56 protein-coding genes (2 of these 56 running past the window's edge) are annotated in these 56268 nt (G+C 69.3%); 38 read left to right on the forward strand and 18 right to left on the reverse strand.

The genetic code is table 11. The features are described from left to right. Positions 1–551: the end of a GNAT family N-acetyltransferase gene (locus ACLJRM_RS14395; RefSeq protein WP_410663215.1), read on the forward strand. It extends 2146 nt beyond the left edge of the window; 551 of the gene's 2697 nt are visible here — the last part of the coding sequence; its start codon lies beyond the left edge, outside the window; the stop codon is at positions 549–551. Between the two features lie 33 nt (positions 552–584). Here ACLJRM_RS14395 and ACLJRM_RS14400 read toward each other — a convergent pair whose 3' ends face one another. From ACLJRM_RS14400 to ACLJRM_RS14420, 5 genes are all read right to left on the reverse strand, one after another. Next, positions 585–1010: an SgcJ/EcaC family oxidoreductase gene (locus ACLJRM_RS14400; protein WP_101606431.1), complete on the reverse strand. Its 426-nt coding sequence runs from the start codon at positions 1008–1010 to the stop codon at positions 585–587. Further along, the gene (locus ACLJRM_RS14405; RefSeq protein WP_410663216.1) at positions 958–2130 is read right to left on the reverse strand and encodes an alpha/beta hydrolase family protein; all 1173 of its coding nucleotides are present in this window, start codon (positions 2128–2130) and stop codon (positions 958–960) included. Before ACLJRM_RS14405 ends, ACLJRM_RS14400 begins: the two co-directional genes overlap by 53 nt. Before the next feature lie 86 nt (positions 2131–2216). Beyond that, positions 2217–3728: a long-chain-fatty-acid--CoA ligase gene (locus tag ACLJRM_RS14410; protein ID WP_410663217.1), complete on the reverse strand. Its 1512-nt coding sequence runs from the start codon at positions 3726–3728 to the stop codon at positions 2217–2219. After that, a complete protein-coding gene (locus ACLJRM_RS14415) occupies positions 3725–4798 on the reverse strand; it encodes an acyl-CoA dehydrogenase family protein (RefSeq protein ID WP_410663218.1) in 1074 nt (357 codons plus the stop codon). The genes ACLJRM_RS14410 and ACLJRM_RS14415 overlap by 4 nt, the downstream gene beginning before the upstream one ends. A gap of 9 nt (positions 4799–4807) precedes the next feature. Next, entirely contained in the window at positions 4808–5989 is a 1182-nt protein-coding gene (locus ACLJRM_RS14420; RefSeq protein WP_101606434.1) for an acyl-CoA dehydrogenase family protein, read from the reverse strand. Between the two features lie 102 nt (positions 5990–6091). Between ACLJRM_RS14420 and ACLJRM_RS14425 the strand changes: the two genes are divergently transcribed. From ACLJRM_RS14425 to ACLJRM_RS14485, 13 genes are all read left to right on the forward strand, one after another. After that, a complete protein-coding gene (locus tag ACLJRM_RS14425; protein WP_410663219.1) occupies positions 6092–6283 on the forward strand; it encodes a ferredoxin in 192 nt (63 codons plus the stop codon). 71 nt (positions 6284–6354) lie between these two features. Then, positions 6355–7239, forward strand: a complete 885-nt coding sequence (locus ACLJRM_RS14430; RefSeq protein WP_410663220.1) for a 3-oxoacyl-ACP reductase — start codon at positions 6355–6357, stop codon at positions 7237–7239. Between the two features lie 16 nt (positions 7240–7255). After that, complete coding sequence (locus ACLJRM_RS14435; RefSeq protein WP_410602205.1) at positions 7256–8017, forward strand: glucose 1-dehydrogenase; 762 nt, start codon at positions 7256–7258, stop codon at positions 8015–8017. Positions 8018–8135: 118 nt separating this feature from the next. Further along, entirely contained in the window at positions 8136–8894 is a 759-nt protein-coding gene (locus ACLJRM_RS14440) for an MlaE family ABC transporter permease (protein WP_101606438.1), read from the forward strand. 1 nt (position 8895) lies between these two features. Next, entirely contained in the window at positions 8896–9744 is an 849-nt protein-coding gene (locus ACLJRM_RS14445; protein ID WP_101606439.1) for an MlaE family ABC transporter permease, read from the forward strand. Beyond that, a complete protein-coding gene (locus ACLJRM_RS14450; RefSeq protein ID WP_101606440.1) occupies positions 9741–11057 on the forward strand; it encodes an MCE family protein in 1317 nt (438 codons plus the stop codon). The genes ACLJRM_RS14445 and ACLJRM_RS14450 overlap by 4 nt, the downstream gene beginning before the upstream one ends. A gap of 133 nt (positions 11058–11190) precedes the next feature. Next, positions 11191–12228 (forward strand): MCE family protein, encoded by a 1038-nt coding sequence (locus tag ACLJRM_RS14455; RefSeq protein ID WP_101606441.1) that lies wholly within the window; start codon positions 11191–11193, stop codon positions 12226–12228. Next, on the forward strand, positions 12225–13256 hold the full coding sequence (locus ACLJRM_RS14460; RefSeq protein ID WP_410663221.1) for an MCE family protein: 1032 nt from the start codon (positions 12225–12227) through the stop codon (positions 13254–13256). Before ACLJRM_RS14455 ends, ACLJRM_RS14460 begins: the two co-directional genes overlap by 4 nt. Further along, on the forward strand, positions 13253–14443 hold the full coding sequence (locus tag ACLJRM_RS14465) for an MCE family protein (RefSeq protein WP_410663222.1): 1191 nt from the start codon (positions 13253–13255) through the stop codon (positions 14441–14443). Before ACLJRM_RS14460 ends, ACLJRM_RS14465 begins: the two co-directional genes overlap by 4 nt. Continuing rightward, positions 14440–15645: an MCE family protein gene (locus ACLJRM_RS14470; RefSeq protein WP_410663223.1), complete on the forward strand. Its 1206-nt coding sequence runs from the start codon at positions 14440–14442 to the stop codon at positions 15643–15645. Before ACLJRM_RS14465 ends, ACLJRM_RS14470 begins: the two co-directional genes overlap by 4 nt. Next, a complete protein-coding gene (locus ACLJRM_RS14475; protein ID WP_410663224.1) occupies positions 15642–16877 on the forward strand; it encodes an MCE family protein in 1236 nt (411 codons plus the stop codon). The genes ACLJRM_RS14470 and ACLJRM_RS14475 overlap by 4 nt, the downstream gene beginning before the upstream one ends. Next, entirely contained in the window at positions 16877–17365 is a 489-nt protein-coding gene (locus tag ACLJRM_RS14480) for a hypothetical protein (protein WP_101606445.1), read from the forward strand. Before ACLJRM_RS14475 ends, ACLJRM_RS14480 begins: the two co-directional genes overlap by 1 nt. Then, positions 17362–17856: a hypothetical protein gene (locus ACLJRM_RS14485; RefSeq protein ID WP_101606446.1), complete on the forward strand. Its 495-nt coding sequence runs from the start codon at positions 17362–17364 to the stop codon at positions 17854–17856. The genes ACLJRM_RS14480 and ACLJRM_RS14485 overlap by 4 nt, the downstream gene beginning before the upstream one ends. Here the strand turns inward: ACLJRM_RS14485 and ACLJRM_RS14490 are convergent, their stop codons facing one another. Beyond that, positions 17857–18372 carry a hypothetical protein gene (locus ACLJRM_RS14490; RefSeq protein WP_410663225.1) on the reverse strand — a complete coding sequence of 172 codons (516 nt, stop codon included), beginning with the start codon at positions 18370–18372 and terminating at the stop codon, positions 17857–17859. 190 nt (positions 18373–18562) lie between these two features. Here ACLJRM_RS14490 and ACLJRM_RS14495 point away from each other — a divergent pair, with 190 nt between their 5' ends. The 3 genes from ACLJRM_RS14495 (at position 18563) to ACLJRM_RS14505 (ending at position 22008) form a co-directional block, all read left to right on the forward strand. Next, positions 18563–19807: an aminotransferase class I/II-fold pyridoxal phosphate-dependent enzyme gene (locus tag ACLJRM_RS14495; protein WP_101606448.1), complete on the forward strand. Its 1245-nt coding sequence runs from the start codon at positions 18563–18565 to the stop codon at positions 19805–19807. 87 nt (positions 19808–19894) lie between these two features. Beyond that, positions 19895–20842: a ferritin-like domain-containing protein gene (locus tag ACLJRM_RS14500; RefSeq protein WP_101606449.1), complete on the forward strand. Its 948-nt coding sequence runs from the start codon at positions 19895–19897 to the stop codon at positions 20840–20842. 65 nt (positions 20843–20907) lie between these two features. Then, positions 20908–22008, forward strand: coding sequence for an FAD-dependent oxidoreductase (locus ACLJRM_RS14505; RefSeq protein ID WP_101606450.1), 1101 nt, complete (start codon positions 20908–20910; stop codon positions 22006–22008). Between the two features lie 64 nt (positions 22009–22072). Here the strand turns inward: ACLJRM_RS14505 and ACLJRM_RS14510 are convergent, their stop codons facing one another. Beyond that, positions 22073–23869 carry an AMP-dependent synthetase/ligase gene (locus ACLJRM_RS14510; protein ID WP_101606451.1) on the reverse strand — a complete coding sequence of 599 codons (1797 nt, stop codon included), beginning with the start codon at positions 23867–23869 and terminating at the stop codon, positions 22073–22075. Between the two features lie 126 nt (positions 23870–23995). Between ACLJRM_RS14510 and ACLJRM_RS14515 the strand changes: the two genes are divergently transcribed. The 7 genes from ACLJRM_RS14515 to ACLJRM_RS14545 are packed head-to-tail and all read left to right on the forward strand — an operon-like array spanning position 23996 to position 29108. After that, positions 23996–24406, forward strand: a complete 411-nt coding sequence (locus ACLJRM_RS14515; RefSeq protein ID WP_233224250.1) for a polyketide cyclase / dehydrase and lipid transport — start codon at positions 23996–23998, stop codon at positions 24404–24406. A 24-nt stretch (positions 24407–24430) separates the two neighbouring features. Continuing rightward, positions 24431–25219, forward strand: a complete 789-nt coding sequence (locus tag ACLJRM_RS14520) for a metallophosphoesterase (protein ID WP_101606453.1) — start codon at positions 24431–24433, stop codon at positions 25217–25219. Between the two features lie 27 nt (positions 25220–25246). Continuing rightward, on the forward strand, positions 25247–25687 hold the full coding sequence (locus tag ACLJRM_RS14525) for an SRPBCC family protein (protein WP_101606454.1): 441 nt from the start codon (positions 25247–25249) through the stop codon (positions 25685–25687). 15 nt (positions 25688–25702) lie between these two features. Then, on the forward strand, positions 25703–26845 hold the full coding sequence (locus ACLJRM_RS14530) for an ArsA family ATPase (RefSeq protein WP_101606455.1): 1143 nt from the start codon (positions 25703–25705) through the stop codon (positions 26843–26845). Next, entirely contained in the window at positions 26842–27264 is a 423-nt protein-coding gene (locus tag ACLJRM_RS14535) for a hypothetical protein (RefSeq protein ID WP_410663226.1), read from the forward strand. The genes ACLJRM_RS14530 and ACLJRM_RS14535 overlap by 4 nt, the downstream gene beginning before the upstream one ends. A 16-nt stretch (positions 27265–27280) precedes the next feature. Then, positions 27281–28240, forward strand: a complete 960-nt coding sequence (locus tag ACLJRM_RS14540) for an ROK family protein (RefSeq protein WP_101606457.1) — start codon at positions 27281–27283, stop codon at positions 28238–28240. A gap of 4 nt (positions 28241–28244) precedes the next feature. After that, the gene (locus tag ACLJRM_RS14545) at positions 28245–29108 is read left to right on the forward strand and encodes an NUDIX domain-containing protein (RefSeq protein ID WP_410663227.1); all 864 of its coding nucleotides are present in this window, start codon (positions 28245–28247) and stop codon (positions 29106–29108) included. On the opposite strand, the gene ACLJRM_RS14550 is transcribed toward ACLJRM_RS14545, so the two are convergent. The 3 genes from ACLJRM_RS14550 to ACLJRM_RS14560 are packed head-to-tail and all read right to left on the reverse strand — an operon-like array spanning position 29105 to position 31583. Continuing rightward, the gene (locus tag ACLJRM_RS14550; protein ID WP_101606459.1) at positions 29105–30247 is read right to left on the reverse strand and encodes a glutamate--cysteine ligase; all 1143 of its coding nucleotides are present in this window, start codon (positions 30245–30247) and stop codon (positions 29105–29107) included. The two genes, ACLJRM_RS14545 and ACLJRM_RS14550, sit on opposite strands and share 4 nt — an antisense overlap. Positions 30248–30267: 20 nt before the next feature. Next, the gene (locus ACLJRM_RS14555) at positions 30268–30816 is read right to left on the reverse strand and encodes a hypothetical protein (RefSeq protein ID WP_101606460.1); all 549 of its coding nucleotides are present in this window, start codon (positions 30814–30816) and stop codon (positions 30268–30270) included. Then, the gene (locus ACLJRM_RS14560) at positions 30813–31583 is read right to left on the reverse strand and encodes an alpha/beta hydrolase (protein ID WP_101606461.1); all 771 of its coding nucleotides are present in this window, start codon (positions 31581–31583) and stop codon (positions 30813–30815) included. Before ACLJRM_RS14560 ends, ACLJRM_RS14555 begins: the two co-directional genes overlap by 4 nt. A 214-nt stretch (positions 31584–31797) precedes the next feature. On the opposite strand from ACLJRM_RS14560, the gene ACLJRM_RS14565 reads away from it, so the two are divergent. Together ACLJRM_RS14565 and ACLJRM_RS14570 are read left to right on the forward strand one after the other, a co-directional pair. Next, the gene (locus tag ACLJRM_RS14565; protein WP_101606462.1) at positions 31798–32559 is read left to right on the forward strand and encodes a lysophospholipid acyltransferase family protein; all 762 of its coding nucleotides are present in this window, start codon (positions 31798–31800) and stop codon (positions 32557–32559) included. 20 nt (positions 32560–32579) lie between these two features. Then, positions 32580–33065, forward strand: coding sequence for a polyadenylate-specific 3'-exoribonuclease AS (locus ACLJRM_RS14570; RefSeq protein WP_101606463.1), 486 nt, complete (start codon positions 32580–32582; stop codon positions 33063–33065). 81 nt (positions 33066–33146) lie between these two features. Here the strand turns inward: ACLJRM_RS14570 and ACLJRM_RS14575 are convergent, their stop codons facing one another. Further along, positions 33147–34223, reverse strand: a complete 1077-nt coding sequence (locus ACLJRM_RS14575; protein WP_410663228.1) for a 3-deoxy-7-phosphoheptulonate synthase — start codon at positions 34221–34223, stop codon at positions 33147–33149. A gap of 283 nt (positions 34224–34506) precedes the next feature. Between ACLJRM_RS14575 and ACLJRM_RS14580 the strand changes: the two genes are divergently transcribed. Both ACLJRM_RS14580 and ACLJRM_RS14585 read left to right on the forward strand, forming a co-directional pair. Next, entirely contained in the window at positions 34507–35532 is a 1026-nt protein-coding gene (locus ACLJRM_RS14580) for a 6-phosphofructokinase (RefSeq protein ID WP_101606465.1), read from the forward strand. A gap of 133 nt (positions 35533–35665) precedes the next feature. Next, positions 35666–37177 carry an amidohydrolase family protein gene (locus ACLJRM_RS14585; RefSeq protein WP_410663229.1) on the forward strand — a complete coding sequence of 504 codons (1512 nt, stop codon included), beginning with the start codon at positions 35666–35668 and terminating at the stop codon, positions 37175–37177. Here the strand turns inward: ACLJRM_RS14585 and ACLJRM_RS14590 are convergent, their stop codons facing one another. The 3 genes from ACLJRM_RS14590 to ACLJRM_RS14600 all read right to left on the reverse strand — a co-directional run bounded on the left by ACLJRM_RS14590 (position 37178) and on the right by ACLJRM_RS14600 (position 39648). Next, positions 37178–37615 carry a VOC family protein gene (locus ACLJRM_RS14590; RefSeq protein ID WP_101606467.1) on the reverse strand — a complete coding sequence of 146 codons (438 nt, stop codon included), beginning with the start codon at positions 37613–37615 and terminating at the stop codon, positions 37178–37180. Positions 37616–37698: 83 nt separating this feature from the next. After that, a complete protein-coding gene (locus tag ACLJRM_RS14595) occupies positions 37699–39141 on the reverse strand; it encodes an aromatic amino acid ammonia-lyase (RefSeq protein ID WP_410663230.1) in 1443 nt (480 codons plus the stop codon). Between the two features lie 36 nt (positions 39142–39177). Beyond that, positions 39178–39648, reverse strand: a complete 471-nt coding sequence (locus ACLJRM_RS14600) for a group II truncated hemoglobin (RefSeq protein WP_410663231.1) — start codon at positions 39646–39648, stop codon at positions 39178–39180. Between the two features lie 436 nt (positions 39649–40084). On the opposite strand from ACLJRM_RS14600, the gene ACLJRM_RS14605 reads away from it, so the two are divergent. The 8 genes from ACLJRM_RS14605 to ACLJRM_RS14640 all read left to right on the forward strand — a co-directional run bounded on the left by ACLJRM_RS14605 (position 40085) and on the right by ACLJRM_RS14640 (position 49711). Then, on the forward strand, positions 40085–41305 hold the full coding sequence (locus tag ACLJRM_RS14605) for a glycoside hydrolase family 18 protein (protein ID WP_101606470.1): 1221 nt from the start codon (positions 40085–40087) through the stop codon (positions 41303–41305). A 91-nt stretch (positions 41306–41396) separates the two neighbouring features. Then, positions 41397–42062, forward strand: coding sequence for a DUF2461 domain-containing protein (locus tag ACLJRM_RS14610; RefSeq protein WP_410663232.1), 666 nt, complete (start codon positions 41397–41399; stop codon positions 42060–42062). A gap of 110 nt (positions 42063–42172) precedes the next feature. Next, entirely contained in the window at positions 42173–43597 is a 1425-nt protein-coding gene (pyk, locus tag ACLJRM_RS14615) for a pyruvate kinase (RefSeq protein ID WP_101606472.1), read from the forward strand. A gap of 179 nt (positions 43598–43776) precedes the next feature. After that, entirely contained in the window at positions 43777–44676 is a 900-nt protein-coding gene (tesB, locus tag ACLJRM_RS14620; protein ID WP_101606473.1) for an acyl-CoA thioesterase II, read from the forward strand. A 461-nt stretch (positions 44677–45137) separates the two neighbouring features. Next, positions 45138–46019, forward strand: coding sequence for a helix-turn-helix domain-containing protein (locus ACLJRM_RS14625; protein WP_101606474.1), 882 nt, complete (start codon positions 45138–45140; stop codon positions 46017–46019). 15 nt (positions 46020–46034) lie between these two features. Beyond that, entirely contained in the window at positions 46035–46244 is a 210-nt protein-coding gene (locus ACLJRM_RS14630; RefSeq protein WP_101606475.1) for a DUF397 domain-containing protein, read from the forward strand. A 164-nt stretch (positions 46245–46408) separates the two neighbouring features. Continuing rightward, positions 46409–46621: a hypothetical protein gene (locus tag ACLJRM_RS14635; protein ID WP_101606476.1), complete on the forward strand. Its 213-nt coding sequence runs from the start codon at positions 46409–46411 to the stop codon at positions 46619–46621. A 63-nt stretch (positions 46622–46684) separates the two neighbouring features. Beyond that, on the forward strand, positions 46685–49711 hold the full coding sequence (locus ACLJRM_RS14640; RefSeq protein ID WP_101606477.1) for a helix-turn-helix transcriptional regulator: 3027 nt from the start codon (positions 46685–46687) through the stop codon (positions 49709–49711). A 73-nt stretch (positions 49712–49784) separates the two neighbouring features. On the opposite strand, the gene ACLJRM_RS14645 is transcribed toward ACLJRM_RS14640, so the two are convergent. The 4 genes from ACLJRM_RS14645 to ACLJRM_RS14660 all read right to left on the reverse strand — a co-directional run bounded on the left by ACLJRM_RS14645 (position 49785) and on the right by ACLJRM_RS14660 (position 53990). After that, entirely contained in the window at positions 49785–51398 is a 1614-nt protein-coding gene (locus ACLJRM_RS14645) for a succinic semialdehyde dehydrogenase (RefSeq protein ID WP_410663233.1), read from the reverse strand. A 113-nt stretch (positions 51399–51511) separates the two neighbouring features. Then, positions 51512–52336: a hypothetical protein gene (locus ACLJRM_RS14650; protein WP_410663234.1), complete on the reverse strand. Its 825-nt coding sequence runs from the start codon at positions 52334–52336 to the stop codon at positions 51512–51514. Between the two features lie 103 nt (positions 52337–52439). Continuing rightward, the gene (locus tag ACLJRM_RS14655) at positions 52440–53366 is read right to left on the reverse strand and encodes a hypothetical protein (RefSeq protein WP_101606480.1); all 927 of its coding nucleotides are present in this window, start codon (positions 53364–53366) and stop codon (positions 52440–52442) included. Positions 53367–53375: 9 nt separating this feature from the next. Next, complete coding sequence (locus ACLJRM_RS14660) at positions 53376–53990, reverse strand: TetR/AcrR family transcriptional regulator (protein WP_410663235.1); 615 nt, start codon at positions 53988–53990, stop codon at positions 53376–53378. Positions 53991–54096: 106 nt separating this feature from the next. Here ACLJRM_RS14660 and ACLJRM_RS14665 point away from each other — a divergent pair, with 106 nt between their 5' ends. Both ACLJRM_RS14665 and ACLJRM_RS14670 read left to right on the forward strand, forming a co-directional pair. Continuing rightward, positions 54097–55248 (forward strand): acyl-CoA dehydrogenase family protein, encoded by a 1152-nt coding sequence (locus ACLJRM_RS14665; protein ID WP_101606482.1) that lies wholly within the window; start codon positions 54097–54099, stop codon positions 55246–55248. 31 nt (positions 55249–55279) lie between these two features. Further along, positions 55280–56268, forward strand: the 5' portion of a protein-coding gene (locus ACLJRM_RS14670; protein WP_101613044.1) for a CaiB/BaiF CoA transferase family protein. It continues 154 nt past the right edge of the window; the window shows 989 of its 1143 coding nt (coding positions 1–989); the start codon lies at positions 55280–55282; its stop codon lies beyond the right edge, outside the window.

Raw genomic sequence — 56268 nt, forward strand, 5'->3', positions numbered from 1 at the left:
CCGTCGACGAGCGGCTGCGCGGCAGGCCGGACCTCGCCGGGGTGCGGCTCGATCTGTCCTCTGTGGACGGAGTGCGCCGGGCGTACCTCGATCTGCGGGAGATCTCCGGCGACGACGACGTCTACGTCCAGCGGATGGCGCCCAAGGGCATCTCGTGCGTGATCGGGCTGCAGGACGACCCGTCGTTCGGCACGCTCGTGTCGTTCGGTCTTTCCGGGCTGGTCAGCACACTGCTGGGCGACCGCGCCTACCGCGCAGTCCCGCTCACCGACGTCGACGCCGCCACGTTGCTGCGCGAGCCGCGGACGTCGCCGCTGCTCACCGGGTACCGCGGCGACGAGCCGGCGGATCTGGCCGCGCTCCAGGACATCGTGCTGCGCGTCGCGGCGCTCGCCGAGGACAACCCCGAGGTCCGCTCGATGACCCTCGACCCGATCCTGGCCTCACCGGACGGCGCCTTCGTCGCCAACGCCCGGATCGTGCTGGGCCCGCCGCCGTCCCGCCCCGACACCGGGCCGCGGCGGCTGCGGCCGATCAACGCCCTTACTTGAGCCCGGGGAGCACTGTCCCGCGAACGGCGCCGATCAGGAATCCCAATCCTGGGGCGAGCGCGCGGCGAAATCCGCGTCGTGGCCGGTGAACTCCGCGATGTCGCCCCGGATCGTGTTGTGGAACGCGGCGACCCGCCCGTCCTGGACGACCATCGTCTGCACCGCGCGTTGCTCCCCGGCGAGGGGGCCCGCCGGGATGGACATCACCGTTTCGGTGTGCACGAGGTCGAGCCCGCCGCCGAGCGGGCGGCTCGACACCTGGCGGAGCTCCAGCCTGCTGCCCCGGTAGATGGTGTCGAAGATCTTCTGGCTTTCGCGGGCGATCGTCGCGCGGCCGCGCTGGATGCGGCCGACGACGTCGACGAAGTCCACGTCCTCGGCGAAGTTCGCGGCCCACGCCTCACCGTCACCGGTGTTCCAGGCGCGTTCCAGCGAAGTGATGATCTCCTCGGTGGTCATCGCTGTCCTCCCTTTGCAACGTCTGTCCCCTGTTTAGCAGGAAGCGGACCGTGGTGTCGCTGCTCCGGTGACCCAGGTTCCTGCCGAAGAACGCGCTCAGTTCGGCTCGCTGGGCCGCGACGCTCCGCGCCGGGTCGATGGTGCCGATGAACGCGGCCGGGGCGTTGCCCAGCTGCGGCAACAAGGTCTGGTAGTCGGTGAAGCTGAAGTGCTCGCCGTCCGGCAGGCGCGTTTCGCGGGTCCAGCCGCGCTGGTTGCGCTGGAACTCCTGCCAGGACGCGTCCGAGGCGGCGCTGTGATTGCCTGCGCTCATCAGCAGGAACGGCCGGTCCAGACCCTCATCGGCGACACGGCCGAAGATCCGCTGCGACTGCGAGTGGGCCATGCTGCCGTCGAGGTCCGCCCCGGCGACGATGCGCCTGTCGGTCACCATCGTCTCGCCAGCGGTGAACCCGCCCGCGGAGTGGCCGAACATGCCGGCCCGGTTCAGGTGGAGCGAGTCGAGGACGAACCGCGTGTCCTGGACGCGGGTCTCGATAACCCTCTTCGACACCTCGATGCTCGAAGGCGGCAGGGCCTTCTTCTCGACGCGGCCACCGGGGAACTCGACCGCTTCCGCTTCGTGGGTGTGGTCGATCGCCACGACGACGTAACCCTCGCTCGCGAGCTGCTCCTGCAGAGTGGTGCCGTGCGACCGGGACAAGGTGCCGCCGGGCGAATACAGCACGACAGGCCGCTTGCCACCCAGTGCCGGCGCCCCGAGCCGCGAATGGGTGGGGAAGCGGTAGTCGATCAGGCTCGCGTCCATGCCCAGTTTGGCGGCGTCGCCTTCGGCCACCACCTTCGCGACTCCTGGTGCCATGTAAGGCGCTTTCGGTTTCCCGCTCCGCAAGGCCGGGTACCGCACGGTGACCATGAGTTCCCGCGTGACGCCGGGAACCCACGGGTCCTGGCGGGAGTGGTCGACCAGATGGAGATCGGTGCTGCCGACCGCGTAAGGCCCGGTCGGCGCGGTCAGGCTCAAGCGGACGGGCGCCGCCGACGCGGACGGCGTGATGAGGACGGCGGGCAGTGCGAGCGCGGTGGCGAGGACGCCGATCCGGCGCAGTGTTCGTGTCATGGCACCGAACTTAGGGAGCGCGCCGGCGCCGGGGCATCAGGAAGATCACCGGTCCCGACCCTGGGATCCCACCCATCCCGGGTGGATCAGGGGCGGGGGTAGCGGACTTCCCATGCCTCGGCGACACCTTCGGCCGCGAGCTCCCGCTTGAGTATCTTGTGCGTCGCCGTCCGCGGCAGTTCCTCGACCACCCGCACGAACCGGGGCCGCTGCTTCGGCCCGAGATCGCCTTGTGCCACCACGAAAGCGGCGAACTCGCCCGCGTCGACCGGCGCCCGGCAGACCAGTGCGGCCATCACCTGGTCGCCCACCCGCGGATCCGGCACGCCGTACACGGCCGCCTCCCGGACCGCCGGATGCCGGAGGAGCGCGCGTTCGATCGGGGCGGTGCCGAGGTTCTCGCCGTCGACGCGGAGCCAGTCGCCGAGCCGCCCGGCGAAGTAGCAGTAGCCGTCCGCGTCGAGATAGGCCAGGTCGCCGGTGTGGTACATCCCGTCGCGCATCCGCTCGGCCTCGGCGGCCGGATCGCCGTAGTACCCGGCGAAGAAGCCCGCTCCGCCGGTGTTGACCAGTTCGCCGACCGCCTCGGCGGCGTTGAGCAGCTTCCCGGCCGCGTCGAATTCCGCCGGGGGACGGGGTTTCCCGGTCTCCGGATCGAGGACGGCGACACCGTCGAGCAGGCGGCCGAGTGAACCGGCCGGGGTGGTGGCGTCCCGGCCGAAGTTCACGCCGCCCTCGGTCGAACCGAACGCGTCGACCACGTGGCAGTCGAACCGCTTGCCGAAAGCGGCGAGGTCGGCTTCCGTGCCTTCGTTGCCGTACACCAGTTTCAGTGGGTTGTCGGCATCGTCGTCCCGCTCGGGTGTGGCGACCACATAGGACAGTGGCTTGCCGACGTAGTTGGCGTAGGTCGCGCCGAACTCCCGGACGTCCGGCAGGAAACCGGAGGCGGAGAACCGGCGCCGCAACGCGATCCCCGCGCCCGCGGCGAGCCCGACCGACCAGCCCGCCATGATGGCGTTGGAGTGGAACATCGGCATCGACACGTACACCGTGTCCCGTGTGGACAGACCGAACCGGCCGGCCAGCATCTCGCCGGGGTACGCGATCTTGCCGTGCGTGCACCGGACGGCCTTCGGGTCGCCGCTGGTTCCCGAGGTGAAGATCAGCATGAGCAGGTCTTCGGGCTTCGCCGCCACGGGAACGACAGCCTCCCGCAGCGGTTCGAGCTCGCTCAACGGCAGCACCGGGACAGCCGTCTCGGACAGCAGCGGAAGGTACTTCTCCTCCGCGAACACCAGTTCGCAATCGGCCAGCGCGACGTCGCGGGCCAGCGCCGCGCCCCGGCGCGTCGGGTTCAGGCCGACCAGCACGTGTCCTGACAACGCCGCGCCGCCGAGCAGGAACGAGAACTCGGGGACGTTGTCCGCCAGCAGCCCGAAATGCCCGCCGGGACGGAGCATCCGGGCGAGCGCGGCCGCGTGACCGGCGCAGGCCCGGACGTGTTCGGCCCAGGACCAGCGCCGGTCTTCGAACAGCAGCCCGGTCGACGGGTCTTCTGCCCGGGCGAGCAGGAGTTCCGTGACCGTGGGCGTCATGCCGGGTCCGCGGCCAGGAGATCGCCGAGGCCCCGCGTCTGCGCGGTCGCCCCGCCGAAGGTGAACTCGAGCCGCTTCGCCGCGACGAAGTACCGGTGCAGCGTGTGGTCGACGTCGATGCCGACCCCGCCGTGGATGTGCACGGCGGTGTGCGCGACACGGTGACCGGCCTCGGCCGCCCAGAACTTCGCCGTCGCGACCTCTTCGGCCGCCGGAAGTCCTTCGCTCAGCCGCCAGGCTGCCTGCCACAACGTCAGCCGGACGGCTTCGACATCGACGTAGGCGTCGGCGAGCCGCTGCCGCACCGCCTGGAAGCTCCCGATGAGGTGGCCGAACTGCTTGCGTTCCCGCGCGTACGCCGCGGTCATTTCCAGCGCCCGTTCGACGACGCCGAGCTGCTGCGCGCAGACCCCGATCGTCCCGCGCAGCCGCAGCCATTCGCCGACGTCGCCCAGCGAGACCGCGGACTTCGCCCCGGACAGTTCGACCAGCGCCGCGTCGGCGTGGTCGACGGTCCGTTGCGGCGAGACGGTCACCGAGTCCCGGTCGAGCAGGAACACCTGACGGCCGCCGTCGAGGGCGGCTTCGACGAGGAAGCCGTGTGCGAAAGCGCCCGAAGGCACCGCGGTCTGCGCGCCGGTCAGCCGCCAGCCGTCGCCGTCGGCCTCGGCGGTGAAGCCGCAGGGCACGCCGTAGTCCGGCAGCGCCACCGCGAGAACGTGGTCGCCGCGCAGCACCGGGACCACCCAGCGCTCGGCGAGCCTGCCGTCCCCGAATTCGGCGACCGCGGCCGCGCCCATCACGACCGAAGTCAGGTAGGGCACCGGCGCGACCGCGCGGCCGATCTCGGCCAGGACGGAACACTGTTCCAGCAGCCCGAACCCGCCACCGCCCACCGACTGCGGCAGGGCGGCGTCGACCACTCCCGCCTGGGCCAGAGCGGTCCATAGTGGAGCGTCGAAGCCGCCGGAACCGTGCGGCCCCAGCACATCGGGGGTGACCTTGTCCGTGAGGATCCGGCGCGTGAGCGACGCGAGATCCTGTTGCGCTTCGGTGAGCGTGAAGTCCATCTGTGCCTCCTAGCGCGTGATGGGCAGGCCGAGGGCGGTCGCGGCGATCATGTCCCGCTGGATCTCGTTGGCGCCGCCGCCGAAGGTGAGGATCAGCGACGACCGGTGCAGCCGTTCGACCCGGCCGCGCAGCAGCGCGCCGGGGGAGCCCTCGCGGACCACGGCGCCCGCGCCGAGGATCTCCATCATCAGCCGGTAGGCCTCGGTCGCGAACTCCGTGCCGAACACCTTGGTCGCCGAAGCCTCGGCGGGGCCGAGATCGCTGCTCGCGGCCGCCCAGGCGATCCGCCAGTTCCGCAGTTTCAGGTACTCCGCGTGGGTGTGGATCCGCGCCAGGTGCAGTCGCACCCACGGCGCGTCGATGACGCGGGAGCCGTCGGGCAGTTTGGTCGTCTGCGCCCAGGTCCGCACTTCACGCAACGAGGTCTGGATCGGGGCGGCCGAGGTCAGCGCGACCCGTTCGTGGTTGAGCTGGTTCGTGATGAGCGGCCAGCCCTCGTTCTCGCCCGCGACCCGGGAGGTCACCGGTACGCGTACGTCGTCGTAGTAGGTCGCGCTCGTGCCCGGTCCGGCGACCGTGCGCACCTTCGTCCAGGAGAAGCCGGGCGCGGACGTCGGCACGATCAGCATGCTCAAGCCCTTGTGCCTGCGGGCGTCCGGGTCGGTGCGGGCGGCCAGCCAGATGTAGTCGGCGTACTCGATCAGGCTCGTCCACATCTTCTGGCCGTTGATCACGTAGTCGTCGCCGTCGCGGACCGCGCGGGTGCGCAGCGCCGCCAGGTCGGTCCCCGCGCCGGGCTCGGAGTAGCCGATCGCGAAATGCAGTTCGCCGGCGGCGATCTTCGGCAGGTAGAACGCCTTCTGCTCTTCGGTGCCGTAGCGCATGATGGTCGGCCCGACGGTGTTCACCGTGAGGAACGGGACGGGCACCCCGGCGGCGGCCGCCTCGTCGGTGAAGATGAGCTGGTCGAGCATCGGCCGGTCCTGCCCGCCGTACTCGCGGGGCCAGCCGATCGCGAGCCAGCCCGAGCTGCCGAGCTCGCGCACGATTTCCTTGTACACCACACTGTCGCCGTACTCGCCGCCGTCGCCGGACAGGGCTTCACGGCGTTCGGGGGTCATCAGTCCGGCGAAGTACTCCCGCAGTTCCCCGGCCAGTGCGCGCTGTTCCGGCGTGTAGTCGATCCGCATCCGTCACCTCTGCCGTCGGTGCTCGTTACTGGTGCCATGGCCGCCCGCGGCGGTAGGGTAGAACCTGTTCTAGTTGTACCAGTGTGGCGGCGAGGAGGGAATATGGAGATCGACGTCGATCGCTCGCTCTGCGAGGCGAACGCGATCTGTGTCGGCTTCGCGCCCGAGGTCTTCGATCTCGACGACGAGGAGGAGCTGGTCTTCGCGTCCGGCGAAGTTCCGGCAAATCAAGTAGAACGTGTTACTCAAGCTGTGGCGAGCTGTCCGAAGAATGCGCTGCTCATACGTGGTTAGCACCGTTTATTTAGGTCTTGCACGGAGCAAGAACAGATTCTAGTGTGTGCGGAGAGGCAAGGAGGCCCGGAGTGAGTTTGGACGGCAAGACGGCCATCGTGACCGGCGCCGGCGCGGGACTCGGCCGGGCCGAGGCGCTGGCGCTGGCCGCGGCGGGTGCCTCGGTGGTGGTCAACGACGTCTCGACGGCCGCGCAGGTGGTGGCCGACGAGATCGAGGCCGAGGGCGGCAAGGCCGTCGCGGTCACCGGCGACGTGTCGGAGTCCTCGACCGCGGACGCGCTGCTCACCGCCGCCGTCGACCATTTCGGCGGACTCCACGTCCTGGTCAACAACGCGGGCGTCCTGCGCGACCGGATGCTGTTCTCGATGTCCGACGAGGAATGGGACACCGTGCTCGGCGTGCACCTGCGCGGGCACTTCCTGCTTTCCCGCAACGCGGGGGCGTACTGGCGTGACAAGTCCAAAGTGGACGGAGCTCCGGTGTACGGCAGGGTGGTCAACACCGCGTCGGAGTCCTTCCTGCTCGGTGCCCCCGGCCAGCCGAACTACGGCGCGGCCAAGGCGGGCATCGCCGCGCTCACCGTCTCCACCGCGCGCGGCCTCTCCCGCTACGGCGTCCGCGCCAACGCGATCTGCCCGCGCGCCCGCACCGCGATGACCGAAGGGGTCTTCGGGGCCGACGCGCCGGAAGGGGTCGACCCGCTTTCGGTCGACCACGTGGCGCCGTTCGTGTCCTTCCTCTGCTCGCCCGAGTCCGACCGGGTCAACGGCCAGGTGTTCCTCGTCTACGGCGGGATGGTCGCGCTCATGCGGCCGCCGTCGGTGGAGCAGCGGTTCGACACCGTCAACGGCACCTGGACCACCGAAGAACTCGCCACGAGCGTGGGCGGCTACTTCGCCGACCGAGACCCGGAACGCATGTTCTCCGCGTCCGAAATCATGTCGCTGCCGTGAATCAGAGGAGATGACGATGGGCAGGCTCGACGGCAAGGTGGCCCTGATCACCGGCGGTGCCCGTGGCCAGGGTGAGGCGGCCGCGCGGCTGTTCGTCGCCGAGGGCGCGCGGGTGGTGATCGCCGACATCAACGACCTCGACGGCAAAAAACTCGCCGCGGATCTCGGCGAGGCCGCCGTCTACCAGCATCTCGACGTCGGCGACGAGGCCGAGTGGGACGCCGCGATCGAGCGCACGGTCTCCGAGTTCGGTCCGCCGACGGTGCTGGTCAACAACGCGGGCATCCTGCATTTCTCGGAACTCGGGAAGACCACGCTGGCCGACTACGAACGCGTCATCCGGGTCAATCAGATCGGGGCGTTTCTCGGGATGCGTTCGGTCGTTGAACCGATGACCGGGGCCGGAGGCGGCTCCATCGTCAACGTGTCCTCTGTGGAAGGACTCGCCGGGATGCCGTTCCTCGTCGCCTACACCGCGAGCAAGTTCGCGATCCGCGGGATGACCAAGGTCGCGGCGCTCGAACTCGGCGCGAAGAACATCCGGGTCAATTCGGTCCATCCCGGCGCGATCGACACGCCGATGGTCGCCGCGGCGGCGGGCGGGCAGAAGATCGACATGTCGTGGGTCGGCAAGAAGGTCGCCTTGGGCCGCGTCGGGCAGCCGGAAGACATCGCGAAACTCGTGTTGTTCCTGGCCAGTGACGAAAGTTCGTACAGCACGGGCTCGGAATTCGTCGCCGACGGCGGCGCGACGGCGACGCACGCACTCAAGTTCTAGCGCGGAGGTGCCGAGAGCAAAGTGAACACCGCTGACGCACTGGGGCGTTGACAGGTGGAGTAAGACTCGGGGCAGGCTACTGGGAGGTTCTGTGGGAGCGTCGGTGTCCGTCCCGGGTATGGGTGCGCTCACACAGGTCGGCAGGCTCGCGACCTTGTCGTGGGAGGTCCTGCGCGCGATCTTCAAACGCCCGTTCCAGTTCCGCGAATGGATCCAGCAGTGCTGGTTCTTCGCCAGCGTCACCATCCTGCCGACGGCCCTGGTGGCGATCCCGTTCGGCGCGGTCATCGCGCTGCAACTCGGATCGCTGACGCAGCAGATCGGCGCGCAGTCGTTCACCGGCGCGGCGAGCGCGCTCGCGATCGTGCAGCAGGCCAGCCCGCTCATCACCGCGCTGCTGGTGGCGGGCGCGGGCGGCAGCGCGGTCTGCGCCGACATCGGCGCCCGCAAGATCCGCGAAGAGATCGACGCGATGGAGGTGCTCGGGGTCAACCCGATCCAGCGCCTGATCGTGCCCCGCGTCCTGGCCGCGATCGTGGTTTCGGTGCTGCTGAACGGTTTGGTCAGTGTCGTCGGGGTGCTCGGCGGCTACTTCTTCAACGTCGTCATGCAGGGCGGCACCCCGGGCGCGTACCTCGCCAGCTTCAACGCGCTCGCGCAGGTGCCGGACCTGTGGATCAGCGAGATCAAGGCGCTGCTCTACGGCTTCGTCGCCGGGGTGGTCGCGGCCTTCCGCGGGCTGAACCCGGCGGGCGGGCCGAAGGGCGTCGGCGACGCGGTGAACCAGGCCGTGGTCATCACCTTCCTGCTGCTGTTCCTGATCAACGTCGTGCTGACGGCGATCTACCTGCGGATCGTGCCGCCGAAGGCGATGTGACATGGCAGCCGAACCCGCTGTTTCGGACCGGACCCTGGAGATCATCGCGCGTCCCGGCGCGATGCTGGAGGGCTTCGGGGGGCAACTGTCCTTCTACTTCCGTGCGCTGGCATGGACGCCGCGCACGATCCGGCGCTACGGCCGTGAGGTCTTCCGCCTGCTGACCGAAGTCAGCTTCGGCACCGGCGCGCTCGCGGTGATCGGCGGGACGCTCGGCGTGATGATCGGGATGACGCTGTTCACCGGTCTCATCGTCGGCCTGCAGGGCTATTCGGCGCTGAACCAGCTCGGCACCGCCGCGCTGACCGGCTTCATCTCGGCCTACTTCAACACCCGCGAGGTCGCGCCGCTTTCGGCCGGGCTCGCGCTTTCGGCCACCGTCGGCTGCGGCTTCACCGCGCAACTCGGCGCGATGCGGATCTCCGAGGAGATCGACGCGCTCGAGGTGATGGGCGTGCCGAGCATGCCCTACCTCGTGACGACACGGGTGATCGCCGGCGTCACCGCGGTCATCCCGCTCTACGCCGTCGGCCTGCTCTCGTCCTATCTCGCCTCGCGGCAGATCACCATCTGGCTCTACGGCCAGTCCGCGGGCACCTACGACCACTACTTCACGCTGTTCCTGCCGCCCGAGGACGTCCTGTGGTCGTTCCTCAAGGTGATCATCTTCAGCGTGCTCGTCATCCTGTCCCATTGCTACTACGGCTACACCGCCAGCGGTGGGCCCGCCGGGGTCGGGGTCGCGGTCGGCCGCGCGGTGCGGACGGCGATCGTGCTGATCTCGGTGCTCGACTTCTTCCTGAGCCTCGCGATCTGGGGCGCCACGACGACGGTGAGGATTTCCGGGTGAACAGGGGGACACTGCTGCAGCGGCTCCGGCACCAGGTGCTCGGGCTGATCTTCCTCGTGGTGGTCGTGCTGTTCTTCGTCACCACCATCGCCTTCTACCAGAAGGCCTTCACCACGGTGACCCTGGTGAAACTGGAGACCGACCGCATCGGCAACCAGATGCGCGAGGGCGCGGACGTCAAGGTACGCGGGATGGTCGTCGGCGAGGTGCGGACGATCCGGGCCCACGGCGATCGCGCGACGATGGACCTGGCGCTGCAGCCGGACAAGACGTCGGTCATCCCGTCGAACGTGTCCGCGCGGCTGCTGCCGAAGACGTTGTTCGGTGAGCGGTATGTCGCTTTGCAGATTCCGGAAAGGCCGGAGCGGCACATCGGCGAGGGCGACGTCATCCCGCAGGACCGCAGCAGCAGCGCGATCGAGCTGGAAACCGTGCTCGGCAACGTGATGCCGCTGCTGCAGGCCGTCCAGCCGGAGAAGATGGCCAGTACGCTCAACGCCGTCGCGTCCGCTTTGGACGGTCAGGGCAAGCAGCTCGGCTCGACGCTGGCGGGGCTTTCGGACTATCTCGGGAAGGTGAACCCGTCGCTGCCCGATCTCAAGGCCGACATCACCGGACTGGCCGATGCCGCCGAGATCTACGACAAGGCCGCGCCGGATCTGCTGGCCGCGCTGTCGGATCTGACCACCACGAGCAAGACCCTGGTCGAGAGCCAGCGCGGTCTCGCCGACGTCTACTCGACGGTGACCGCGGCGTCGCTCGACCTGACGAGCTTCCTGAAGGTGAACCAGGACAACCTGATCCGCCTCACCACCAGCCTCCAGCCCACTTTGGACGTCCTCGCGAAGTACGCGCCGGAGTACCCCTGCCTGCTCAAGCAGCTGGCCGGATCGGTGCCCCGCGCGGAACTCGCGTTCGGCAAGGGCACCGCGCATCCCGAGGTCAGCCGGGTGACGATCGAGTTCACGCCGAGCCGCGGCAAGTACCTGCCCGGCGTCGACGAGCCGAAGTACAACGACAAACGCGGCCCCCGCTGCTATCCGGAGGTCCCGCCGCCGGGACGCTGGCCGCAGTACCCGCCGGACGGCGCGATCGACGACGGGTCCTCGAAACCCGCGCCGCCACGTGATCCCGACGGCACCCTGCCTTCCGGTGGGAGCGCGGGCGGTTCGGTGGTGAACACGCCGGACGAGCAACGGCTGATCGACCTGCTCGTGTCGCCGGCGATGGGGACGACGCCGGACCGGGTGCCGAACTGGGGCAGCCTGCTGGTGGGGCCGCTGTACCGGGGCGCGGAGGTGGAACTGCGATGAGGACCACGTCAGCCAGGAGCGGGCTGAAGGGGCCCTTCGCCGCATGCGACGCGGTGAAGGGAGCTTTCACCGCGTGTGATGCGGGGAAAGCGTCCTTCAGGCCCCGGGCCGTACGAGGCGGGAGGGCGGTCAGGTGAGGTCCTTCGTGCCGGATCTGATCAAGATCCTCGTCTTCGCCGTGGTCACCGTGCTGCTCACCGCGATCCTCGGCGCCACCATCGCGAACACCAACTTCGGCGAGACCTCGGGCTACACGGCCAAGTTCACCGACGCGTCCGGGCTCAAGGAGGGCGACGACGTCCGCATCGTCGGCGTGAAGGTCGGACAGGTCGGCGCGATCGAAGTCGAGGAGGGCGAGAAGAACTTCGCCCAGGTCCACTTCGACGTCCAGACCACGCACCGGCTGCCCGCCTCGGTGACCGCGACCATCAAGTACCGCAACCTGGTCGGGCAGCGGTACCTCTCGCTCGGCACGGACATCGGGGACGAGAAGTCGTTGCCGCGCGGCGGGATCATCCCGCCCGAGCGCACCAAACCGGCGCTGAACCTGACCGTGCTCTTCAACGGGTTCAAACCGCTCTTCCGCGCGCTGAACCCCGAGGACGTCAACAAGCTCTCCTACGAGATCATCCAGGTCTTCCAGGGCGAGGGCGGCACGATCACCAGCCTGCTCGCGCACACCGCGTCGGTCACGTCGGCCATCGCGGGCAAGGACAAGATCATCGGTGACGTCATCGCGAACCTCAACACGGTGCTCGGCACGGTCGAGAAGCGCTCGCCGCAGCTGGGCGAGCTGATCGACCAGACCCAGCGGCTGGTCACCGGGCTCGCCGAGCAGCGGCAGCCGATCGGAGAGGCGGTCACGGCGCTGGGCGACCTCACCGTCGCCACGACGGGCCTGCTCGCCGACGCCCGGCCCGCGCTCAAGGACGACGTCGTCCAGCTCGGGGCCCTGTCGCAGAACCTCGGCGACTCCGAACAGCTGCTCGACCATCTGCTGCAGGTGCTGCCGGGCAACCTGCAGAAGTTCACCAGGACGCTGAGCTACGGCAGCTGGTTCAACTACTACCTGTGCGGGATCTCCGGCAGCATCGGCATCAAGTCGCTCAACATCGAACTGCCGATCACGCCGCTGCCCGGCACGCAGCGACCGGAGAGGTGCGGGCCGTGAAGCCGCTGAAGCAACGCAACCAGGCCGCGGTCGGGGCGGTGACGCTCATCCTGATCGTGCTGATCACGGCGACGACGTACTTCTCCGACCGGATCCCGTTGTTCGGCAGCGGGACGACGTACGCGGCGTATTTCGGCGAATCGGCCGGATTGGCGCCGGACAACGAGGTCCAGATCGCCGGGGTCAAGGTCGGCCAGGTCAGCTCGGTGGAACTGGCGGGCAAGAAGGTGCTGGTGAAGTTCCGGGTCAAGGACGCCAGAGTCGGCGACGCGACCTCGGCGTCGATCGAGATCAAGACGCTGCTGGGTGAGAAGTTCCTCGCGCTGGCGCCGAAGGGCAAGGCGAGCCAGGATCCGAACGCCACCATCGGGCTCGACCGCACGCGGACGCCGTTCGAACTGCAGGACGCGTTCCAGCAGCTCTCGGGCACGGTCGGCGAGATCGACACCGCGCAGCTGGCGTCGAGTTTCACCGTCCTGTCCGACGCGCTCAAGGACAGCCCGCAATACCTGAAGGACGCGCTGGGCGGGCTTTCCTCCCTGTCCAAGACGGTTTCCTCGCGCGACGGTGACTTGAAGACGTTGCTGGCCAACACGAGCAAGGTGTCCAAGACGCTGTCCGATCGCAACGCCCAGCTGAAGCGGATCCTCGACGACGGCAACCTCCTGCTCGCCGAACTGCAGAACCGGAAGGACGCGATCAGTACGTTGCTCAAGGGCACGCAACAGGTTTCCGCCCAGCTGTCCGGTCTCGTCGCCGACAACCGGCAGCAGTTGAAGCCGACGCTGGAGAAACTCGGGAAGGTCACCGACATCCTGCAGCGCAACCAGGACAACCTCAGCCGCAGCCTCGCGCTGATGGCGCCGTTCGCGCGCGTCGGCGCCAACGCGACCGGCAACGGGCGCTGGTTCGAAGGCTACCTGTGCGGGCTGCTGCCGCCGACGATCATCGCGGGCGCGTTCCAGGTCAACCCGGAGGGCTGCACCCCGCCGATCGCGGCGCCGAACCAGGGGGTGGGCGGACGATGACCATCCACACCCGCACCGGGCGCACCGTCTACACCTGGGTCGCGTTCGCCTGTGTCCTCGTGCTGATCGTGACAGCCGGTCTGTGGCTGGTGTTCAAGGAGCCCGGCGGGACCAGGATCAGCGCCTACTTCGGGAAGACCGTCGGGCTCTACGCGGGATCGTCGGTCCGGGTGCTCGGGGTGAAGGTCGGCGAGATCACCGGCGTGACGCCGCAGGGCGAAGCGGTCCGGGTCGACATGCGGATCGACGACGGCACCCCGATCCCGGCCGACGCGGGAGCCGTCGTCGTCTCGCCGAGCCTGGTGAGCGACCGGTACGTCCAGCTGACCCCGGCGTACGAGAGCGGCCCCGAAATGGCCGCGGACACGGTGATCGCCAAGGAGAAGACGGCGACACCGGCCGAACTCGACGACCTCTACACGAGCCTCGACAAACTCTCGACGAGCCTGGGACCCAACGGCGCCAACAAGAACGGCGCGCTGTCCGACGTGCTCGACACCGCCGCGGCGAACCTCGACGGCAACGGGAAGAACCTCAACACGACGGTGACGAGGCTGTCCGAACTGGCCAAGACGCTGGACGGGTCCAAGGGCGATCTGTTCACCACTGTGCAGAACTTGAACTCCTTCACCGGCGCGCTCGCCGACAGCGACAAACAGCTCAACGAGTTCTACCGCCGGGCCGCCGACGTGAGCGGGTTCCTGGCCGCGGACTCCGCCGACGTCGGCGCCGCGCTGAGCTCACTGGCGACGGCGATGGGCGACGTCGAGAAGTTCGTCGCGGAGAACAAGGACCTGCTCTCGTCCAATGTGGACAAACTGGCCGGGCTGACGAAGGTGCTCGTGGACCAGCGGGCCTCGCTCGCCGAGGTGATCGACATCGCGCCGACCGGGGCGACCAACTTCATCAACTCCTACGACGCGGCGTCCGGCACGATCGCGGTGCGGGACAACCTGAACGAACTGACGCATCCGCCGATCCTGACCGTCTGCCGCCTGATCAGCGCGAGCACGCCCAAGCCGATCCCGGACGCGCTGGGCGGTATCTGCAAGCAGCTCGCGCCGATCCTCGACGGCACCCTGAAACTCCCGTCCGTCCCGCAGGTCTTGGCCTCGCTGCAGAGCGGTGAACTGCCGCCGCTGCCGCTCCCGCTGATCGACGTCATGAGCAAGGGGCTCCCGAAATGAGGCGGCAGCGGCAGAAGATCGCGGGGGTGATGGCGGGCGTCCTGGTGCTGGCCGGCTGCAGCGACGGCGGTTTCTCTGGGCTGTACAACACCCCGCTGCCGGGTGGCGCCGACCTCGGTGACCATCCGTACCGGCTCTCCGCGCAGTTCTCCGACGTGCTCGACCTCGTTCCGCAGGCGAGCGTGAAGGTCAACGACGTCCCGGTCGGCAGGGTCGAGAAGATCGACCTCGCGCCGGACACCCGCTCGGCGTGGGTGAGCATGGTCGTCAACGGCGACATCGCGCTCCCCGCGAACGCGCGTGCCGAGCTCCGGCAGTCGAGCCTGCTGGGGGAGAAGTTCGTCGACCTGCACGCCCCCGAAAAGCCGGAAGGAGCGCTCGCCGAGGGCGCGAAGATCCCACTGGACCGCACGAACCGCAACCCCGAGGTCGAAGAGGTCCTCGGCGCGCTTTCCCTGCTGCTCAACGGTGGCGGGGTCGAGCAGATCCAGAAGATCAGCCACGAGCTGAACGAGGCGCTCACCGGGAACGAGGCCGAGGTCCGCGCGCTGCTGTCCCAAGTGGACACGCTGGCCACCGAACTCGACGGGCACAAGGGCGAGATCCTGCGGGCCATCGACGGCCTCGACAAGCTGTCCAAAACCCTGGTCGGCCAGACGCAGAACCTCACGAACGCACTCGACAACCTCTCGCCGGGGCTCAAGGTCGTGACCGAGCAACGGGATCAGCTCGTCGGCATGCTCCAGTCGCTGAACACACTGTCCGGGGTCGCGACCGACACGATCAACGCCAGCAAGGACTCGCTGGTGGCGAATCTCCGCGCGTTGCAGCCGACGTTGAAGAAGCTCTCCGAGGCGGGCCAGGACCTGCCGACCGCGCTGCGGATCCTGCTCACGTATCCGTTCCCGGACTACGCGGGCAACGTGATCAAGGGCGACTACGCGAACGTGGAAGCCAAGATCGACCTGAACCTGGACACGTTCCTGGAGAACATGAACAACTCGTCGCAGCCGATCATCCAGCTGCCGGGGAGCCAGGGCACCGGCACTCCCGGCGCGATCCCGTTCAACAACGGCGCCGCGCCGCCCGTGCTGCCGCTGCCCACCGGCGATCTGCCGCAAGCTCCCCGGACGCCGCAAGGGGACGTGCTGGGCGGCGTCCTCGGCGGGCTCCTCGGGCCGATCCTGGGAGGTGGCCGGTGATCACGCGCAAGACCAAGATCCAGCTCGCGGTGTTCGTCGTCATCGCGGTGGTGTCGGTCGTCTACGCGGGCGGCAAGTACGCCGGGCTGGACCGGCTGTTCGGCACCCGCGGCTATCTCGTCACCGCGCAGCTCGTGGACTCCGGCGGGATCTTCGTCAACGCCGAGGTCTCCTATCGCGGCGTCGCGGTCGGCAAGGTCGCCTCGATGACGCTCACCGAGCACGGCATCGACCTCGGCCTCGACATCGATTCGGGGGCCCCGAAGATCCCCGCGGACACGAAGGCCGCGGTCGCGAACCGGTCGGCGGTGGGGGAGCAGTACGTCGATCTGCTTCCCATGCACGAAAACGGGCCGTACCTCGCGCAGGGGTCGGTCATCAAGCGGGACAAGACGTCGATCCCGCTCGCGCCGGACACCGTGCTGTCCAATTTGGACAAACTGGTGTCGAGCGTGAAGCCCGAATCGCTCAAGACCGTCGTCGACGAGACCTACGAGGCGTTCGCCGACGCCGGCCCGGATCTGCGGCAACTGCTGGACAGCACCGGTTCCCTCACCGCGACGGCGACGCAATACCTGCCCGACACCCAGGGCCTGCTGGCCAACTCGCGGACGGTGCTGGACACCCAGCGGCGCCAGCGCGACAACATCACGAAGTTCTCCAGCGGGCTCAAGACGATCGCCGCGCAGCTGAAGACGTCCGACCCGGATCTGCGGCGCGTGATCGACGAAGCGCCCAAACTGAGCCGCCAGATCAGCGACGTGCTGGCGGTTTCGGGGACCGACCTCGGGGTGCTGTTCGCGAACACGCTCACCACCGCCCAGATCACCTCCGCCCGCACCGACGCGATCGAGGAACTCCTCGTCGCGTATCCGATCATCTCGGCGTTCTCGCGGTCGACGTCGCCGGACGGCACGGGGCACCTCGGCGTCGTGTTCAACTTCTTCGACCCGGTCTCGTGCACGAAGGGCTACGAGGGCACGAAACAGCGTCCTGCCAACGACACCACCGAAGCGCCGGTGAACACCCAGGCGTACTGCGCCGAGCCGCCGGGGAGCCCGACAGGCGTGCGAGGCTCGCAGAACGCGCCCTATGCCGGGAAGCCGCCCGCGGTACCGGAGCGGCCGAAGCAGACCCCTCAGGCGGCGGAATCCGCGCAGCTGCCCGGCGTGCTGAGCCTGCTCAGCGGGTCCGGTCCGGGCGGGCTGGGCGCGCTGCTGGGCGGCAAGTGATGCTCACCCGCGCACTGACCGTCGTCGCCGCGCTGGCGGTCCTCGCGGCCGCCTGGTTCGGCTGGTCGTGGTGGAGCGCCGCGGGGGACGACGGCCTGGCCCGCGGCCGGGAACGGGAGGCCGTCCTCGCCGCCGCGTCGGGCCAGCTGGAAGTGCTCAACACGATCGACTACCGCACGGGCGCCCAGGACGTCGACCGCTGGCTCGGCGTCACCACCGGACGGCTCGGCAAGGACCTCACCGGCGACCGGCAGACCCAGATCGACCGGGCGAACACCGGCAAGACCGTCGCGACCGCGAAGCTCAAGCAGGCCGCGGTCACCGAACTCGACGCCGTCGCCGGGACGGCGCGGCTGATGGCGGTGCTGGACGTGAAGGTCAGCACCGGCGGCGGATCGGCCGCGCCCAAGGTGAGCAGGCTGACCGTGGACTACCAGCGCGTCGAAGACGGCTGGAAGGTCAGCGCGGTACAGGCGGCGGGTTCATGACCGGGCGTACGCAGCGGATCCTCGTCGCGATCATCGTGCTGGCCGTCGGCTGCGCGGTGTGGTTCGGCTTCCAGGCGTCCTCGCTCGGTTCGGACGGCAACGCGGCGCTGGTGGACCAGGCCGCCACGGCCGAGGTCGCGGACCAGGTCGGCGCCGGGGTGAAGGCCGTTTTCTCCTACGACTACAGCAACCTCGTGCGGACCGAGCGGGCCGCCGCCGACGTGCTGACCGGCGAGGCGACCGGGCAGTACCGGGACCAGTTCGCTTCGGCACGCAAGCGGGCCGAAGAACAGAAGCTGGTGCGCACGACGACGGTTCGTTCGCTCGGTGTCCGGTCCTTGCGCGGCGACCAGGCGGAAGTGCTGTTGTTCCTCGACCAGCAGACGATCGCCGCGGGCGGGGGCGCTCCGCAGTCGTCGGTCTCCCAGCTTTCGGTCACCGCTGTCCGGATCGACGGCCGGTGGAAGATCTCACAGCTGACCGCGCTGTGATCACGAGATCCGCTTCATGTTCGCGCTGGTGATGGCACCGTTGGAAACGGTGTAAGAACCGGAAAAAGTGCGTAGCGAACCATCGGTCTGCCGGGCCGAAAGATCGACGTACACGGTGTTGCCGCTCACGCTCGTCACGGTGAGAGCGGCCCACGAAGTCGTCGCGTATCCCTTGGCGTAGGAGGCGAGAGTGCCGCCTTTGGCCAGCTTTTGCCCGCCGAGACTCCACGCGGTGGAGAAATCACCCCGGTTGATCGCGTCGTAGTAGGCGATCACCGTCTGTGCCACCGGAATCGCGGGCGCGGGTGCGGGTGCGGGATAGATCGTCCGTGTCGTCGGTGGCGCGGCATAAACCGTCTGTGGCGGGGCCGCGACCACCGGTGGCTGTACCACGATCGTGCTCGTGGGAGCGGCCAGTGCGACGACGGGAGTCGCCGTGCCCTGATTCGGTGTCGCGCACGCGGCCAGTCCGCCCGCGGCCATTATCGTCAAAGCCGCCCAGTTCTTCGCTCTCATTGCCAGGCCCCTCGTTTCTCGTCTTTTCGTTCGTATTACCCGAGAATGCGAGAAAAGCGCCCGGCTCACTAGAGGACTTGTCCCTGTTACCGATATCGGAAAACGCGCCGGAACCGTTATCGGATCTTGTGCGGGCCGTCGTTGGGCGACCCTCGTCTCACGCCGGACGCCGCCGGGTTTAGCGTTAGGCATGACCACTGCACCTGTCGATGTCGAGAGCGCCCGCCGCGACTACGCGGCCCTCGTCGACCGTGGCCTCTCCCTGGACATCACCCGCGGCAAGCCGTCCCCCCGCCAGCTGGACCTCGCCGACGGACTGCTCGCCCTCCCCGGAGATGTGCGCAAGGCCGAGGACGGCACGGACGTCCGCAACTACGGCGGCCTCAAGGGCCTGCCCGAGCTTCGCCGCATCTTCGCCGGGCCGCTGCAGGTCCCGGCCGAGCAGCTGCTGGCCGCGGGCAACTCCAGCCTGGAGCTCATGCACGACTCGATCGTGCAGGCCTTCCTCAGCAAGCTCCCGGGCGCCGAGCGCCGCTGGGCCGACGAGGCGAGCGTCAAGTTCCTGTGCCCGGTCCCGGGTTACGACCGCCACTTCGCGCTGGCCGAGCGCTTCGGCATCGAGCTGGTCCAGGTGCCGCTCACCGAGACCGGCCCGGACATGGACGTCGTCGAGCGCCTCGTCGCCGAGGACGCCGCGGTCAAGGGCATCTGGTGCGTGCCGAAGTACAGCAACCCGACCGGCGTCACCTACAGCGACGACACCGTGCGCCGGCTGGCCGCGATGACCACGGCCGCCCCGGACTTCCGGATCTTCTGGGACAACGCCTACGCCGTGCACCACCTCACCGACGTCGAGGTGCCGCTGGCGGACCTGTTCGCGCTGGCCGCGGAAGCGGGCAACGCCGACCGCGTGTTCGTCTTCGGTTCCACCTCGAAGGTGACCTACGCCGGTGGCGGCGTCGGCTTCTTCGGCGCCTCCGAGGCCAACCTGGCCTGGTGGACCGGCCTCATCGGCAAGCGGACCATCGGCCCGGACAAGGTCAACCAGCTCCGGCACGCGCAGTTCCTGCGTGACGAGGACGGCGTCCGCGAGCACATGCGCAAGCACGCCGGGCTCATCGGGCCGAAGTTCGCGGCCGTCGACGAGATCCTCACCAAGGAGCTGGGCGAATCGGGCCTCGCGTCCTGGACCAAGCCGACCGGCGGGTACTTCATCTCGCTGACCGTGCCGTCCGGGACCGCCAAGGAGGTCGTGCGGCTGGCCAAGGAGGCGGGCATCGCCCTGACCCCGGCCGGTGCGACGCACCCGTACGGCGACGACCCCGAAGACGCCGTCATCCGCATCGCCCCGACGTACCCTGAGCTGGCCGAAGTCGAAGAGGCGATCCGCGGCCTCGCGGTCTGCGTTCGCCTTGCCGCGGCTACGAAGAAATAATTCCGAGATCTTTTCCAATCCGGGTCACGGGTGGTTCCGAACGTCCGAGTGGGTGGGTGTGCACCGCAAAGACGAGAGGAACCACTCGTGTTCGGAAAGCCCTTCGTTCGTACCCTGATTTCGCGCAGCGCCGAGAACCGCACGGATCGCCGCCGGTTCTTGAAGGCCGCAGGCGCGGCGGGGCTCGGTGTCGTCGGCGCGACCTACCTCGGGGTACAGGCCACGTCGTCCGCTTCGGCCACGGGTGACGCCGCTGCCGCCGCGGGCGCCCCCAGCGACGCGGCCGTGCTCAACTTCGCGCTCAACCTCGAGTACCTCGAAGCCGAGTTCTACTCCTTCGCCGTTTACGGCAAAGGACTGCCGGACGACATCACCGGCGGCGTCGGCACCCAGGGCGGGGTGCGCGGCGGCAAGAAGGTGATGTTCCACGACAAGGCGCTGCACCAGTTCGCGAAGGAGATCGCGGGCGACGAGGTCGCGCACGTCAAGTTCCTGCGCGGCGCCCTGGGCGAGGCCGCCGTCTCCCGCCCGGAGATCGACCTCAAGGACAGCTTCACCGCCGCGGCGCGGGCGGCCGGGCTGATCAGCGAGTACCAGCAGTTCGACCCGTTCGCCAACGAGAAGAACTTCCTGCTCGCGGCGTTCCTGTTCGAGGACGTCGGCGTGACGGCGTACAAGGGCGCCGCCCCGCTGATCACCAACAAGACCTTCCTGGACGCGGCCGCCGGCATCCTGGCCGCCGAGGCGTACCACGCCGCCACCATCCGGACGTCGCTGTTCGACCGGGACCTCGGCGACGCGGCGGCCAAGATCTCCAACGCCCGCGACGCCCTCGACGGTCCCGGTGACGCCGACCAGGGCATCGTGCTCGGCAACCAGGCCAACATCGTGCCCGCCGACAACAACGGCATCTGCTTCGGCCGGAGCGCCGACAGGGTGCTGAACGTCGTCTACCTGAACCCGGGCCCGGTGAAGGAGGGCGGGTTCTTCCCCAAGGGAGTGAACGGCGACATCGTGGCCAGCGGCGGCGCGTGACCCCTCTGTCGTGTCGCCGTTTCCCGGTACCGTCGGGTGACGGCGACACGAGGAGGGGGGTTGCGGTGAAGGCTGTGATCATCGGTGGCGGTATCTCCGGCACGGTGACCGCGATGGCGTTGCGGCGGGCCGGAATCGACGCGAGCGTCCACGAGGCGTTCCAGTCCGGCGGCGAGGACGCGGGCGCGTTCCTGACGCTCATGCACAACGGCATGGACGCCCTGCGCGCGATCGGTGCCGACGGACCGGTGATCGAGAACTCCTTCGCCGCGGCCGGTCTGGAACTCGTCACGCCGGACGGGCGGACCGTCGAGCGGCGTTCCTTCGACGTCGACGGTCTCGCCGGACCCCGGACGCTGACCCGCGCGGCGCTCTACCGGGCGCTGCAAGAGGAAGCCATCTCGCGCGGGATCACGTTCGAGCGCGGGAAGAGGCTTGTTTCGGCCACGCCCGGTGTCGCTCGCTTCGAGGACGGGACCGCGGCCGAGGGCGACATCCTGATCGGCGCCGACGGCCTGCGGTCGGTCGTCCGGAACCTCATCGACCCGTCGTGCCCGCCACCGCGCTCGACCGGCCTCGACGTCGTCTACGGCTACACGACCGATACGAGTGTCCCGCAGGCGCCGTCGCTCTATCGGATGATCCAGAGCCTGCACGCTTTCTTCGGCTACACCAGTGCTCCCGACGGTTCGACGTACTGGTTCGCCCGGCTTCCCACGGCCGAAGGAGTGCGAACCGGTCTGTCGGCCGCTGAATGGCGCTCGACGGCCTTCGCCGCTTTCGACGGGGAACCGTTGCCCGCCGCGGAAATCATCCAGTCGACGGGGGACGACGTCTTCGGCGGTCACTCTTACGACGTGCCTTCGACGCCGGTGTGGTCCAACGCGTCGATGGTGCTCGTGGGGGACGCGGCGCACGCGGCCTCGCCCGCCGCGGGGCAGGGCGCGTCGATGGCGCTAGAAGACAGTGTCGTGCTGGCGCAGTGCTTGCGGGATCTTCCTGACGTGCCAACGGCTTTCGCCGCTTACGAGCGGCTGCGGCGGGCGCGGGTGGAGAAGCTGGTGGCGGGTAGCGCGGCGGTGTCGTCGGGGACGACGCCCGACCGGGACCGGAACTGGCTCTATCAGCACCACATCGAGTGGGACGCGAAGATCCCGGCCGAGTGAGCGACCGACCTCGTGAGTGGTAAGGACGGTTGGAATCGTCCTTACCACTCACGAGTCAGCTGGCCTACTTCTTGTACAGCGCTTCGATGTCGGTCGCGTAGTTCTTGTTCACGATGTTGCGCTTCAGCTTCAGGCTCGGCGTGATCTCGCCACCGGCCTCGGTGAAGTCCTTCGAGAGGATCGTGAACTTCTTGATCGCCTCGGCCTGCGAAACCGCGCTGTTGGCCTGATCGACGGCCTGCTGGACCTCGGCGCGCAGTTCGGCGTCACCGGCCAGATCCGACACCGTGGCGTCGGAAGGCTTGCCGTGCTGCGACTTCCACGACGGGAAGTACTCCTCGTCGATGGTGATCAGCGCGCCGATGAACGGCCGCTGGTCGCCGACCACCATCGCCTGGCTGATCAGCGGGCTGGACTTGATGGTGTCCTCGAGGCCGGACGGGGCGACGTTCTTGCCGCCCGCCGTCACGATGATCTCCTTCTTGCGCCCGGTGATCTTGAGGAATCCGTCGCGGTCCAGTTCGCCGATGTCGCCGGTGTGGAACCAGCCGTCCTCCAGCGCTTCCGCGGTCGCTTCGGCGTTGTTGAAGTAGCCGCTGAACACGACGTCGCCCTTGAGCAGGATCTCGCCGTCGTCGGCGATCCGCACCGAGGTCCCGGCGACCGGCCGTCCCACGGTGCCGACGCGGAACCCGTCCTGGGTGCCGACGCAGGCCGCGGCGGAGGTCTCGGTCAGGCCGTAGCCTTCGAACACCGGGACGCCGATGCCGCGGAAGAAGTGCGCCAGCCGCACGCCGAGCGGGGCACCGCCGGACACCGCGGCGACGCACCGGCCGCCCAGCGCCGCGCGCAGCTTGCTGAAGACGAGCTTGTCGAACAGCGCGTGCTTGACCTTGAGGCCCAGCCCGGCGCCGCCGGTGTCCTGAGCCTGGCTGTAGGCGACAGCGGTGGCTTCGGCGGCGTCGAAGATCTTGCCCTTGCCGTCACCGTGGGCCTTCTGCTTCGCGCCGTTGTAGACCTTCTCGAACACGCGCGGCACCGCGACGACGAACGTCGGCCGGAAGGTGCCGAGGTCGGCGACGAGGTTCTTGACGTCCGAGGTGTGCCCGAGGGTCACGCGCGCGCTGAGCGCCGTCACCGCGATGGCGCGGGCCAGGACGTGCGCGAGCGGCAGGAACACCAGCAGCGAGTTGCCCTGCTCCATCAGCTGCGGGAACGCGGCGATGTCGGCGCGGATCTCGGCCAGGAGGTTCCGGTGGGTCAGCTCGACGCCCTTGGGGCGGCCGGTGGTGCCCGACGTGTACACGATCGTGGCCAGATCGCCCGCCTTCACCGTGCGGCGGCGCTCGTGCAGGTCGTCGTCGCTCAGCTCGGCGCCCTGGGCGGTGAGGTCGTCGACGGCCGGCTTGGCGGCCTCGATCTGCCAGGTGTGCTCCAGCGTGTCGAGGCGCCCCTTGACGGATTCCAGCGTCGCGAGGTGTTCGTCGGTCTCGACGAACACGCCCTTCGCCGCCGAGTCCGAAAGGATCCAGTGGACCTGCTCGGCCGAAGAGGTGTCGTAGATCGGGACGGTGACCGCGCCGGCGGCCCAGATCGCGAAGTCGATCAGGGTCCATTCGTAGCGGGTCTTGGACATGAGCCCGATCCGGTCGCCCGGTGCGATGCCCGCCTGTGCCATTCCCTTGGCCACGGCGAGAACCTGGGCGGCGAAGTCCTTGGCGGTGACGTCCAACCAGGTTCCGTCGACCTGGCGGCGGAAACTCACGACATCGGAGAACCGCTCGGCGTTCGCCCAGACGACGTCCGCGAGGTTCTCGTCGTCGGTCACCGGATTGGCGGCGGGGGCGCTGTATTCGCGCACGAGGAACCTCCGTGTTCGCGTGCAAGTGGTGTGACCGGTGTTACCCGCCAGTCAACTTAGCGTGCCGTGCACCTTAAGACCATGCTGACGAATCGGCCATACCGAGGGCATGACATTCTGCCGCGTGTGAACCAGGCGCCGCCAGCTCTCGACATCGTTGACGAGACCTTTCTCGTGGTCCCGCCCTCCACCGTCGCCGCCGCCTTCGCCGATCCGCGATCTTGGTCACGTTACTGGCCGGACCTCGTTCTCGAGGTCTACACCGACCGCGGGGACGAAGGATTGCGCTGGACGGTGCGCGGTGCCTTGATCGGTACCATGGAAGTCTGGCTCGAGCCGGTGCTCGACGGCACTTTGCTGCACTACTTCCTGCGTGCCACTCCCGCCGGTCCGGACGGGGAGCCGCGCGCGCTGGAACCCCGGGACCTGCGGCGGGAGTTCGATCGCAGGGCCCGTGCCGCCAAGGCGATCGCGCTCGGGCTCAAGGAAGTCCTGGAGGACGGGCGCGAGCCTGGAGTAGGGCCACGCGCCGACTAGGCACGGGCGAACACAGGGGAGAGCATGCGGGTTCACGTGGTGTCGGACGTGCACGGCAACGCCGACGCGCTCAAACGCGCGGGGGACGGCGCCGACGCGCTGATCGTGCTGGGCGACCTGCTGGACTTCGTCGACTACCGCGAGCACGACAAAGGGATCATGGGCGCCCTGTTCGGCGCCGAGAAGGTCGGCGAGTTCGCGCGGCTGCGGCGTGAGGGCACTCGTGATGAGACCGTTGCCTTCTCGCGATCCTTGTGGGCCACTTTGGCCGATCCGGCGGCCGCCGTCGGCGAAGCGATCCTCGATCAGTACGCCGTTCTGTTCGGCGCCCTCACCGCGCCGACGTACGCGACCCCCGGCAACGTCGACGACCCGTCACTGTGGCCCGAGTTCGCCGGCGACGGCATCCAGGTCCTCGACGGCGAGGTCGCCGAGTTCGGCGGGCTGCGCTTCGGGTTCATCGGCGGCGCGCTGCTCCCGCCGAACGTGGTCCCGCGCCGCAACGGCTTCTGGCGGCCGTATCTGCGCACCCGCGAGGAGTACGACACCGCGGTCGGCGCGCTCGAGAACGTCGACGTCCTGTGCACCCACATCCCGCCCGCCATCCCGGAACTGACCTACGACGTGATCGCGCGGCGGTCCGAGATCGGGTCGGCGGCCCTGGTGGACCTCATCCGCGAGCAGCGGCCGCGCTGGTCGGTGTTCGGGCACGTCCACCAGCCGCTGGCCTCGCGGACGAGGCTCGGCAGGACCGAATGCCGTAACGTCGGTCACTTCAAAGAGACGGCACAGCCGTACGTGCTGCGCTGGTGACCCTCGGCTGCGGCTAGAGTTCGGGGCATGGCCGAGCAGTCCACGCAATCCATCGAGGTCGACGCCGAGCCCGAGCGGGTCATGGCCGTCATCGCCGACTTTCCCGCGTACCCGGAATGGGCCAAGGCCGTCCGGGAGACCGAGGTGCTCGGCGAGGACGACAAGGGCCGCGCCAAGCAGGTGAAACTCACCCTCGACGCCGGACCGATCAAGGACGTCTACACCCTCGAGTACGACTGGGACGCTGACGGCCAGGGCGTCAGCTGGCACCTGGTCAAGGGGCAGATGCAGAAGGCCCAGAACGGCCGCTACGCGCTCGAAGCGCTGGGCGCCGGCCGCACCAAGGTGACGTATACGCTGTCCGTCGAGCTGGCGCTGCCGATGATCGGGCTGCTGCGCCGCAAGGCCGAGAAGATGGTCATGGACACCGCGCTCAAGGAGCTCAAGAAGCGCGCCGAAGCATCCTGAGTTCGAAGGGTAGGCATGCGGATCCTGCTTTTCACCGGCAAGGGGGGTGTCGGCAAGACCACGCTGGCCGCGGCCACGGCGGCGGCACTCGCCGGGCGGGGCAGGAAGACGCTCGTCGTCTCGACCGACCCCGCGCACTCCCTCGCTGACGCCTTCGGCCGCGCGCTCGGCGCGGAACCGTCCGAAGTGGACGAGCTTTTACACGCCGCCCAGATCGACACCCGCGGTCTCGTCGACAGCACCTGGCGCGAACTCCGGCAGGAACTGCAGACGGCGCTCGCGGGGGCGGGTCTCGACTCGCTCGACGCTGAAGAGCTCACTGTCGTTCCCGGTGTCGACGAACTCCTCGCCCTCACCGAGGTCCAGCGTCTCGCCGAGCACGGTCCCTGGGAGACGGTCGTCGTCGACTGCGGGCCGACCGCGGAAACACTGCGCCTGCTGGCTTTGCCCGAGGCCGTCTCGGGTTATCTGACGCGGATGTTCAAACCGGGCGCGCGGCGGACGGCGACCGCGGTACGGCGCCTCGGCGCGCACCTGGAGTCGCTGCGCACCCTGCTCACCGATCCGGCCACGACCACCGTGCGGCTCGTGCTGACACCGGAACGCGTCGTCGTCGCGGAGGCCCGCCGCACGCTCAGTTCCCTGGCCCTGCGCGGGATCCTGGTCGACGGCCTGATCGTCAACCGGCTGATGCCCGCGCCCGGGTTCTGGCGCGGTGCCGCGGCCTCGTGGATGCGGACGCGGCGAACGCAGCAGAACGCCGTCCTCGCCGAACTCGCCGACGCCGGCTTCGGACCCGGACAGGTGAAGCCCGTCGAGCACCGCGCCGTCGAGCCGGTGGGGCTCGAGGCGCTGCAGGAAATCGCGTACGAGCTGTATCAAGGCCTGGACCCCTTGGCCGGAAACGAAAAGGGTGTCACCCCGCTCCTGCAGGTGTCCGAATCGGACGGTGGCTACCGGCTGCGGATCGCCGTGCCGTTGCACCGGGAATCCGAAGTGGACCTGGCCAGAGTGGACGATGATCTCGCCGTCACCGTGGACGGTTTCCGGCGGCTGATCGCGCTGCCGGAGATGTTGCGCCCGTGCCGGATCACCGGTGCGGAATCCGACGCGCACGGCCTGGTCGTGAGCCTGGCCGGGAACCGGGGACCCGGGTGAGCGAGAACGACGGACGAACACGGACAGACGGCCTGAAACTGGCCGAAGAGATCCGGCTGCTGGTCGAACTGGTCGTCGAGCACGCCGCGCCGTGGCTGGAAGGCCTGATCTCCGCCGGGCACGGCTGCTCGGAACACGAGACCGACGGCGGCTGGTGCCCGCTCTGCGCGGTCGTCGGGATCTTCCGCGGTGAGCGGCCCGAGTTCGTGGCACACCTGATGGAACAGGCCGCGCAGCTCGTCGCGTTGCTGCGGGCGGTGCTCGCGGACCGCTGGGAGCCCGAGGGCGGGGTCCACATGCCGGGGTTCCAGCCTGCGCGGAAGGAGCCCGCGCGGGAAGATGCGCCGGTGGGAGCTTCGCGGGTCCAGCACATCACGGTGACCAGGCGCGACGCTTGGCAGCCGGACCGGGAGAACTGAGTTGCTGACGGTAGGGGTGGACGTCGGGGGCACGAGTGTGCGCGCCGGCGTGGTGGACGAGCACGGCTCGCTGATGGACACCGCCAGGGTGGGTACCCCCGGCGAGGAGAACGCGCTCGAAGACGCCATCGCGGGGGTCATCGAAGACCTCCGCAACCGGCACGACGTCTCCGGTGTCGGGCTCGCGGTCGCCGGGTTCGTCGCCAACGACCGGCGGACGGTGATGTTCGCGCCGCATCTGTCCTGGCGGGCCGCGCCGGTCGCGGAGCGGATCGAGAAGCGCGTCGGCCTTCCCGTCACCCTCGAGCACGACGTGAACGCCGCCGCGATCGGCGAGTACCGCTTCGGCGCCGCGCGAGGAGCCCATGTCGCCGCGCTGATCGCGCTCGGTACCGGGATCGGCGCGGGCCTGCTGCTCGACGGCAAGATCTACCGGGGCGCGTACGGTGTCGCGCCGGAACTCGGGCACCTGACCGTCGTCCCCGGCGGGCGGGCCTGCCCGTGCGGGAAGTACGGCTGCTGGGAGCGGTACTGCAGCGGGACGGCCTTGGCCGCGACGGCGGTGGAACTGCTCGCGCGGCACCCGGGGCGCTCGACCGTGCTGGCGCGCGAGACCAGGGGAGACCCCGGCTCGGTCACCGGGCGGCGGGTCGCCGGTGCCGCCCGCGACGGCGACCCGATCGCCCAGCGCGCGATGACCGAACTGGCGAAGTGGCTGGCCGAGGGACTGGCGCTGGTCGCCGACGTCTTCGATCCCGAGATCATCGTGATCGGCGGCGGGGTGTCCGAATCGGCGCCGCTGTTCCTCGACGAGGCGCGCGAGCACTACGCGGGCAAGATCACCGGCGCCGGGCACCGGCCGCTGGCCCGGATCCGCGCGGCCCAGCACGGGGACGACACCGCCATCGTCGGCGCCGCGGCCCTCGCCGTCGACGCGGCGAAGGCTCCCGGCGCCGAGGTCGGTGTGACAGGCTGAAGCCGTGACCCGTCAAGACGGCAACGGCTTCGTGAAGTGCGACTTCGGGCATCTTCACTGGGGCCTGAACGGCGCCGCCGGGTTACTGCTGTCCGATCCCGCGCGCGGTGTGCTGCTGCAACGCCGGGCCTGGTGGGTGCATCACGGGCGCACGTGGGCGTTGCCAGGGGGAGCGGTCGAGGCGGGGGAGAGCCCGCGTGAGGCCGCCACCCGTGAGGCGCACGAAGAGGCCGACATCCCGCCCGCCCGGGTCCGTCCGCTGGCGGCTTCGCTCGTCGACCACGGGAATTGGCGCTACACCACGATCCTGGCCGCGCCGATCGGCACGCTTTCGGCCAGGGTGAAGAACGCGGAGAGCGCGGAACTGCGGTGGGTCCGCGCGGGCGAGGTCGCGGACTTCCGCCTGCACCGGGACTTCGCGACGGCGTGGCCGGGATTGAGGGAACACTTGGATCGCAGGCTGGTGCTGGTGGTCGACGGCGCGAACGTCGTCGGATCGCGGCCGGACGGCTGGTGGCGCGACCGGCGCGGTGCCGCGGAACGGTTGCGCGACAAGCTCGCGACCCTGGCCGGGACCGGGTTCGCCGATCCGGCGCTCCCCGGCGGCGGCGAGTGGTCCTGGTGGCCGAAGGTCGTGCTGGTCGTCGAGGGCAAGGCACGGGGAGTCGAAGCGGTGCCCGGTGTCGAGGTCGTCGACGCCGAGACGGACGGGGACTCCCAGATCGTCGCCGTCGCCCGGTCCGCTCGCGCCGAAGGACCGGAAGACCACGTCATCGTCGTGACCGCCGATCGGGAACTGCGTTCCCGCGTCGAGGCCCTGGGCGCCTCCACCCTCGGCCCCGGCACCCTCTTGGCGCACCTCGGCTAGGGGCGCGCGATCTTTCCGTCCCGCATCTCCGCGATGAGCGAGGCGACGACGGCGCGCAGGCTGCCGTTGTACTGCTTCGCCACCGCGCGCTGACGCAGGTAGCTGGGCCCGTAGCGCAGGATCGTCTCCACCGACCGCAGCTCGTCGGCGCAGTCCAGGCGCCGGGCCACCGGTTCGAGCCGGTTCAACAGGTCGAAGGTGTCTTCGGTGACGGGCCGCTCGTTGCCCGCGGCGTCGAGGATGACGATCGCGTCGACGCCGTAGCGCGCCGCGCGCCACTTGTTCTCCTGGACGTGCCACGGCGGCAGGGTCGGCAGGATCTCGCCGTCGTCCAGGCGCGCGCTGAAGTCGTCGACCAGGCATTGGGTCAGCGCCGAGATCGCGCCGACCTCCTCCAGCGTGGGCAGCCCGTCGCACACGCGCATCTCGATCGTCCCGAAATGCGGGGCGGGCCGGATGTCCCAGCGGATCTCGGAGAAGTGGTCGATCACGCCCGTGGTGAACATGTCGTCGACGTAGCTCTCCAGCTCGGTCCACTTCCGGAACTGGAACGGCAGCCCCGCCGTCGGCAACTGCTGGAACATCAGCGCGCGGTTCGACGCGTATCCGGTGTCCTCCGCGCCCCAGTACGGCGAGGACGCCGAAAGCGCTTGCAGGTGCGGCGCGTAGTTCAGCAGCGCGTCCAGGATCGGCAGGGCCTTGTCGCGGTGGTCGAGACCGACGTGCACGTGGACGCCGTAGATCAGCATCTGCCGTCCCCACCACTGGGTCCGGTCGATGAGCTTGGCGTATCGCTCCTTGTCGGTGACCTTCTGCTGGTACCACGTCGAGAACGGATGTGAACCGGCCGAGAACAGCTCCACGCCCAGCGGATCGAGCACCGAATGCACGACGTCCAGCGACTCGTTCAGATCCGCTTTGACCTCGGCGATCGTGTCGCAGATGCCGCTGATCACCTCGATGGTGTTGAGCAGCAGCTCCTGTTTGATCTTCGGATGCTCCTCCTCGCCGTCGGGACGGACGGCGTCGAGCACCTGTTCCGCGACCGACGAGAGTTCACCGGTCCGCCGGTCGACGAGGGCGAGTTCCCATTCCGCGCCGACCGTCGACCGGCGCGAGGGAGTGAAGTCGATCTTCATGTTCGGAATTGTCCGGCAGTTCAGACCTGCGCGCCGTTGTGCGGATCCGCGCCGGGGGGCGGCCCCTGGCGGACCCGCAGCAGGAGGAGCGCGATCGCGGTCGCGAGGGCGAGGATGCCGAGCGGCGTGCCGAGGCGCGTGCCCATGCCGATCAGGGTGGGCGCGATCAGGAGCAGGAGCCCGAGCAAGAAGAACAGCAGGACGATGAACGCGCCCTTGCGCGGCCGCGGCAGGGGAGGCGGCTCGGGCGGCACGAAGTGGCCCTCGTCGTCGCTCGAGCCGGCGGGGTCGCCCTCGAAGAGGGTCTTGTCCCAGCTGGTGCCGCCACCTCGCCAGCCCGGTTCGGGCTCGGCTTCCGAGGTCTCGGGCCGGGGTGTCTTCTCCGAGGACCTTTCAGCCTTCTCAGGCTTCTCGGCCGTCTCGGATTTCTCGGCCTTTTCGGTGGCCTTCCCGGCGGGCTTCTCGAGTTCGCCCTCGGGGAACAGCCCGACGCCCTCCGCGCGGAGGTCGGCCACGATCTCGGCGAACGTCGCGTCGACGTCCTCCGGCCCGTCCTTGCCCCTGCTCATCCGGCGTCCACCTGTCCCGCCCGGCGCACGGACCGGGCGAAGTCCACCGTACGCGTGAAGATCAGGCCTGCGTCGTGGTCTTGGGTCGCGACGTGGAAGCTGTTTTCCAGCACCACCTCGGTGACGTCCCCGCTGCCGATCCCGTCGAGGATGATCCGCGAGTTCTCCGGCTCCACCACATGGTCGACGGCCGAGTGGAGCAGCAGCACGGGCTGCGTGACCTTGGCCAGGTCCGGCCGTACGACGGCCCACAGCTTCGCCAGGCTCGCGGCCGCGCGGACCGGGGTGCGGGGGTAGGCCAATTCGGTCTCGCCCGGCTTCGCGATGTCGTTCGCGATCGCCTTCACCGACGGCACCATGTTCGCCAGCAGCGGAAGCAGCTTCGTGTCCAGCCCGCGGCGCATGATCGAGGGGTTCACGAGCACGATCCCGGCGATCCGGTCGCCGAACTCCTCGGCCAGCCGCAGGGTCAGCGTCCCGCCCATCGACAACCCGGCGACGAACACCGAGTCACAGGTCGACAGGAGTGCCAGCAGTTCTTCACGGACCGCGCCGTACCAGTCTTCCCATCCTGTCCGGTTCATGTCCTGCCACCTGGTCCCGTGACCGGGGAGCAGCGGGCAGCGCACCGTGTACCCGGCCTCGGCCAGATGATCGCCCCAGGCCCGCATACTCGCGGGGGTGCCGGTGAATCCGTGGCACAGCAGGAAACCTGCTTCGGTCGAACCGGTGTGAGCGAACGGTTCCGCGCCGGCGAGGACGGCCATGCGATCGCCTTCCGTGAGAGCTGGGTAGGTCTACTATGTTCGCACGAGCGGAGCGGCTTGTGGGCCCCCGGCCGTCGCCGGAATCGAGCCGGATCGGGTGTGAGATCCGTCGCTGGGTGCGGGTAACCGGGTGGACTTCGTTGTGCCGCGGGTGCGCGATTCGTAGTCTTGACCATCGGGCGCGGGGGTTGAGCTGCAAGGAGGAGTTTTCGCAGTGCTGTACTGGCTCATGAAACACGTGTTTATCGGGCCACTGCTCAAGGCGCTGTGGCCCACCAAGGTGGTCGGTGCGGAGAACATCCCCGACGACGGTGGCGTGATCCTCGCGGGCAACCATCTGGCGGTGGCGGACTCCTTCTTCATGCCGCTGCGGGTCAAGCGCAAGGTGACCTTCCCGGCCAAATCGGAGTACTTCACCGAGAAGGGCCTCAAGGGCCTGCTGAAGAAGTGGTTCTTCACCGGCGTCGGCCAGTTCCCGATCGACCGCTCCGGCGGCAACGCGGCGCAGGCCGCGCTCGACACCGCGACCCGGCTGGTCCGCGAAGGGCATCTGCTCGGCATCTACCCCGAGGGCACCCGCTCCCCGGACGGACGGCTGTACAAGGGCAAGACCGGCGTCGCGCGGATCGCGCTCGACTCCGGCGGCCTCGTGGTCCCGGTGGCCATGGTCGGCACCGACAAGGTGAACCCGATCGGCTCGAAGATGTGGTGGCCGCGCCGCCTCGAGATCCGGTTCGGCAAGCCGCTCGACTTCTCGCGCTACGAGGGCCTCGCCGGCGACCGCTTCATCGAGCGGTCCATCACCGACGAGATCATGTACGCGCTCATGGAGCTCTCCGGCCAGGAATACGTCGACATCTACGCCGCCAAGGCGAAGGAACTGCTCGCCGCCGAAGAGGCGGGGATCCGGCCGAAGGTGCCCGCGCAGCCGTCCGCCAAGGACGTCGCCCGCATCCCGGACACCAAGGTCGGCTGAGCGCCCACTAGGGTTCTCCGGTGCGCTTTTTCTACGACACCGAATTCATTGAGGACGGCGTGACGATCGACCTGGTGTCGATCGGTGTCGTGGACGAAAGAGGCCGCGAGTTCTACGCGGTCTCGACCGATTTCGACCCCGGCAAAGCGGGCCCCTGGGTCCGCGACAACGTGCTCCCGAAACTCCCGTCGCCCGCCGACCCGGCGTGGCGCAGCCGCGAGAAGATCCGTACGGACCTGCTCGAGTTCTTCGGCAAGCCGCCCGGCGGGATCGAACTGTGGGCCTGGTTCGCCGCCTACGACCACGTCGCCCTGGCGCAGCTGTGGGGGCCGATGCCCGCGCTGCCGCGCCAGCTGCCGCGATTCACGCGTGACCTGCGGCAACGCTGGGAGGACGCGGGCAAGCCGAAGCTCCCGGCGGCTCCGGACGACCAGCACGACGCGCTGGCGGACGCGCGGCACAACTTCCAGCGGTGGGGAACCATCGAGTCCTACTGGCAGCGTTGATCTGTCGCGCGCGCTATGAAAGGCCCGTTACTTGCAAATTTTGCAAGTAACGGGCCTTTCATAGCGCACCTGACCCAGCACTCACCGCCGCGCGTCGACGGCCTCGGCCAGCGAGTCCAGCAGCTCGGCCGTCGTGTCCCAGCCCAGGCAGGCGTCCGTGATCGACTGCCCGTAGGCCAGCGACGAAGCCGAGCCCAGCTTCAGGTCCTGCCGCCCGGCCACCAGGAAGCTTTCCAGCATCAGGCCCGCGATGCCCCGCTCACCGCCACTGATCCGCCCGGCGAGTTCGCGGACGACCGAGGCCTGGCGCACGTGGTCCTTCGCGCTGTTGCCGTGGCTCGCGTCGATGATCACGCGCTCCGGCAGCCCCGACTTCGCCAGCCGAGCCAGCGTGTCGGCCACGGTCGCGGCGTCGTAGTTCGGGCCGGCGGAGCTGCCGCGCAGGATGACGTGACAGTCCTCGTTCCCCGCGGTGGTGATCAGCGCGGCGAGCCCGTCGGGGTTGATCCCGGCGAACACGTGGCTCGCGCCGGCCGCGCGGGTGGCGTCGACGGCGACCTGGACGTCGCCCTCGGTCGAGTTCTTGATCCCCACGGGCATCGACAGCGCGCTGCACAGCTGCCGGTGCACCTGGCTCGCCGCGGTCCGCGCGCCGATGGAACCCCAGGTCACGGTGTCGGAGATGAACTGCGGGGTGATCGGGTCGAGGAATTCGCAGCCGACCGGCAGGCCGAGCGCGGAGATGTCGAGCAGCAGTTTGCGCGCCATCCGGAGGCCCTGGTTGACCTCGTAGGTGCCGTCGAGGCCGGGGTCGTTGATCAGGCCCTTCCAGCCGAGCGTGGTCCGCGGCTTCTCGAAGTAGACGCGCATGACGATGTGCAGGTCGCGGCGGTGTTCTTCGGCTTTGGCGGCGAGGCGGCGGGCGTAGTCGAGCGCGGCGTCCGCGTCGTGCACCGAGCAGGGCCCGACGACGACGAGGAGCCGGTCGTCCCGGCCGTCGAGGATGTCGACGGCCGAGGCCCGCCCGGCTAGGACGGTATCGGCGGTTTCCGCGGTCATCGGATGCTCGTGCCGCAGCATCGCGGGCGACAGCAGCGGGTTGATGGCCGCCGTGCGGTGCCCGTCGAGGGCGATCAGGGTGTCAGCGGAGGGAGACATCGCGGGTCTGGTTCCTTTCGAAAGGGATACCGACCCGCGGAAACTTGCCGAGCCGGTGTGATTCCGGCTCGGGGTGGAAGTCAGCGCAGGTTCACGCCGCCGTGCCCACCCGGGGCCGGCTTCGTAAACCAGAAATAGCGCTGCACGACGCCAAGCTAGCACATCCCGTGACGTGTACCGATTCCCGAGGTGGTCCGCCCTGCACCGATCCAGAGAACTGCCGCTACCCTGGCGTCGGGACATGTGACTGTCATCTCTACGGAACACAAGACGGAGGCTTCTGATGCGTGTCGGTGTGCTGACCGGCGGTGGCGACTGCCCGGGACTCAACGCGGTGATCCGCGCTGTGGTGCGCAAGGGCATCGAGGTGCACGGCTGGGACCTCGTCGGGTTCCGCAACGGCTGGAACGGTCCCCTCACCGGGGACAGCCGCCCGCTCGGCCTGAACGACGTCGAGGACATCCTCACCCGCGGCGGCACGATCCTGCGCTCCTCGCGGACCAACCCGTACAAGGTCGACGGCGGCGTGGACAAGATCAAGGCCGTCCTCGCCGAGCAGCAGGTCGACGCGCTGATCGCGATCGGCGGCGAGGACACCCTCGGCGTCGCGAAGCGGCTCACGGACGACGGCATCGGCGTCGTCGGGGTGCCCAAGACGATCGACAACGACCTCGGCGCCACGGACTACACCTTCGGCTTCGACACGGCGGTCTCGATCGCCACCGAGGCCATCGACCGGCTGCACACCACGGCCGAGTCGCACCACCGCGCCCTGGTCGTCGAGGTCATGGGGCGGCACGCGGGCTGGATCGCGCTGCACTCCGGCCTCGCCGGCGGCGCGAGCGTGATCCTGGTGCCGGAGCGGCACTTCAACGTCGACCAGGTCGTTTCGTGGGTCGAGCGCCGCTTCGAGAAGGAGTTCGCGCCGATCATCGTCGTCGCCGAGGGCGCGCTGCCCGAAGGCGGCGAGGAGAAGCTGCTCACCGGCGAAAAGGACGCCTTCGGGCACGTCCGGCTCGGCGGGATCGGCACCTGGCTGGCCGACGAGATCGCCGCCCGCACCGGCAAGGAGTCCCGCGCGGTCGTGCTCGGGCACGTCCAGCGCGGCGGCACCCCGACGGCGTACGACCGCGTGCTCGCCACCCGGTTCGGCCTCAACGCCGTCGACGCCGTGGCCGACGGTGACTTCGGCGTGATGGTCGCGCTGCGCGGCACGGACATCGTCCGCGTCAAGCTCTCCGAAGCGACCGCCGAACTGAAGACCGTCCCGGCCGAGCGGTACGAAGAGGCCGAGGTCTTCTTCGGCTGAGCTGTGTTACAGGAGAAGGCCCCTTACTTTGTGCTGAGCTCGGGTAAGGGGCCTTCACTTTCCTTGCGGCCCCGCCCTCGCGGCGAGTTGAATCGGCCACCCGGGGGATCTGGGTGGAAGGGCGGGGGTTCTCATGACCGGAGCGGGATCCAGCAGGCGCGAGTTCCTGAAATGGCTGGCCGCGAGCGGGACCGGAGTGGCGCTCGCCGGGCTGCTGCCCGGCATGGCCGCGGCGGCCGAGGGCGAGATCGTCGTCATCAGCCGGGTCACGCTGATCGACGGCACGGGTTCGGCCCCCCGGCGTGACGTCTCGGTCGTCCTCGTCGGCGAGCGGATCGCCTGGGTCGGCGGCTCGGAGCAGCTCCCGGAAACCGGTGCCGCGCGGGTGATCGACGGCCGCGGCAAGTACCTCATCCCGGGACTGTGGGACATGCACACCCACGGCGCGGACCTCGAAGAGATCGTCCCGCCGCTGCACCTGGTCCACGGCGTCACGGGCGCCCGCGAGATGTGGGGTTACGCGGAGAACCGCGCGTCCCGGGACAAGATCGAACGCGGTGAGCTGCTGGGCCCGCGCATGGTGCTGGGCAGCGGGATCGTCGACGGACCGGTCACGCTCCTGAGCCCGCCGGTGCTCCAGGTGTCGACCGATGCCGAGGCGCGGGCGGCCGTCCGCGCGGAGGCGGCGGCGGGCGCCGAGTTCGTCAAGGTCTACTCCTATCTTGGTCCCGAGGCGCTGCGCGCGGTCGCGGACGAGACCCGGGACCTGGGGCTGCGGTTCTCCGGGCACTGGCCGTACAAGGTGTCCCACTTCGAGGCGAGCGATCTCGGCCAGCACAGTTTCGAGCACTTCTTCGGGGTCTCCATCCACTGCTCCTCCCGGCGCGACGAGATCCTCGCCCGGTTGAGCGCGTTGCCTTACGACCCGGCGGCGCCGCGTGCCTTCTTCAACGTGGCACGGCAACTGGAGTTCGAGTCGGTCTCCGCGTACAGCCCCCACACGGCGTGGAACTACTTCAACCGGTTGCGGCGCAACGGCACCTGGCATTCGCCGACGCTGACCATCAACCGGGTCGTCACCCAGCCCGCCGAAACCCACAAACAGGACGCGCGGCTGAAGTACCTGCCCGCCGACATCCGCGAGAGCTGGGCCGTGGGCATCGAGCGGTTCGCGCCGAAGACCCCGGCGGACATCGCCCTGCAGGAGCGGTACTACCAGGAGACGCTGCGGCTGGTCGGGGTCGCGCACGACGCGGGCGTCGGGATCATCGGCGGCACCGACTGTCTCAACCCGTACACCTTCCCCGGCAGCGGGCTGCACGAAGAACTCGGTTTCCTGGTCGAGGCCGGGCTTTCGCCGGTGCAGGCGCTGAAGACCGTCACGGGTGACGCGGCGAAGTTCCTCGGTAGGGAGCGGACCTCGGGCACCGTCGCGGCGGGGAAGGAGGCGGATCTCGTGCTGCTGGACGCGAACCCGGCCGCCGACATCCGCAACGTCGCGAAGATCGACCTGGTGATCACGCGCGGTCGCGTCCTCGACAAGACGGCGCGACGCCGGATGCTCGACGCCGTCGAGGTCGCCGCGAACCGGCCGGTCACGAGCGCCCGGCTCCACTCCCTGGCCCGCCGGGGCTGCTGTTGCTGATCAACCGAGCTTTTCGGCGAGTTCGATGATGATCCCGTCGGGTCCGCGCAGGTAGCAGAGCCGGAAGCTGTTCTCGTAGTTCACGACCTCGCCCACGAGTTCGGCGCCGTGCGGCCGCACGCGGTCGAGGACGGCCTCGACGTCGTCGACCTGGAAGGCGAGGTGGCGCAGGCCCAGCGTGTTGGCCGGGGCGTGCGAGTCACCGGCGTGGGACTCGGGCGTGAGGTACTGGATGAGTTCGAGGCACCCCTGATCGCCGGGGACCCGCACCATCGCGACCTCCGATTTGGCCTTGTCGACGGCGGTGATGCGGTCCGCGAGCTCGCTCTCCATCGTCATCTTGCCCTGGAGTTCGAGTCCGAAATCGACGAAGAACGCGACGGCGGCCGTGAGGTCGCTGACGATGACGCCGACGTGGTCCATCCGCTGGATGCTCATGCTGATCTCCTCGCTGTGGGTGCTTCCGGCCCAGGGACGACGCCACTTCACCGTTCTCGACATCCTTCCCGCGAAACGCGGGGTCAGATGAGCGCGAGGGTGTCCAAAAGCGACACGGCGCGGGCGATGTCCTCGGTGAGCGGCCGGTCCTCGACGCTCGGGTCGAGCACGGCCGCGGCGGCCTCGTAGGCGTCCCGCGCGGGCAGGGCGACGAGCTCGGCCTTCCGCATCCGCAGCGCGCGGACGGCCGCGACCAGTTCGCACGCCAGCACCTGCCGGTACGCCGTCCCCGCCGCGGTCGCCGCCCGCGCGGCCTGGGTGGAGAAGCTCGCGTGGTCCTCGATCCCGCGTGAGACGACGGCGGTGCCCAGCGTCGCCGGGAGCGCGGCCTGCCGCAGTTCGGTGAGCGCGTCGTGCGCGACGTACTCCAGGATCATCACGCCCGAACTGCCCGACGGCCCGGCCGCGAGGAACGGCCGCAGCCCGGTGAACTCCGGCTCCACCAGATCGCCCAGCCGGGCCACCGACAGCTCGGCGACCTGGTGGATGGTCGCGCGCACCTGGTCGAGCGCGGTCGAGACGTACGCGGTGTGGAAGTGCGCGTGGTGGTACGCGTCCTGGTGCACCGTCGAGATCATGGGGTTCTCGGTGCTGGCGTTGATCTCCACCGCGAGCACGTCGCGCAGGTAGTGGATCGCGTCCAGCGCCGGGCCCTGCACCTGCGGGAACGCGCGGAGCCCGAACGGGTCCTGGATCCGCCGCCCCGGTTTGGGCGTGCCCTCCATCCCGAGCAGCCGCCGCATCTCCGCCGCGCACGCCACCTGCCCTGCGTGCGGACGAGCTTCGTGCACCGGAGTCGCGTACGCCTCCGGGTTCCCGTCGAGCGCGATGTAGGTCAGCGCCGCGACGACGTGACTCGCCCGCGTCAGCGTGTCGAGCCGCATGGCCGCGAGAGTCGCTTCGGCGAGTGTCGCGGCGTTGCTGCTCATGAACGCCAGCGCGTCACCCGCCTGCACCGGAACCGGTGGCACGCCGCCCGCCAGCCACGGCCGTTCGCCGGTGAGGGCGAGCGCGGTCTCCGCGAGCGGGGCGAGGTCGCCGGTGCCGATCGCGCCGAGCCGGTGCACCAGCGGCAGCGAACCGGTCCGCACCGCGGCGGCGAGAGCCCCGATCAGTTCGGGGCTGAGCCCGGCGCGGCCCGCCAGCAGCTGGTTGAGCCGGATCAGCATCATCGCCCTGGTCTGGCCGGGGGACATGACGTCGCCGCTGCCCCCGGCGTGACTGCGCAGCAGCCGCAGTCCGTGATCCGGCGATTCGCCCTCGCCGACCGGGTCCTCCTTGTTGGCGCCGACACCGGTGGTGCGGCCGTAGACGATCCGGCGCGTGCTCAGCTCCTCGGCGAGTTTCCACGCGCTCTCGGCGCCGCGCAGCGCGGCGATCGAAACGTCAATGTTCAGCGGTCCCTCGGTGCCCGCGGCGGTCACGACGTCCGCGCAGCGCAGGGTCCGGCCGTCGACCCGGATCACGGCGGCCTCCTTTCACGACCGCCCCACTATGGGCCATCAGTCCGCGGGCGGCTGCCAGGGCGGGCGGTTGCCCCAGTCCCACTTCGGCATCGGCTCGGGGACGGTGACCTCGCGGCCGGGCTGGGAGAACATCACCGCGAGCCTGCTGCCCCACTCGACATACGCGGCGAACGCGGAGCGGAACTCGGGATCGGCCGGGAGCCCGGCCTCGTCGGCGGCGTCGAAGAGCAGGTTCACCCAGCGGCGGCGCTGCTCTTCGGTGATGCCCTTGCCGAGATGGCGCCCGACCATGTGCCGGTGCCCGCCGTGTTCGCCGCTGTAGGTCTCCGGGCCGCCGAACACCTCGGCGAGCCAGATCGCGACGTGCTCGGGGTGGCCGGGGTCCATGTCGCGGAAGACCGGCTCCAGCAACGGGTCTTTCAGGACGTGGCCGTAGAAGATGTCGGTCAGCCGTCGCAGGGCGTCCAGCCCGCCCGCCCAGTCGTACAACGTCGGCGTCTCGGTCACGTAAGGTCCTCCCAGTGCGGTGATCCCCCGGTCAGGCAAGGCAACACCACCGTCCATCCGGCGGCAACCGCTTACTTTTCGGTGCGTGCCAACGGGAGCGGTTACGCCCCGCACTCGAAGCGCTCTACGACTGGGGAACGCGGCGGGCGGCCGACCGGGGCGTCACGTTCGAGCCGTTACCTGTTCACTGACTGTCCTCACCGGCCGGTGGCACCGGCCGGCTGATTGGCCGTTCTCCGCGGCTCGGCGAGGCTCCCGGAAGTCCGCATCATGCAGGCAACGCGCCGTTCGTGACATATTCCCGTCAGGGAATGTTCGAAAATGTCCATCCGAAAGTCTTGGTCTGAACCATTGACGAGGTGGTCTAGTCCACTTAACTTGTGCGTGTCCCGCCGCAGTCCTCTCGTCACCGCTGGTGACCGTGAAGGGAGAACGCATGTCCCGTTTGAGCAGGCTCACCGCGATCGTGGGCGCCGCCGCCGTCGCGCTGGGCGCGCTGGCCGTCGCCGCGCCGGCGCAGCAGGCCACGGCCGCACCGGAAGCGCAGGACGCTTCGGTCGGCAAGGTACTCGGGTACTTCGCCGAATGGGGCGTCTACCAGCGGAACTATCACGTGAAGAACATCGACACGTCGGGTTCGGCGAGCAAGCTGACCCATATCAACTACTCGTTCGGCAACGTGACCGGCGGTGGCTGCGCCCTCGGTGACGCCGAAGCGGCGACCAGCAAGTTCTACGACGCGGCCTCCAGTGTGGACGGTGTCTCGGATACCTGGGACAACGGCGCGCTGCGCGGGAACTTCAACCAGCTCAAGAAGCTGAAGGCCAAGTACCCGAACCTCAAGGTGCTGTGGTCCTTCGGCGGCTGGACCTGGTCCGGTGGCTTCGGTGAGGCGGCGAAGAACCCCGCCAAGTTCGCCGAGTCCTGCTACAACCTGGTCAACGACCCGCGCTGGGCCGGTGTCTTCGACGGCATCGACATCGACTGGGAGTATCCGAACGCCTGCGGACTCTCGTGTGACACCAGCGGCCCGGCCGCGATCAAGGATCTGGCGCAGGCGCTGCGGGCGAAGTTCGGCTCGAAGCTGGTCACCGCCGCGATCACCGCGGACGGCACCGACGGCGGCAAGATCGACGCCGCGGACTACGGCGGCGCCGCGCAGTACTTCGACTGGTACAACGTCATGACCTACGACTACTTCGGCGCCTGGGCCGCGCAGGGCCCGACGGCCCCGCACTCGCCGCTGAACGACTACGCGGGCATCCCGACCGCCGGCTTCCACTCCGACGCCGCGATCCAGAAGCTCAAGAGCAAGGGCGTCCCGGCGGCCAAGCTGTTGCTGGGCATCGGGTTCTACGGCCGCGGCTGGACCGGCGTCACGCAGGACGCCCCCGGCGGCACCGCGACCGGCCCGGCGGCGGGGACCGAGCCGGGCATCCAGGACTACAAGGTCCTGAAGAACACCTGCCCGGCCACCGGCACCGTCGCGGGCACCGCCTACGCCAAGTGCGGCAGCGATTGGTGGAGCTACGACACCCCGGCGACCATCGGCGGGAAGGTCACCTACGCCAAGAACCAGGGGCTCGGCGGCGCCTTCTTCTGGGAGTTGTCCGGTGACACCGCCGACGGCGAGCTGATCACCGCTCTGGCCAAGTAAGGCCGAAGTACATGAAGGCTCCCTTCCTTGCGCCTAGGTACAGGAAGGGGGCCTTCATGTACTCGCCGGTGCGGGGGAATACCGTCTCCGCATGGGTTTCGAGGGTTTCGGTGAGTACGCCATCGACTTCTACGACGGCCTCGAGGCCGACAACTCCAAGTCCTACTGGGACGCGAACCTCGCCACCTACAAGGCCGACGTCCGCGCGCCGATGGAGGCGCTGCTCGCGGAACTGGTCCCGGAGTTCGGCGACGGTTTCGGCACGGGGAAGGTCTTCCGCCCGTACCGCGACGTCCGGTTCGCCAAGGACAAGACGCCGTACAAGACCCACTGCGGCGCGGTGATCGAGCAGGGCCGCGGCGGTGGCGCGTACTACGTCGAGGTCGGCCCGGCCGGGCTGCGCGTCGGCGGCGGCTGCTTCCACTTCGAGTCCGATCAGCTCGCCCGGTTCCGCAAGGCCGTCGACACCGAACTGCGGGGCGGCGAGCTGGCCAAGATCCTCGCGAAGCTGGAGAAAGCGGGCTGGGAGATCAAGGGCGACAGGCTCAAGTCGAAGCCGCGCGGGTTCGCGGAGGACCATCCCCGCATCGACCTGCTGAAGTATCGCTCCGTGTACGCCGTCCGGGGCTGGGAGCCGGACGACGTCCTGCACGAACCCGGCACGCTCGACCGGGTGCGGAAGGCGTGGCGGCAGGTCCGGGCCTTCAACGAGTGGGCGCGGGACCGTGTCGGGCCGAGCGAGAAGCCGCGCCGATAACCGTCGAACCTCGTTCGACGGTTACGGCGAGCCCTGGTGAACTGACACTTTTCTTGAACTTTCGGTATCGGTAAAGACGTAGCTCCGATGAGGGACTACGCTGTGCGAACGTGAGCCGACGCGCGAAGATCGTTTGTACCCTTGGCCCCGCGACCGCTACGCCGGAGAAGATGCGGCAACTCGTCGACGCCGGGATGGACGTCGCGAGGATGAACTTCAGCCACGGGACACACGGCGACCACAAGCAGGTCTACGACCTCATCCGCACAGCCGCCGCCGAATCCGGCCGCGCGGTGGGCATCCTCGCCGACCTCCAGGGGCCGAAGATCCGTCTCGGCACCTTCGCGGGCGGGCCGGTCGAGTGGCACAACGGCGACATCGTGCGGATCACCGTCGAGGACGTCGCGGGCACCCATGACCGTGTCTCGACCACCTACAAGGGACTCGCCGACGACGCGAAGCCCGGCGACCGTCTCCTCGTGGACGACGGCAAGGTCGGCCTCGTGGTCAAGGACGTCGAGGGCCCGGACGTCGTGTGCGAGGTCACCGAAGGCGGCCCCGTCAGCAACAACAAGGGCGTCTCCCTGCCGGGTATGGACGTTTCCGTGCCGGCGCTGTCCGAAAAGGACATCGAGGACCTCGAGTTCGCGCTCGAACTCGGCGTGGACTTCATCGCGCTGTCGTTCGTCCGCTCGCCCGCCGACATCGACCTGGTCCACCAGGTGATGGACCGCGTGGGCAAGGGCCGCCTCCCGGTGGTCGCGAAGATCGAGAAGCCCGAAGCGGTCTACAACCTCGAAGCCATCGTGCTCGCCTTCGACGCGGTGATGATCGCCCGCGGAGACCTGGGCGTGGAACTCCCGCTGGAGCAGGTCCCGCTGGTGCAGAAGCGCACCATCCAGATCGCCCGCGAGAACGCGAAGCCGGTCATCGTCGCGACGCAGATGCTCGAGTCGATGATCAACAGCTCCCGCCCGACCCGCGCGGAGGCCTCGGACGTCGCCAACGCGGTGCTCGACGGCGCGGACGCCCTCATGCTCTCGGGCGAGACCAGCGTCGGCCGCTACGCCATCGACGTGGTCAAGACCATGGGCCGGATCATCGAAGCCGTCGAGACCGACTCCCCGGTCGTGCCGCCGCTGTCGCACGTCCCGCGTACCAAGCGCGGCGTCATCTCCTACGCGGCCCGTGACATCGGCGAGCGGCTGAACGCCAAGGCACTGGTCGCCTTCACCCAGTCCGGCGACACCGTCCGGCGGCTCGCGCGGTTGCACACGCGGCTGCCGCTGCTGGCCTTCACGCCGGAGGAGAGCGTCCGCAGCCAGCTCGCGATGACCTGGGGCACCACGACGCGGATCGTGCCGAAGGTCGACTCCACCGACCAGATGATCCAGCAGGTCGACCACGCGATGCTCGAAATGGGCAAGTACGCCAAGGGCGACCTGGTGGTCATCGTCGCGGGCTCCCCGCCGGGAACCGTCGGCTCGACCAACCTCATCCGGGTGCACCGCCTCGGCGAAGACGACCACGCCTGACGGCGGTCACCTCGCCTGCCCCACACACGTGCCATGAAAGGCCCGTTACTTGCAAAATTTGCAAGTAACGGGCCTTTCATGGCACGCGCGGGCACCCAAAGCGTCCCGAAGGTGGCCTTCGCGACAAACGTCCCGCCTCGCAGGGGCCCGAAGCACCCTTACGGCCTAAGGTTCGGTACATGACTGAGATGGCCAGGGAGGCCGCGGCCGGCTTCGACAGCACCGGCGGCGTCGGCGGTCAGCCGGTACTCGACAGGCTGGTCGCGCTGCTGGACTTGGAGAAGATCGAAGAGAACATCTTCCGCGGCGTCTCACCGGCGCATTCGCCGGTGCGGGTGTTCGGCGGGCAGGTCGCGGGGCAGGCGCTCGTCGCCGCCGGCCGCACCGTGCCCGAGGAGCGGAAGGTCCACTCGCTGCACGCGTACTTCATCCGCGGCGGTGACCCGAGCGTCCCGATCGTCTACGAGGTCGACCGTATCCGCGACGGCCGCTCGTTCACCACCCGCCGCGTCGTCGGCATCCAGCACGGCAAGGCGATCTTCTCCCTGTCCGCTTCGTTCCAGAAGGACGAGGGCGGCATCGAGCACTCCGAGGGCATGCCGGACGTCCCGGACCCCGAGTCGCTGCCGACGCTGCAGGAGCGGGCCGAGGGCTACTTCGACGGCTTCCGCGACCGGCCGCGCCCGATCGACCTGCGGTACGTCAACGACCCGCCGTGGGTGACCCGCGAGTCGGGGGAGCGCCCCGCCAGGAACCAGGTCTGGATGCGGGCCGACGGCAAGCTTCCGGACCAGCAGTTGCTGCACGTCTGCGTCCTCACCTACGCCTCCGACATGACGCTCCTGGACTCGGTCCTCGCGCGCCACGGCGTCTACTGGGACCTCGACAAGGTGATCGGCGCGAGCCTCGACCACGCGCTCTGGTTCCACCGCCCGTTCCGGGCCGACGAGTGGTTCCTCTACGACAGCGCGTCCCCGACCGCGTCGGGTGCCCGCGGTCTGGCCACGGGACGGTTCTTCGCCGCGGACGGAACGCACATCGCCACCGTTGTGCAGGAAGGCCTTCTCCGGGTGGTGTGAACGGTGACGTTCCGCATCGAAGAGGCGCCTTGTCCACCCTTTAGAGGGAATGGCGAAATGCATTAACATCTGGAGCCAGAGCATTACGCAATGGTCGCGGGGATAAAGGGAGGGCCGGAACCGATCGGGGGACGGCTCCGGCCCTGCACCGGGGGTGAATCCGGCTTCGACGGGTATCCTTCCGGAAACCCATCGGTGCAGCTCGCGGCCCCGCGCCCGTGCCGCGAGCGGATCCGCCGTCACCGATGAAGGTGGGCGTACCGCGTTGCACAACGCACAACCTACAACGGCAATCTGCAAATTGCAGGATGAAAATCCGGACGTGTCGGGAAATGGTCGGGTGACCATCTCACCGAATGTGTCTCGGGCTGGTTAGATGTGCTTCGAGCGAGGGTTCCTGAACACTGTTCTCCTCGCCGCGTCGTGATCGGTTTTGCCGGACAGCCTGTGGAGGTGCCGTGATGACGAGGGGTCAGGGACCCACCGTGCGCCGCCGGAGACTGGCGAGCGAACTGAGGCGGTTGCGCGAGGCGGCCGACCTCACCATCGACGAAGTGAGCGAGAAGCTCGAATGCTCGGCGTCGAAGGTCAGCCGGATCGAGACCGGCCACGTCGGCGTCACCCCGCGCGACGCGCGCGACATGCTCGAGCTCTACGGCATCGCCGGCGACGAGCAGGAAGCGCTCGTCCAGCTGGCCAGGGAAGCCCGCAAACGCGGCTGGTGGCACGCGTACAACGAGGTGTTCACCGGCACCTTCGTCGGCCTGGAGGCGGACGCGAGTTCGCTGCGGGCGTTCCAAGCGCTGCTGGTGCCGGGCCTCTTGCAGACGGAGCGGTACGCCAGGGCCGTGATCAGGGCGATGCGGCCCGACGCAGAGGAAGCCGAGATCAGGCGCAGGGTGGCCGCGAGGATGGCGCGCCAGGAGCTGCTGACCGATCCTTCGCCCCCGGAGTACTGGGCCGTGATGGACGAGGCGGTCCTGCATCGCACGGTCGACGGGCCCGAGGTGATGGCGGAACAGCTGTACCGGATGGTCACGATGGCCGCGAAGGCGAACGTGACCATCCAGATCGTGCCGTTCGGCGCGGGTGCCCACCCCGGGATGGAGGGTCCGTTCCTCGTCATGGGCTTCCCCGAACTGGCCGACACCGACGTGGTCTACGTCGACAGCACCTCCACGGGCCTCTACCTGGAGGAACCACCGGACGTCCGGCGATACGCGTTGATGTTCGACCATCTGCGTGCCGCCGCGTTGAAGCCGGACGACTCGGTCGAGGTGATCGCCGAGGCCGCCGGAAGGTTCGCCGAACAGGCGGCCTTGCCGGAGAAAACCGGAAACTAGTAAGGAGTGGGGAGCATGACGCCCAACGATGATCTTTCCCAGGCCCAGTGGCGCAAGAGCAGCCACAGCGGGGGCGGCAACGACTGCGTCGAGGTCGCCTTCACCGGTTCCGGTGCCGCGCTGAGGGACTCCAAGGACCCCGAGGGAGGTGCCTTCCGCCTCTCGCCGCACGCTTGGCGGGGGCTGCTCGGCGCCGTGCGCCCGAGTGGCCCGGCACACGACTAGAGACCGGGAAATTCGACCCCTTACGCCTCCCGAGCAGGGGATGGGCAGGAGTAAGGGGTCGAATCACGTCCGGGTGTAGGCGATCACCCGATGCCGCGAGGCACCCCTCAGGACGAATCTCATCACTACCGAACAAGTGGATGAGTTCCTAAGGGGAAACAGTGATGAACACGAACGACGCCCTGCTCACCGGAGTACTGGCCGAGGTCGAGTACCGCAGGGAAGAGCTGCAGCGGGCAGGCCGCAGCGTGTGGGTCGACAAGGCCCGCCGGGCGGGCAAGAGGATCCGCGCGCACCGCGCCGAGGTCCAGGTGCCCGCCCAGCAGCGCCGCGAGACCGGGCAGATGCCCGCTCGCAGCGGCGAGATCACCCGGTAGAGGTCGAGTGCGATGAAGCTCTCGACCGAAACCCAGGCGAAGTTGTCGGCCCGGTAGGCAAGAATGCACCTCGTGCCCCGTCTTGGCTCCGGAATCCCGATCGTCGCCCGCACTCAGGAGATGCGGCAGCTCCGCGCCGCCTTCGCCCGTGCAGAACGGGCAGAGGCGGGCGCGGTGCTGCTCTCCGGAGACGCCGGCGTCGGCAAGACCCGTCTCCTGACCGCGCTCGGCGAGTACGCCGCCGGCGCGGGCGCCCTGGTGCTCACCGGGCGCTGTATCGACGTTCATGAGGGCGGTCTTCCCTATCTTCCGTTCGCCGAGGCCCTGGCGCCGCTGGCGACGACGTCCGACCCCGCGGTCACCGCCGCGGTCCGTGCCCGGCCGGCGCTGGGCAGGCTGCTCCCGCAGATGCAGCAGGCGGAGGACTTCCCCGCCATCGAAGACGGTCAGCTCACCGCGAGCGAACGGGTGTCGACGCAACGGCTCCGGCCCGAACAGGACCTCGGCCAGCTCCAGCTGTTCGACGCGGTACTGGGGGTGCTGACCGTCATCGCGCAGCGCCGGCCGGTGGTGATCCTGCTGGAGGACCTGCACTGGGCCGACGGCTCCACCCGGAACCTGCTGTCCTTCCTGATGACGAGGCTGCGCACCCAGCGGTTGCTGGTGGTGGCGAGCTATCGCGAGGAGGACGTCCACCGGCGGCATCCGCTGCGGGGGCTGCTGTCCGAGGTGGTGCGGCTGGGCGCGGTCGAGCGCGTCGAGGTCAAGCCGTTCGGCGCCGAGGACGCGCGCGCGTTCGTCGAGGCACTGGCCGACGAGCCGATCGGCCAGGACATGATCGCCGACATCGTCTCCCGGTCCGAGGGCAATCCGTTCTTCGTCGAAGAACTGCTCGCCTCCGCGAAGGACTGCCGTGACCTCCCCGCCGGGCTGGCCGAAGTGCTCCTCGCCCGGGTGGAACAGCTTTCCCAGATCACCCGCCGGGTGCTGCGCGTGGTCTCGGTCGCCAAGGACGCCGTGGCGCACGCCGCGCTCGCCGAGATCTCCGGGCTGGACGAGCTCGAACTCGACGAGGCACTGCGCGAGGCGGTGCAGCATCACGTACTGGTGATCGAGAACGGCTTCTACACCTTCCGTCACGCGTTGCTGCAGGAAGCGGTGTACGGCGACCTGCTGCCGGGGGAGCGGGTGCGCATGCACGCGGCCTACGCGTCGCGGATCCGCACCAGGACGCAGGGCCGGGGCCAGGACGCGCGGCTCGCGCACCACAGCCTGGAGAGCAAGGACTTCGTCGGCGCGTTGGCGGCGTTGCTGCGTGCGATAGTCGAGGCCGAGAAGCTCGGCGCACCCGGTTCCGCGCTCCGTCACGTCGAGCAGGCACTCTCCATCTGGGACGCCGTCCCGGAGCAGGACCGCCCCGCTGACATCGACGAGCTCAACCTGCTCCACGAGGCCTCGTACTTCGCGAGCACGTCCGGCGAACCGGAACGCGCCGTCGCGTATTCGCGCTCCGCGACAGAGGCGCTTACGCCGGAGACGGATCCCGAGCGGTCCGCCAAGGTCTGGCGGCGGCACGCGGAGGCGCTGCTTTCGGTCGACGGCACGCTCGACGAGGTCGTCGCGGCGATCGACAAGGCATGGAGCCTGGTCGAACACACCGAGGCGAGTTCCGCGCGGGCCTGGGTGCTCGCCACCAGGGCGGGGATCCTGCGGCTGATGGACAGGTTCGACGAGGCGCTGCAGTGCGCGCTGGCCGCGGTCGCCGACGCCAGGGCCATCGGTGCCGGCGGGGCGGAAGCGGCCGCGCTGGTCTCGCTCGGCACGCTGGCCGATTCGGCGGGAGACGTCGAGGAGGCGCGAGAGCGGCTGCGCCAGGCCGAGCGGAAGGCGAGGGATTCCGGCGCGCTCAACGGCGAACTGCGGGCGCTGCACTTCCTCGGGCTGAGCTACGACGACAGGGCGGAGATCCCTTCCGCGCTGAAGTACTACGCCAAGGGCATCCAACGCGCCAAGGAAACCGGGCTGACCTGGAGTTCGTTCGGGATCGAGCTGCGGACCAAGCACCTCACGCTGCGCTACATCAGCGGGGACTGGCCGGAAGACGACGACGCAGGCCGCGCGGGCCGCGGCGTTTCGAGCGTCGTCGCCGGGCGGTTCCTGGGGATCTGGGCGCAGTTCGTCGTCGGACGGGGCCGGTTCGCGGACGCGGACAAGATCTTGCCCAGTCTGCACCGGCACTGGAGCGCGGACTACTCGATAGCGCTCGCGTCGGCGGACGCCGCCATCCAGCTCGCGACCTGGCGCGGGGACAACGCGGGTGCGGTGCGGCAGGCGCACGAGCTGATCGACTGGCTCGAAGAGGTCGAACCCGCGGTGCTCGGGGGGATCCGGATCAGCGTGCACGGCCTCGCGGCCGCCGTCGCGCAGGCCGCCGAAGCCCGGGTCCGCGGGGATCAGGCGACCGTGGACACCGCGGTGGAGTCGGGCGAGAAGATGCTCGCCCACGGACGCCGGTGTGCCGAACACGGCATCCCGCGTTCGGTGTCGCTCGGCCCGGAGGCGCTGGCGTGGCTCGCCCGGCTCGAGGCGCTGGGCAGTTGTCTGCGCGGCGCGGGAGACCCGGCGCTGTGGGCGAAGGCGGTCGAGGCGTTCGGGTACGGCGCGGTGTACGAGCAGGCCATGTGCCGTCTGCAGCACGCGAAGTCCCTGCTGGCGTCCGACGGTGACACCGCGCTCGCCGCGTCGGAGCTGCTGGCCGCGCACGCGGTGGCCGACAAGCTGGGTGCCTGCCCGCTGCGCGAAGCCGTCCAGGACCTGAGTCACCGGGCGCGCGTCGAGCTTCCCGGGGCGCCCGCGGCCCCGCGCCGTGACGTCGTCGATCCCCTCACCGACCGGGAGCGGGACGTACTGGAGCGTGTCGCGCTCGGCCGGACCAACCGGCAGGTCGGCGAGGAGCTGTACATCAGCGAGAAGACGGTGAGCGTCCACCTCTCGCGCGTGATGGCGAAACTCGGCGCGAGCCGCCGGGCCGAGGCCGTCGCGATCGCTTACGACCGGGGCCTGCTGGCCGCCCCGACGACGTCCTCCTGACCCGCGTTTCGTCCTCTGGGTTGCGGTCCTTGCACGCGCAACTACCGCAACCAGAGGACGAAACGCGCAGGGGTCAGCGGCGCGGGAGGCGGCGAAGCGCCTTGAGGCTCGTGCTCAGGACCCGCGCCCACAGCTTCGGCGGGATTCCGCGACCGGGGCGCAGCGGCATCCCGCGCTGCACCGCGATCGCCTGGGCTTCGGTGTACTTGAGCAGGCCTTCGGCGCCGTTGCGCCGTCCGACGCCGGACTCCTTCATCCCGCCCATCGGCAGTCCCACGGTCCCGAAGGTCGCCGCGAAGCCTTCGTTGACGTTGACGGTCCCGGCCTTCAGCCGCGCCGCGACCTCCCAGCCCGCCCGGCCGTTGCGCGACCACACGCTCGCGTTCAGCCCGAACCGCGTGTCGTTGGCGCGCTCGATCGCCTCGGTGACGTCGGTGTAGCCGTAGATCGACACGACCGGCCCGAAGGTCTCTTCGGCGAACAGCTTGACGTCCTCGGTGACGTCGGTGAGGACGGTCGGCTCGTAGAACAGCGGGCCGAGGTCCGGCCGGGCCTTGCCACCGGTGAGCACCGTCGCGCCCTTGGAGCGGGCGTCCTCGACGTGCGCCGACACCGTCGCCAGCTGGTCTTCCGAGGTCAGCGACCCCATCTGCGCCTGGTAGTCGAGCGCGCCACCGAGCCGCACCGCGGCGGTCTTCGCGACGAAGGCCCGAGTGAACTCCTCGCGGATGGACTCGTGGACGTAGATCCGCTCGACCGAAACGCACAGCTGGCCCGCGGAGGAGAAGCACGCGGTCACCGCGCCCGTGGCGGTCTTGGCGATGTCGGCGTCGGGCAGCACGATCATCGGGTTCTTGCCGCCGAGCTCCAGCGAATAGCTCGTCAGCCGTTCCGCCACCTTCGCGGCGAGGCTCTTGCCCGTCGGCGTGGAGCCGGTGAAGCACAGGTAGTCCGACTCTTCGACCAGCGCGTCGCCGATCCGCGAGCCGCGGCCGAGCACGATCTGCCAGACGCCGGCGGGCAGCCCGGCCTCCTCGGCGATTTCCTGCAGCCACAGCGCCGAGAGCGCGGTCTGGTTGTCCGGCTTCTGCACGACGGCGTTGCCCGCCGCGAGCGCGGGCAGGACGTCCATCGCGGTGAGGGCGAGGGGGTAGTTCCACGGCGAGATGATCCCGACGACGCCCTTGGGGTGCCGGATCTCGCCGACCTTCGTCAACACCGGGATCAGCCCGGCGGCGCGGCGCGGCGAAAGGAACTTCGCGCTGTGCTTGCCGTAGTAGGCGGCCACGAGCGCGGTGGCGCTGACCTCGTCGAAGGCGTCCATCCTGGCCTTGCCCGCCTCGATCTGCACGAGGTCGAGCGCCTCTTCCTGACGCTTCAGGACCAGGTCGTGCAGGCGGATCAGGATGCGCTGGCGGTCTTCGACCGGCCGCTCGGCCCACGAGCGCTGCGCCTCCCGCGCCTGGTCGAACACGGCGCGGACGTCGGCGTCGGTGGCCTGGGGAAGGGTCGCGATCGGTTGCCCGGTGAACGGGGCGCGCATCTGGACCGGTGCGGAGTCCTTTCCGCCCACGACCCGCTGCACGAGCCGTTCCGCCCTGGCCGCGGCCGGGGCGCCGGAAACGCCGCCGATGGTGGCCGGACCTTCGGTGTGGTGGCCCGCGCTCGCCGGTGTCGTGCTCGTCATGCCGTCTCCGTTCCATGCCGCGTGGAGCCGGGAGCGCCACGCAGAGCCCAGGTGTTACCGACGAGTACAGCATACTGCCGGTATGGAGACTGTCCAGCTGACGTGAATAAGTTTCACATATTGCCGGGCTGAGGCGGGTTGTCGGGAGACGGGCGCAGGATGTCCTGCTGCTGCAACGCGGAGCCCGAAGGCGGTGTCGGGGGCGACGGAGGCTCGTAGGCCTGCGGCGGAGGTTGCTGCGGATACTGCTGCGGCGGGACTCCGGGCGCGTAAGGCGCGTAGCCGACCGGATAAGGGGACTGACGGGGTGACGCGGGTTCACGGCGGTTGGCCACGACCGCCAGCCCGATGGTGAGCAACGCCACGAGCCCGCCCGCGAGCAGGATCCAGAATCCGCTCCCGGTTCCATAGCGCGAGACGAAGCGGCCGGTGTCCTGCCCGAAACTCAAGCTCGCCGAGATATCCATGCCGAACATCCAGACCCCGATCGCCGTCCCGGCCCCGCCGGCGATCAGCAGTGTTCTCGCCGTCGTCGCGCCGGGCGAACCCGAATTCCGGCGGTACGACGCGAAGCCCACCGCGGCCCCGGCGAACAGCGTCAGCGCGGCGGCCGACAGCGGGATGCCGTACCGGGCGACATGGGTCTTGTCGTAGAACTCCTTCTCCTCGGCCGACGGCTCGATGTCGAAGGTCCGCGTCCAGCCGGTCTCGGCGAATTTCGACACCGTCTTGCCGTCGGAGAGCTGTTCGTACGTCGACTGCGGCAGAAAGGTCCCGATCAGCACCAGAAGGCCGGCGAAAACCCCCATCATCGCGGCGAACAACCGGGGGAGCCGCACGTCGGACGGTGGTCGTGGCGCGGCGGCGGGAGCTTGGACGGGCTGCATTGCGCTGAACGGGCCAGTCGGTTGGTACGGCTGCTGCTGCGGCGCGCTCATGGTCGGCTCCTCCGCCGGTTCTGTTGTCCAGCAAGGAATTCCACCACGGATCGGGCTGCGAGATAAGTGTCACCTGTGCTCTGGTCAAGCCTGTTCGCGCGTGCTACGCGGGAAGCTTGGACCAGGCGACGTTCGCCATTTCCCTGGCGATGTCGCACGCTTTTGGCGCCTGTACGGCGAGAAGAGCGTGCTCGACCTGGTTCCGGTTCGCGTCCGGGCCGCCGATGTGGCCGGTCAGCACCGTGCAGCCTCCACTGACCTCCTGGACGAAGGAGCGGCGCCCGCCCAGCGTCTCCTCGGGAGCGCTCGCCGTGGCTTTCGGACTCGGGCCGAGGCCGAATTCCAGCCGGGCGAACCGTTCCGCGTTCTGTTCGCCCCAAAGACACTGGTGCCGCGACAGATCGCCCTTCCCGGAGACCGCGCCGCCCAGTCGCGCGGAGACCTCGCTGTCGGACAACAAGGCGGAGCAGGCGTCCAGCCGGGCCAGCGACCGGGCCCGGTAGTCGAGATGTGCCGGCTGCTTGCCCGCCGCGAGCGATCGGGCGACGCTTTCCTCGATTTTCGTCACCAGGGTGAGCAAGTCCGGCCCGGCGGCCGCTTCGAAGAACGTGCCGATACGCAGGGACGAATCGTCGGCGAAGATCAGATGGAGCAGAGGCTGGCCCTGGAGGTCCGAGCGGACCATCCGCAGTCCGCGGGGGAGTGACGGTTCGCCGACCGGGGTGGCGCCGGAGAGGCGCTCCCGAGCCCGGTCGTCCGGGAACCCGAAGCTGATCAGGGCGGCCGACCCGGCGATCTCGGTCCGGAACGAGCACGCGCCCATGCTGAGCGTCGGTTCGGCGAGCAGCGGAGACGTCTTCTCGATCTCGGGGAAGTCGAGGATGTCGCAGAAGTTCACGGTCGTGGGGTCGCCGAGTGCTTCGCGCAGCGTCAAAGGCCCCGCGGGCGGAGCGGGTGGTGGCTCGGCCGCGCACCCGGCGAGTACGAGCGCCGCGGCGGCCAGCGCCGCCATCGTTTTGAGAGCCCCCATGGCCGGAGCCTACTCGGCCGCGTCCTCGTACAACATCACCGCGACGCGCTTCCATTCGTCGAGCAATTGCCGCCGCCGCTTCGGATCGCCACCGAGTTCGGCGTCCAGCGCCAGGCCGCGGGTGAGGTTCACGGTCAGCCAGAACAGGATCTCCGCGCGTTCCTTCGGCAGGTCCCCGGCGACCGCGGTGATGTGCTCCAGCGTCGAGCGGCCCAGCGCCCGGTCGACCGGGCGGATCGCCTCGCGGAGTTCGGGATCGGTCCGCGCCGCGACCCACAGTTCCGTGGCGGCCGTGGACAGCGTGCCCGAATAGCCCTCCCACAGCAGGTCGATCGCCGCCGCGACGCCCGAGGCGCCACCGGGGAGCGTCGAGAGCGACGCCGCGAGCCGTCCGCGCAGCTTCTCCGTCAGATGCTCGACGGCGGCCGCCATCAGCTCGGCCTTCGCGGAGAAGTGGTGCTGCACGGCGCCCTTCGAGACCCCGGCGCGGGCGCAGATCTCCTGGACCGAGGTGCGCGCGTACCCGAGGTCGACCAGGCAGTCGATGGTCGCGTCGAGCAGGGCGGTGCGGGTCTGCTCCCGCCGTTCGGCCTGCGTCCGGTGGGTCCTGCCCAGTGCGGTCATCGAACCGGTACCCCCTTTACGTGCAGCTCGGTACGGATGTACATTCCGCTTGGAACTTACATCCTAAGCGTCATGTTTTCCAGGTCCTGATCAGGAGGCGTTGGCCGTGCCCTTGCAGATCCAGAAGAGTTCGTGGAGCACGACGGAGCTCGAAGACCTCCGGGACCTCGCCCGGACGTTCTGCCAGAAGGAACTCGTGCCGAACCAGGAGCGCTGGGCGGCCGAGAAGAAGGTCGACCGCGAGCTGTGGACGAAGGCGGGCGAGGTCGGCCTGCTGGCACTGTCCATCCCGGAGGAGTACGGCGGTGGCGGCGGCACGTTCGCCCACGAGGCCGTGCTCTACGAAGAGCAGGCCCGGTCCGGCGACAGCGCCTGGGGCGTCACCGTCCACAATGGAATCGTCGCGCACTACATCCTCGAGTACGCGGGCGAAGAGCAGAAGAAGGCGTGGCTGCCGAAGTTCGCCTCCGGCGAGATGGTCGGCGCGGTCGCGATGACCGAACCCGGCACGGGTTCGGATCTGCAGAGCATCAAGACCCGCGCGGTGCGCGACGGCGACCACTACGTGATCAACGGCGCGAAGACCTTCATCACCAACGGTTTCCACGCCGACCTCGTCGTCGTCGCGGTGAAGACCGATCCGGACGCGGGCGCGCAGGGTGTCTCGCTGATCGCCGTCGAGACCGACACGCCGGGCTTCAGCCGCGGCCGCGTCCTCGACAAGATCGGGCTCAAGGGGCAGGACACCGCGGAGCTCTCCTTCGACGACGTCCGGGTGCCCGCCGCCAACCTCCTCGGTGGACAGGAAGGCCTCGGCTTCATCCAGCTGATGCAGCAGCTTCCGCAGGAACGGCTGATCATCGCCGTCACCGCGGTGGCCGGGATGGAGGCCGCGATCGACCAGACCATCGCCTACACCAAGGACCGCCAGGCGTTCGGCCGCCCGATCTACAACTTCCAGAACACGAAGTTCAAGCTCGCCGAGGCCGCCACCGAGGCCGCCGTGTCCCGCGCGTACCTCGACCAGTGCATCGAGCGGCACCTGCGCAAGGAACTCGACGTGCAGGGCGCGGCGATGGCGAAACTGTGGACCACCGAACGGGTCAACAAGGTCGTCGACGACTGCCTGCAGCTCTTCGGCGGCTACGGCTACATGTCCGAGTACCCGATCGCGCGCGCGTGGGCCGACATCCGGATCTCCCGGATCTTCGGCGGCACCAGCGAGATCATGAAGGAAATCATCTCCCGTACTCTCTGAAAACGTTGCCGTACAAGGAAAGGACGTGGCGATGAAGGCTGGGCCGCTGAGCGGGCTCAAGGTCGTCGAACTGGCCGGGCTCGCCCCGGCGCCGTTCGCCTGCACCATCCTCGCCGATCTCGGCGCGGAGGTGGTCCGGATCGACCGGGCGACCCCGGGCAACGACGTCATCGGCTTCCCGAACGATCCGCTCGCCCGGGGCAGGCGGTCGATCGGGATCAACACCAAGACCCCCGAGGGGGTCGAGCTGGTGCTGAAACTCGCCGACGACGCCGACGTGCTCATCGAGGGTTTCCGTCCCGGTGTCGCCGAGCGGATGGGCATCGGGCCGGAGCAGGTCCACGCCCGCAACCCGCGGCTGGTCTACGGCCGGATGACCGGCTACGGCCAGGACGGCCCGCTGGCGACCGTCGCCGGGCACGACATCAACTACATCGGCATCTCCGGCGCGCTCGAACCGATCGGGCACGCCGGGCAGCGGCCGGTGGTGCCGCTCAACCTCGTCGGTGACTTCGGCGGCGGTGGTCTCCTGCTCGCGATGGGCGTGCTGGCGGCGTTGTTCGAACGCCAGACCTCCGGCAAGGGCCAGGTGGTCGACGCGTCCATGGTGGACGGCGCCGCGTTGCTGACCACCAGCCTGCACGGGCTGCTGGACTCCGGGCTCTGGCCCGGCGGGCGCGGCGAGAACATGCTCGACGGCGGCGCGCCGTTCTACGACACCTACGAGACCGCCGACGGCAAGTACGTCGCCATCGGCGCGATCGAGATGCGGTTCTGGGGCGACCTGGTGAAGGTGCTCGGCCTCGATCCCGAGGAGACGCCGGTCCACGTCGACAAGAACGAGTGGCCGAAGCTGCGCAAGATCGTCGCCGAGGCGGTCGCGAAGCACACTCGCGACGAGCTGGTGGCGAAAGCCGAAGGCACCGACGCGTGCTTGACGGCGGTGCTTTCGCCCCGTGAAGCACCGTCGCATCCGCACAACGTCGCGCGCGGGACGTTCGTCGACGTCGGCGGCATGCT

The organism is Amycolatopsis sp. lyj-84, from assembly GCF_046549075.1.
Lineage (GTDB): Bacteria > Actinomycetota > Actinomycetes > Mycobacteriales > Pseudonocardiaceae > Amycolatopsis.

Bases quoted from the DNA above. Each gene is read 5' to 3' on its own strand.
- ACLJRM_RS14400 (WP_101606431.1), bottom strand. From the start codon at position 1,010: ATGACCACCGAGGAGATCATCACTTCGCTGGAACGCGCCTGGAACACC.
- ACLJRM_RS14405 (WP_410663216.1), bottom strand. From the start codon at position 2,130: ATGACACGAACACTGCGCCGGATCGGCGTCCTCGCCACCGCGCTCGCA.
- ACLJRM_RS14410 (WP_410663217.1), bottom strand. From the start codon at position 3,728: ATGACGCCCACGGTCACGGAACTCCTGCTCGCCCGGGCAGAAGACCCG.
- ACLJRM_RS14415 (WP_410663218.1), bottom strand. From the start codon at position 4,798: ATGGACTTCACGCTCACCGAAGCGCAACAGGATCTCGCGTCGCTCACG.
- ACLJRM_RS14420 (WP_101606434.1), bottom strand. From the start codon at position 5,989: ATGCGGATCGACTACACGCCGGAACAGCGCGCACTGGCCGGGGAACTG.
- ACLJRM_RS14425 (WP_410663219.1), top strand. From the start codon at position 6,092: ATGGAGATCGACGTCGATCGCTCGCTCTGCGAGGCGAACGCGATCTGT.
- ACLJRM_RS14435 (WP_410602205.1), top strand. From the start codon at position 7,256: ATGGGCAGGCTCGACGGCAAGGTGGCCCTGATCACCGGCGGTGCCCGT.
- ACLJRM_RS14440 (WP_101606438.1), top strand. From the start codon at position 8,136: ATGGGTGCGCTCACACAGGTCGGCAGGCTCGCGACCTTGTCGTGGGAG.
- ACLJRM_RS14445 (WP_101606439.1), top strand. From the start codon at position 8,896: ATGGCAGCCGAACCCGCTGTTTCGGACCGGACCCTGGAGATCATCGCG.
- ACLJRM_RS14465 (WP_410663222.1), top strand. From the start codon at position 13,253: ATGACCATCCACACCCGCACCGGGCGCACCGTCTACACCTGGGTCGCG.
- ACLJRM_RS14470 (WP_410663223.1), top strand. From the start codon at position 14,440: ATGAGGCGGCAGCGGCAGAAGATCGCGGGGGTGATGGCGGGCGTCCTG.
- ACLJRM_RS14480 (WP_101606445.1), top strand. From the start codon at position 16,877: ATGCTCACCCGCGCACTGACCGTCGTCGCCGCGCTGGCGGTCCTCGCG.
- ACLJRM_RS14485 (WP_101606446.1), top strand. From the start codon at position 17,362: ATGACCGGGCGTACGCAGCGGATCCTCGTCGCGATCATCGTGCTGGCC.
- ACLJRM_RS14490 (WP_410663225.1), bottom strand. From the start codon at position 18,372: ATGAGAGCGAAGAACTGGGCGGCTTTGACGATAATGGCCGCGGGCGGA.
- ACLJRM_RS14495 (WP_101606448.1), top strand. From the start codon at position 18,563: ATGACCACTGCACCTGTCGATGTCGAGAGCGCCCGCCGCGACTACGCG.
- ACLJRM_RS14520 (WP_101606453.1), top strand. From the start codon at position 24,431: ATGCGGGTTCACGTGGTGTCGGACGTGCACGGCAACGCCGACGCGCTC.
- ACLJRM_RS14525 (WP_101606454.1), top strand. From the start codon at position 25,247: ATGGCCGAGCAGTCCACGCAATCCATCGAGGTCGACGCCGAGCCCGAG.
- ACLJRM_RS14530 (WP_101606455.1), top strand. From the start codon at position 25,703: ATGCGGATCCTGCTTTTCACCGGCAAGGGGGGTGTCGGCAAGACCACG.
- ACLJRM_RS14550 (WP_101606459.1), bottom strand. From the start codon at position 30,247: ATGAAGATCGACTTCACTCCCTCGCGCCGGTCGACGGTCGGCGCGGAA.
- ACLJRM_RS14555 (WP_101606460.1), bottom strand. From the start codon at position 30,816: ATGAGCAGGGGCAAGGACGGGCCGGAGGACGTCGACGCGACGTTCGCC.
- ACLJRM_RS14560 (WP_101606461.1), bottom strand. From the start codon at position 31,583: ATGGCCGTCCTCGCCGGCGCGGAACCGTTCGCTCACACCGGTTCGACC.
- ACLJRM_RS14575 (WP_410663228.1), bottom strand. From the start codon at position 34,223: ATGTCTCCCTCCGCTGACACCCTGATCGCCCTCGACGGGCACCGCACG.
- ACLJRM_RS14580 (WP_101606465.1), top strand. From the start codon at position 34,507: ATGCGTGTCGGTGTGCTGACCGGCGGTGGCGACTGCCCGGGACTCAAC.
- ACLJRM_RS14585 (WP_410663229.1), top strand. From the start codon at position 35,666: ATGACCGGAGCGGGATCCAGCAGGCGCGAGTTCCTGAAATGGCTGGCC.
- ACLJRM_RS14590 (WP_101606467.1), bottom strand. From the start codon at position 37,615: ATGAGCATCCAGCGGATGGACCACGTCGGCGTCATCGTCAGCGACCTC.
- ACLJRM_RS14605 (WP_101606470.1), top strand. From the start codon at position 40,085: ATGTCCCGTTTGAGCAGGCTCACCGCGATCGTGGGCGCCGCCGCCGTC.
- ACLJRM_RS14610 (WP_410663232.1), top strand. From the start codon at position 41,397: ATGGGTTTCGAGGGTTTCGGTGAGTACGCCATCGACTTCTACGACGGC.
- tesB (WP_101606473.1), top strand. From the start codon at position 43,777: ATGACTGAGATGGCCAGGGAGGCCGCGGCCGGCTTCGACAGCACCGGC.
- ACLJRM_RS14625 (WP_101606474.1), top strand. From the start codon at position 45,138: ATGACGAGGGGTCAGGGACCCACCGTGCGCCGCCGGAGACTGGCGAGC.
- ACLJRM_RS14630 (WP_101606475.1), top strand. From the start codon at position 46,035: ATGACGCCCAACGATGATCTTTCCCAGGCCCAGTGGCGCAAGAGCAGC.
- ACLJRM_RS14635 (WP_101606476.1), top strand. From the start codon at position 46,409: ATGAACACGAACGACGCCCTGCTCACCGGAGTACTGGCCGAGGTCGAG.
- ACLJRM_RS14640 (WP_101606477.1), top strand. From the start codon at position 46,685: ATGCACCTCGTGCCCCGTCTTGGCTCCGGAATCCCGATCGTCGCCCGC.
- ACLJRM_RS14645 (WP_410663233.1), bottom strand. From the start codon at position 51,398: ATGACGAGCACGACACCGGCGAGCGCGGGCCACCACACCGAAGGTCCG.
- ACLJRM_RS14650 (WP_410663234.1), bottom strand. From the start codon at position 52,336: ATGAGCGCGCCGCAGCAGCAGCCGTACCAACCGACTGGCCCGTTCAGC.
- ACLJRM_RS14655 (WP_101606480.1), bottom strand. From the start codon at position 53,366: ATGGGGGCTCTCAAAACGATGGCGGCGCTGGCCGCCGCGGCGCTCGTA.
- ACLJRM_RS14660 (WP_410663235.1), bottom strand. From the start codon at position 53,990: ATGACCGCACTGGGCAGGACCCACCGGACGCAGGCCGAACGGCGGGAG.